The sequence below is a fragment of the Streptomyces sp. LE64 genome, assembly GCF_052606915.1.
Genome location: NZ_CP199708.1, coordinates 5,175,172 through 5,232,842 on the forward strand (window position 1 = coordinate 5,175,172; position 57,671 = coordinate 5,232,842).

Below are 57,671 nucleotides of genomic sequence, written 5' to 3' on the forward strand. Positions count from 1 at the left end.
AAAACCGGCGGAACCGGTGGAATCCTTCGACGGGCACCCCCTGTACCGCCCCCACCAGGCCCGTTCCGGCCGCACGGCTCCCCCACAGTATGGCGGCGCCGTACCCGCGGGCCGACGGAACGGCAACGGTTCCGTCACGGCAAGGATCTTGGGATTGCCCCGTGATCCCGGGCGAGTCCCGTCGTTGGTACGAACGGGGGGCCCGCCGCGGGCGGCGATCCCCCCGTGCCTCCCCGTCCCGGGCCGGCACGCACGCCCCTATCCGCGGGAGGAAACCCAGTCGTGGCCGTGACCGAGCCGGCGCCCTCGGCGGTGACCACCGCACACGAAGGAACCCTCCGCCGGCAGCCGGTACGGGAACCGGCGGCCCGCACCTACGCCCGCGCCCTGCCCATCGTCCCGGTGCGCGCCCGTGGACTCACCGTCGAGGGCCCGGACGGCCGCCGCTACCTCGACTGCCTCTCCGGAGCCGGCACGCTCCCCCTGGGCCACAACCACCCCGTGGTGCTGGAGGCCGTCCGCCGGGCGCTCGACTCCGCAGGCCCCTCGCCCGAACCGGACCCCCCGGCGGGGGACGCCTTCGTCGCCGCGCTCCGCCGGACCCTGCCCCCCGGGCTCGTCGGGTGCTCCCGGATCCGGTTCTGCGGCCCGACCGGCACCCGCGCCGTCCAGGAGGCACTCGCCCTCGCCCGTGCCGCCACCGGCCGGGACGGACTCCTCGTGGACGGCGCCGGCCGCACCGCACCGTCCGCGGTCCGCACCGAACCCTTCCACGACGATCCCGGACCGGACGGGCCCCACCCCGCCGCCGTGCTCCTCGAACCCGTCCGGGGCGACGCCGTGCTCCCGGTCCCCGACGACCTGTTGCGCCGCACCCGGGAGGTCACCGCCGCCCGGGGCATCCCCCTGATCGTCGACGAGACGCGGACCGGGGTCGGGCGCACCGGGACCTTCTGGGCCGTCGAACACAGCGGCGTGACCCCGGACATCATGGTCCTGGCCCGGTCCGTCGGCGGCAGTCTCCCGCTCGCCGTCCTCGTCCACCGCACGGCGCTGGACGACGGGCCCGGCGGTGCCGCCACCGAGGTCTTCCGCGGCAACCGACTCGCGAGGGCGGCCGGCGCCGCCACGCTCGCCCACGTCCACGAACACGGCCTCGCCGCCCGTGCCGGGCGGCTCGGCGCCCACATGCTCGACCGACTCCGCGAGCTGGCCGCCGAGCACCCCCACATCGGCGAGGTCCGCGGCCGTGGTCTGCTGATCGGGGTGGAGTTGGTGGACCCCGAGACCCCGGCACCCGCCGGGACCGCCGGGCCGTCCCGTGCCCCCGCGCTCGCCGCCGCCGTCCAACGCGCCTGTCTGCAACGGGGCCTCATCCTGGGACGCGGCGGTCCGGACTCCGGCGTGCTGCGCCTGCTGCCCCCGCTCACCCTCACCGACGAACAGGCGACCGCGGTCCTCGACCGGCTCGCCGACGCCCTCGCCACCACCGCCACCGCCCGCCGACCGGGGCCATGAGGCGGGGCCGGCCCACCGGGCCTGCCCCCCGAGAGCCCCGGCGCCCCGGCAACCGCATCCGGAGCCGACCGGAACGCCCCGGCACCGAACGACCGGACCCGCACCCCGCGGGTCGAACGACCCCCCGAGGAAGCCCCGTTGAACGCCACCCCCGCGCCCGACCGCCGTCCCCACCCCCCGACCCGAGGACTGCGCGCGCCGTCCCCGCGGGAGACGGAGCCCGGTACGGTACCCCGGCAGACGGGAGGAAGCCGCGACGCGGAGCGACTGCGCGGCGCCACCGTCGACCTCCTGGACCACCCCGACCCGCGCACCGCCGCCCAGGCCGCGGCCGTGGAGAACCTCCTGCGCTGCTGGGTCCGGGAGAAGGACCTGCCCGCCCCCGAGCACGGCATCCTGCGCCTGCACCTGCCCGCCAGCACCACCACCGTGCTGGTCCCGGTGCAGTACTGGTCCGTCACCGGATGGCACCGCTTCGGCCCGCCCTACCTGGAAGGCGCCCCCGACACCGCTCCGCCGATCGACGCGGTCACCCTGGCCGCCCTGCTGGGCCGGGAGTCCGGCGCCCGGGACGACGGCGGTGACCTCGTCGGTCGGGTGGCCGACTCGGCCCGTCGCACGGCCGCCTTCCTCACCCGGCGGCGGCGCCACCCCGAGGAGTCGGACGACGCCTTCCTCGCCGGCGAGCAGGCGCTCGTGCTGGGACACCCCCTGCACCCCACGCCCAAGAGCCGGGAAGGACTCTCCGACGCCGAATCCGCCCGCTACTCACCGGAGTCGCGCGGCTCCTTCCCGCTGCACTGGCTCGCCGTGGCGCCCGCCGTCCTCGTCGGCGACTCCGCCTGGACGGAGTGCGGTCGGACCGTGCCGGCGACCCACCTCACCAGCCGGCTCGCCGGCACCCCCCTGCCCCTGCCCGAGGGGTACGCGGTGCTGCCCCTGCACCCCTGGCAGATGCGCGAACTCGCGCTCCGCGCCGACACCCGCGACCTGTTCGACACCGGTCTGCTGCGCGACCTCGGCGCCCACGGCCCGCACTGGTACCCCACCTCCTCGGTGCGCACCCTGTACCGCCCCGGCGCACCCGCCATGCTCAAGCTGTCCCTCGGCCTGCGGATCACCAACTCCCGCCGGGAGAACCTCCGCAAGGAACTCCACCGCGGAGTGGAGGTGCACCGGCTGCTGGGCACCGGCCTCGCCGACCAGTGGCGGGCCGCCCACCCCGGCTTCGACGTGGTGCGCGACCCCGCCTGGCTCGCCGTCACCGGCACCGACGGGGAGCCGGTGCCGGGGCTGGACGTGATGATCCGGCACAACCCCTTCACCGAACACGCCGACGCCCTGTGCGTGGCCGGCCTGGTCTCGCCCCGGCCCACCGCGGGCCGCCGTTCCTCCGCCGACCTCCCGGACACCACCCACCCGGCCCCCATGCGCTCACGGCTCTCCGAGGTCATCACCCGACTCGCCGGCCGCACCGGCCGTCCCCGCGGCGCGATCGCCGCCGAGTGGTTCCGGCGCTACCTGCACCAGGTGGTCCGCCCCGTGCTCTGGCTCGACGGCGTGGCCGGCGTCGCCCTGGAGGCCCACCAGCAGAACACCGTGCTCCTCCTCGACGGCGACGGCTGGCCGGTCGGCGGACGCTACCGGGACAACCAGGGCTACTACTTCCGGGAGTCCCACCGCGAGGCCCTCGACCGCAGGCTCCCCGGCATCGGCGAGCACAGCGACACCTTCGTCTCCGACGAGGTCACCGACGAGCGCTTCGCCTACTACCTCGCCATCAACAACGTCTTCGGACTGATCGGCGCCTTCGGCGCGCAGCGGCTCGCCGAGGAGCGGACCCTCCTCGACGTGCTCCGCGGCTTCCTGGACAAGGCCGCCACCGGGCCCGACCGGTCGGGCTCGACCCTGCCCGCCCTGCTCCTGGACACCCCGACCCTGCGCTGCAAGGCCAACCTGCTGACCCGGCTCCACGGACTCGACGAGCTCGTCGGCCCCGTGGACACCCAATCCGTCTACGTCACCATCGCCAATCCGCTCCATCCCTGAGGAACGCCCCCGAACCGCCCCGAGAGGACGCCTGCGTGCCCCCCACCCCCACCGGCGACGGACCCGGCGGCCGGACCGGCCCCCCGCCACCCGCGGAGGACCGGGCCGCACCGCCCGCGCACCGTGCGCCCCGGCCCGGGGGAGGGGGGCACGGTGGCGAGCAGGACCCGTTGGACGGTCTCGGCGCTCCCCCCGGCTGGCACCCCCTCGCCACCTCGGCGGGCACCTTCCGGCTGCGGCCGGTCGTGCTCCCCGCTGACCTGACGCTGGTCACCGGCTGGATGAACGACCCCGAGGTGGCCGCCTTCTGGGAACTCGACGGACCCCCCGCCGTCACCGCCCGCCACCTCGGCCGGCAGCTCCACGACGGCGACGGGCACAGCGTCCCCTGCCTCGGCCTGCTCGACGACACGCCCGTGAGCTACTGGGAGGTCTACCGGGCCGACCTCGACCCGCTCGCCCGGCACTACCCCGCCCGTCCCCACGACACCGGCGTCCACCTGCTCATCGCCGGTGCCGCCCGCCGGGGACGGGGCCTCGGCTCCCTCCTGCTGCGGACCGTGACCACCCTGATCCTCCGCCACCGGCCCACCTGCTCCCGGGTCGTCGCCGAGCCCGACGTCCGCAACCGCGCCTCCGTCGCCGCCTTCTGCCGCGCCGGCTTCCGGATCGCCGCCGAGGTGGCCCTCCCCGACAAGCGGGCCGCGCTGATGATCCGGGAGCGGCCCCCCGCCCACCCGCACGACTCCGCACCCTGAGCACACCGTCCCACCCGAACCGGTTCCCTCCCGAGGAGTACCCGTGCCGAGCCCGTCCGCCGGACCCACCACCGACGCCACCTCCGCCGCGCCCACCGTCCCCGCCGAGCTGACCAGCGAGAACTGGGCCCGCGCCGGCCGCCGACTGCTCGCCAAGATGCTCGCGGAGTTCGCCTACGAGGAGATCATCCGGCCCGTGCCCCAGCCGGGCCCCCCGCGTCCCGGGGCCGCGGACGCCGCCGGGTGTCCCCCGGTCGGCGACCCCGGTGCGCCGCCGACCGCGGACGCGGCCGGCGGGCGGGACCCCCGGTCCGACCGGGCCGCCGACCTGCTGCCCCACACCCTCGTCCTCGACTCCCCGTCCAGCCACCTCACCTTCCACGCCCGCCGGCACGCCTACGACGGCTGGCAGGTCGACCCCGACACCATCACCCTCACCGACGCCGGGGCCTGGCCCCGACCGTTCGGCGACCCCCTGGAGTTCCTCGCCCGGGCCCGCCGGACCCTCGGCATCGACGGCGCGACCCTGGGCCACGTGATCCGCGAGCTGACCGCGACGCTCGCCGCCGACGCCCGCCTCGACCACACCGCGCTCCCGGCCGCCGAACTCGCCGCGCTCCCGTACGCCGAACTCGAAGGACACCAGACGGGCCACCCCTGGTTGGTGCTCAACAAGGGGCGGCTCGGGTTCTCCGCCGCTGACACGGCCCGCTGGGCACCCGAGGCCCGCGCCGCCCGTCCGCTGCCCTGGATCGCGGTCCACCGGGACCTCGCCACCTACCGCGGGGTGAGCGGCCTCGACACCCCGGACGACCTTTACTCCGTCGAGCTCGACCCCGACACCAGGGAGACGTTCGCCGCCGTCCTGCGCGGCCGGGGCCTGGACCCGGCGGCCTACCTGTACCTGCCGGTGCACCCCTGGCAGTGGGACGACGTCGTCCTCCCCCTGTTCAGCCCCTCGGTGGCGGCCGGCGGGATCGTGCCGCTGCCCCCGGACGGCGACGCCCGCCTGCCCCAGCAGTCGATCCGCACCTTCCTCAACCTCAGCCGCCCCGCCCGGCACACCGTGAAGCTGCCGCTCTCCGTCCTCAACACCCTCGTCTGGCGCGGACTGCCCACCGAGCGCACCCTCGCCGCCCCCTCGGTCACCCACTGGATGCTCGGCCTCAGGGACGCGGATCCCTTCCTGCGCGACGAATGCGCCGTCGTCCTCCTCGGGGAGGTCGCCTCGGTCACCGTCGAACACCCCGTCTACGACACGCTGCGCGAGGTGCCGTACCAGTACAAGGAGCTGTTGGGGGCCATCTGGCGGGAGCCCCTGAGCCGCCACCTCGGGCCCGGGGAACGGGCCCGCACCCTCGCGGCCCTGCTCCACGTCGACCCCACCGGGCGGTCGTTCACCGCCGAACTGGTCACCCGCTCAGGTTTGGCACCGCGCACCTGGCTGCGCCACCTCTTCGCGGCCCTGCTGCCGCCCCTGCTGCGCTTCCTCTACCGGTACGGAACCGTGTTCTCCCCCCACGGCGAGAACACCATCGTGCTCTTCGACGAGCGGGACGTACCCGTACGACTGGCCGTGAAGGACTTCGTCGACGACGTCAACGTCAGCTCCGAACGCCTTCCCGAGCACGCCTCGATGCCCGACGACGTGCGCGAGGTCCTGCTCACCGAACCGCCCGGCTTCCTCACGCAGTTCATCCACTCCGGCCTGTTCGTCGGCGTGTTCCGGTACCTGGCACCCCTGTGCGAACAGCAGCTCGGGGTCGACGAGCGGGACTTCTGGGCCCTGGTGCGCGCCGAGGTGCTGCGGCACCACGCCCGGTTCCCGGAGCTCAAGGAACGCTACGAGGCCTTCGACCTGCTGACCCCGCGGATCGCCCGGCTCTGCCTGAACCGCAACCGGCTGCACCTCGACGGCTACCGGGACCGGGCCGAACGCCCCCACGCCGCCGTGCACGGCACCGTCCCCAACCCGCTGTACGAGCCGTGACCCCGCCGGGTCCCGCGCCCGCGGTCCGGACCCCCGCTGTCACATCCACGGACTACGCTGGACGGTCTATGACCAAGTCCTCTCTCCCCGAGCTCCTGCACGCCGCCGTGTCCGCGGTCGGCGGTACGGAGCGGCCCGGCCAGGTGGCCATGGCCCAAGCGACCGCCGACGCCATCGACGACGGCTCCCACCTCCTGGTCCAGGCGGGCACGGGCACCGGAAAGTCCCTCGGCTACCTGGTGCCGGCGCTCGCCCACGGGGAGCGCGTCGTGGTGGCCACCGCGACCCTCGCGCTCCAGCGCCAGCTGGTGGAGCGCGACCTGCCGCGCACCGTGGACGCCCTGCATCCGCTGCTGCGCCGCCGACCCGAGTTCGCGATGCTGAAGGGCCGTTCCAACTACCTCTGCCTGCACCGGCTGCACGAGGGGATGCCCCAGGACGAGGAGGAGGGCCTCTTCGACCAGTTCGAGGCGGCCGCGCCGTCCAGCAAGCTGGGCCAGGACCTGCTGCGCCTGCGGGACTGGTCCGACGAGACCGAGACCGGCGACCGCGACGGCCTCACCCCCGGCGTCTCCGACCGGGCCTGGGCCCAGGTGTCGGTGTCCTCGCGGGAGTGCCTGGGCGCCACCCGGTGCGCCTACGGTGCCGAGTGCTTCGCGGAGCTGGCCCGCGAACGGGCCAAGCTCGCGGACGTCGTGGTCACCAACCACGCGCTGCTCGCCATCGACGCCATCGAGGGCGCGCCGGTGTTGCCCCCGCACGAAGTGCTGATCGTCGACGAGGCCCATGAACTCGTCTCCCGGGTCACCGGGGCCGCCACCGGCGAGCTGACCTCCGGGCAGGTCACCCGGGCGGTGCGGCGGGCGGCCAAGCTGGTGGACGAGAAGGTCGCCGACCAGCTCCAGACCGCCGCCGAGGGCTTCGAGCGCGTGATGGAGCTGGCGCTGCCGGGCCGTCTCGAAGAGGTCCCGGAGGACCTCGGCTACGCGCTGATGGCGCTGCGCGACGCCGCCCGGAACGTCATCGTGGCGCTGGGCGCGACGCGCGACAAGTCCGTCGTCGACGAGGACGCGGTGCGCAAGCAGGCGCTGGCCTCCGTCGAGACGGTGCACGCGGTCGCCGAGCGCATCGCCCAGGGCTCGGAGTACGACGTCGTGTGGTACGAGCGCCACGACCGCTTCGGGGCGGCGCTGCGGGTCGCGCCGCTGTCGGTGTCGGGGTTGTTGCGGGAGAAGCTGTTCGCGGAGCGCTCGGTGATCCTCACCTCCGCCACCCTCAAGCTGGGCGGCGACTTCAACGGGGTGGGTGCCTCCCTGGGCCTGGCTCCCGAGGGCACGGCCGCCGCCGGGGACGAGGAGCAACCGGTCTGGAAGGGCGTGGACGTCGGTTCCCCGTTCGACTACCCCAGACAGGGCATCCTCTACGTCGCCAAGCACCTGAACCGGCCCGCCCGGGACGGCGACCGGCGGGACATGCTGGACGAGCTGACGGAGCTGATCCAGGCGGCCGGGGGACGCACCCTAGGGCTCTTCTCCTCGATGCGGGCGGCCCAGAACGCCGCGGAGGAGCTGCGCTCGCGCCTCCCGGAGTACCCGATCCTGCTCCAGGGCGAGGAAACGCTGGGCGAGTTGATCAAGAACTTCGCGGCCGACCCGGAGACCTGTCTGTTCGGCACCCTGTCGTTGTGGCAGGGGGTCGACGTGCCGGGGCCCAGCTGCCAGCTCGTCGTCATGGACAAGATCCCGTTCCCGCGCCCGGACGATCCGCTGATGAGCGCCCGGCAGAAGGCGGTCGAGGAGGCGGGCGGCAACGGCTTCATGGCGGTGGCGGCGACCCACGCGGCCCTGCTGATGGCCCAGGGAGCCGGTCGACTGGTCCGTGCCTCGGAGGACCGGGGAGTGGTGGCCGTCCTCGATCCCCGGCTCGCCACCGCCCGCTACGGCAGCTACCTGAAGTCCTCGCTCCCGGACTTCTGGTCCACGACGGACCGTAACCAGGTCCGTCGGTCCCTGGCCGCCATCGATGCGGCGGCGAAGCAGGGCTGAGCGCGCCCCGCGGGCGTGGTCCACGGCCCCGCCGCCGGACTCGCCGGCGGCGGGCAGGAAACGACCCCGGAACCAGGCGCAGAAGGTTCCGGGGCCGGCCAGGGGGCGTGGTCCTGCCGTGGGCGGCGGATCAGACGCGGCGGAGCACCGCCACGACCTTGCCGAGGATGGTCGCTTCATCGCCCGGGATCGGCTGGTACGCGGCGTTGTGGGGGAGCAGCCAGACGTGGCCGTCCTCCCGCTTGAAGCGCTTGACCGTGGCCTCGCCGTCCAGCATGGCCGCCACGATGTCGCCGTTCTCGGCGACGGGCTGACGGCGCACGGTGACCCAGTCGCCGTCGCAGATCGCCGCCTCGATCATGGAGTCGCCGACGACCTTCAGCACGAACAGTTCGCCGTCGCCCACCAGCTGCCGGGGCAGCGGGAAGACGTCCTCGACGGACTCCTCGGCCAGGATCGGGCCACCGGCGGCGATCCGACCGACGAGCGGGACGTAGGAGGCGGCGGGCTTGCCCGCGGTGTCCGTCGGCTGGGTCGAGGGCTGGTCGGAACCGCGTACCTCGTACGCACGGGGGCGGTGGGGGTCGCGGCGGAGGAACCCCTTGCGCTCCAGGGCCATGAGCTGGTGCGCCACCGAGGAGGTGCTGGACAGGCCCACGGCCTGACCGATCTCCCGCATCGACGGCGGATAGCCGCGCCGCTGGACCGAGTCCCTGATCACCTCGATGACCCGGCGCTGACGGTCGGTGAGTCCCGAGCTGTCCGCCCGGATGCCGGGAGGTCGTCCGGGGAGGGAGCGTGCGGACTTGGGCCCCTCCCCGTTCGTGGCCGCGTCTGTCATGGTGTGCACTGACTCCAGACGGTTCTGGCCGCGGTCGTGGGCGGTGATGGTGACACTGTCGGCGGTCGTGGTCATGTCGGCAGCCCCTCTCGGACGTTCTCCCTAGCTAGCCAACGGTAGTTGCTTTCGAAAGGTTGCGCCAAACACACGTTCGAGTGAAAAAACGGCGAGCGTCCTGCGTGCGGAGACGGTCCGGTGTATGGCCGGCGGTCCCGTGGCCGTTTCCCGCGAGGTGGCGGGGTCGGCGCCCCGGTCGCCGGTCGGTCGGAGGCGGCGGCTACGGTGTCCGGGAGCGGCGTCCCTGGCGGAGTCGGGGGTGCGCGCGTGCACGGGCCGCGGCCACCGTGCGTGAGCTCCGCAGGGCCCCCGGAGCCGCCGGAGTCGACCTTGCCCGCGGCGTTCCTTCCGCGTGCGCGAGGGTCACCGCACGGCCTGCCCGTTGGCCGCCCCTCCGGTGCTCGCCGTCCGCCCCGTTTCCCTGCGAATACGCGACACGCGCGGACGGTGAATTGCGGCCAAACCCCAGATCTAGTGGTTGGATTGCGGGCGCGGCCCAGAAGTTGTGGTCCCGCGGTCCGACCCGCTTCGGCCATCGCCTATGCTGGGGGCTGCTTCCAGGCGGCGCGTGCCGTGTGGAAGTCATGGAGACGTGCCCTGAAGGAGGCTGGAACCACATGCACTGCCCCTTCTGTAGGCACCCCGACAGCCGTGTCGTGGACAGTCGTACCACCGACGACGGCACGTCGATCCGCAGGCGCCGTCAGTGTCCGGATTGCTCCCGTCGTTTCACGACCGTGGAGACCTGCTCGCTGATGGTGGTCAAGCGCAGTGGCGTGACCGAACCCTTCAGTCGTACGAAGGTCATCAACGGCGTCCGCAAGGCGTGCCAGGGGCGTCCCGTCACCGAGGACGCCCTCGCCCAACTCGGCCAGCGGGTCGAGGAGGCCGTGCGGGCCACCGGGAGCGCCGAGTTGACCACGCACGACGTGGGGCTCGCCATACTCGGCCCGCTGCGGGAACTGGACCTGGTCGCCTACTTGCGGTTCGCTTCCGTGTACCGGGCGTTCGATTCGCTGGAGGACTTCGAAGCGGCCATCGCGGAGCTGCGGCAGCAGCCCGGGAGCGCGTCCGGGGCCGACGGCCCGGACGCCGAGCTCGTCGGCTGCGAAGCGCTGCGGGGCCCGGTGGCCCCCGCGCCGGCCGGCGGCTAGCGGCCGGCCCGCGGTCGGACCGGGTGGGGCCACCCGGTCCCGACAGGTCGACGAGGGCGACCACCTAATTTCGCTGGGGGCGACGGTCAGGGTGCCCGCAGCGCGCAACAGCACACCGTGTCGTGGGAAGAACGCGGCACTTCAGGGCGTTATGGCCCGATACAGGGAGGCGGCATGACAGAGACGGCGAGCGGTCCGGCACGGAGTTCCCGTGCCAAGGGGGCGAAGGCCACCAAGGGGCTGCGCATGGAACGTGTCCACACCACTCCGGGCGTGCACCCGTACGACGAGGTGGTCTGGGAACGCCGTGATGTCGTGATGACCAACTGGCGCGACGGCTCGATCAACTTCGAGCAGCGCGGCGTCGAGTTCCCCGACTTCTGGTCGGTGAACGCGGTCAACATCGTCACCAGCAAGTACTTCCGCGGCGCGGTCGGCACCCCGCAGCGCGAGACCGGGCTCAGGCAACTGATCGACCGGATCGTGAAGACCTACCGGAAGGCCGGTGAGGACTACAAGTACTTCGCCTCGCCCGCCGACGCCGAGATCTTCGAGCACGAGCTGGCCCACGCCCTCCTGCACCAAATCTTCAGCTTCAACTCCCCGGTGTGGTTCAACGTCGGCACGCCCCAGCCGCAGCAGGTCTCCGCCTGTTTCATCCTCTCCGTCGACGACTCCATGGAGTCGATCCTCGACTGGTACAAGGAAGAGGGGATGATCTTCAAGGGCGGCTCCGGGGCCGGCCTCAACCTCTCCCGCATCCGTTCCTCCAAGGAACTGCTGTCCTCCGGAGGCAACGCCTCCGGCCCGGTCTCCTTCATGCGCGGCGCCGACGCCTCCGCCGGGACGATCAAGTCGGGCGGCGCCACCCGCCGGGCCGCCAAGATGGTCATCCTGGACGTCGACCACCCCGACATCGAGGACTTCATCGAGACCAAGGTCAAGGAGGAGGAGAAGATCCGCGCCCTGCGGGACGCGGGCTTCGACATGGACCTGGGCGGCGACGACATCACGTCCGTCCAGTACCAGAACGCCAACAACTCGGTCCGGGTCAACGACACGTTCATGCGCGCCGTGGAGAACGGCGAGAAGTTCGGTCTGCGGGCCCGGATGACCGGCGAGGTCATCGAGGAGGTCGACGCCAAGGCGCTCTTCCGCAAGATGGCCGAGGCGGCCTGGGCGTGCGCCGACCCCGGCATCCAGTACGACGACACCATCAACCACTGGCACACCTGTCCCGAGTCGGGCCGGATCAACGGCTCGAACCCGTGCAGCGAGTACATGCACCTGGACAACACGTCCTGCAACCTCGCCTCCCTGAACCTGATGAAGTTCCTGAAGGACGACGGCAAGGGCAAGCAGTCCTTCGACGCGGAGCGCTTCTCCAAGGTCGTCGAGCTGGTCATCACCGCGATGGACATCTCCATCTCGTTCGCGGACTTCCCGACCCAGAAGATCGGCGAGAACACCCGCGCCTTCCGCCAGCTCGGCATCGGCTACGCCAACCTCGGCGCCCTGCTGATGGCCACCGGCCACGCCTACGACTCCGACGGCGGCCGGGCCCTCGCCGGTGCGATCACCTCCCTGATGACCGGCACCTCCTACCGCCGCTCCGCGGAGCTGGCGGCCGTGGTGGGCGCGTACGACGGCTACGCCCGCAACGCCCGGCCGCACCTGCGGGTCATGAAGCAGCACGCCGACGCCAACGCGGTCGCGGTGCGCATGGACGACCTCGACACCCCGATCTGGGCCGCCGCCACCGAGGCGTGGCAGGACGTGCTCCGGCTCGGCGAGAAGAACGGCTTCCGCAACGCCCAGGCGTCCGTGATCGCCCCCACCGGCACCATCGGCCTGGCCATGTCCTGCGACACCACCGGTCTGGAGCCGGACCTGGCGCTGGTCAAGTTCAAGAAGCTGGTCGGCGGCGGCTCGATGCAGATCGTCAACGGCACCGTCCCGCAGGCCCTGCGCCGCCTGGGCTACCAGGAGGAGCAGATCGAGGCGATCGTCGCCCACATCGCCGAGCACGGCAACGTGGTGGACGCACCCGGCCTCAAGACCGAGCACTACGAGGTCTTCGACTGCGCGATGGGCGAGCGCTCCATCTCCGCCATGGGCCACGTCCGCATGATGGCCGCCATCCAGCCGTGGATCTCCGGTGCGCTCTCCAAGACCGTGAACATGCCGGAGACGGCCACCGTCGAAGAGGTCGAGGAGATCTACTTCGAGGCGTGGAAGATGGGCGTCAAGGCGCTCGCGATCTACCGTGACAACTGCAAGGTCGGCCAGCCGCTCTCGGCGAAGAAGAAGGACGACGAGGCCAAGGCGGAGGTCGCCGGGAAGGCCGAGGAGACCATCCGCGCCGCGGTGGAGAAGGTCGTCGAGTACCGTCCGGTGCGCAAGCGGCTGCCCAAGGGACGCCCCGGCATCACCACCTCCTTCACGGTCGGCGGCGCCGAGGGCTACATGACCGCCAACTCCTACCCGGACGACGGTCTCGGCGAGGTCTTCCTGAAGATGTCCAAGCAGGGCTCGACCCTCGCGGGCATGATGGACGCGTTCTCCATCGCCGTCTCGGTCGGCCTCCAGTACGGGGTGCCCCTGGAGACGTACGTCTCGAAGTTCACCAACATGCGCTTCGAGCCGGCGGGCATGACCGACGACCCGGACGTGCGGATGGCGCAGTCGATCGTCGACTACATCTTCCGTCGCCTGGCGCTCGACTTCCTGCCCTTCGAGACCCGCTCCGCGCTCGGCATCCACTCCGCCGAGGAACGCCAGCGCCACCTGGAGACCGGTTCCTACGAGCCGGCCGACGACGAGGTCGACGTGGAGGGCCTGGCGCAGTCGGCCCCCCGGCAGACCGAGACGCTGCGGGCGGTGGCCACCCCGAAGGCGGAGGCTCCCGCTGCGGAGGCCGCTCCCCGGCAGGCGCACACCAGCGCCGAACTGGTGGAGATGCAGCTCGGCATCCAGGCCGACGCCCCGCTGTGCTTCTCCTGCGGGACGAAGATGCAGCGCGCCGGGTCCTGCTACATCTGCGAGGGCTGCGGTTCCACCAGCGGTTGCAGCTGACCGGTGGCCCGTCGCCCGACGCGCGGGTGAGCGCCGAGGGCACTGAGCGGGACCGGGGGAGGGGGCGTCGACCACCGAGTGGTCGGCGCCCCCGTCCCGTCTTCGGACCGGCACCGCGGGGGTCCCGCTCACCGCACGGTGGGCGATCCGTCCAGTGCGGCCCCGATGGCCCGGCGCAGGGCCGCGTGCCGCGGTCCCAGGGCGAACCGCTCGTCGCTCCACCGCTCGCGCGGGTACAGCCACACCGGTCTGCGCAGCGACTCGGGGGGTTCCCAGTGGAACCGGGGCCAGACATGGGCGTGCAGGAAGTCGTCGGTGTTGCCGAGGATCTCCAGGTTCACGCGTCTGAAGGCGGGGTCCAGCCGGCGGCAGGCGCGTTCGACCGCCTCGCCGAGACGGTCCAGGTCGGAGAGGAAGGACAGCCGTCGGGACCTCGGAAGGTCCGACAGCTGTCGCACTCCCGGCTCGTCGACCAACAGCACCGAGTACCCCGGCAGGAACTGGACGTCCCCGATCACCGCGAACCCCGCCTCCAGCCGGCGCAGCACGGTGGGGTTCTCGCCCGTGAGGGCGCTGCCGATCCGGTCCGCGCGCCAGCCGGCCGTCGGGGGGTCGTGCGGGGACCCCGGGCTCAGGAGACCGGCCCCGTCCGCCCCATCTGCCGGGCGAAGGCCGCGGGGTCCGCGTCGTAGCCGCGGATCACCCGGCGGTACTGCCAGGTGCCGGCGCCGTCCCGGGTGAACTCCGCGATCGTCGTGGCGTTGTGGTCCAGCACGTCGGCGAAGTCGTGCCGGGCCAGGTCCAGCGGGCCGCTGCGGATGCGGACCCCCGCTCCCGCGATGTCGCGGAACGTCAGCTCCTGCGCGGGCTGTTGGATGGCGATCCCGACGACCACCCGGGCGTACCGCGGGGCCAGCCGGTCCAACTCCAGCACCATGACCTCGTCGTAGCCGAAGCCCTGGCCGGTGCGGCTGTCGCGGTTCAGCGTGATCGTGCCGTCCGGCGACCTGCTGCCGAAGTGCACCAGGTACGCGGGGGCCGCGTCGAGGGCCTCCTCGGTGTACGTCGCGGCGACGATGTCCAGGTCGTGCGCCGCCGCCCCCTTGGGAGCCATGTCCCATTGGACGCCCACTTCGACTTTCGTGAGTCCCTTGTTGAGACCACCACTCACCAGTTCCCCCTCGGGTCGAGCCAACTTCCCGGCGTCGTGTGCGTGTTGTCCTCCATGGTGCCACGGGCCACTGACCGTGTCCGGTCGGACACCGGGCGGTGGCGGGGAACGGCCGCCCGTCCCGTCCGCACGCCCGGGCGTACGGCGGTGCACGGGCCCGCGCACCCCCGTTCTTCGGGGGCTTGCAGGGGGCGCACTGCGCCGGAGCGTAGTCACTGGAACGCTCCGTGGCCTTACCATGGCGCGGTGCTGGTCAAGTGGATTCGCTGCACCGTCGTCGACCGTCGAGGCTTCGAACGAGGACAGCGGAAGTGGGCGGGACTCCTCGGTGAGCCGGGGTTCCGGGCGCAGGGCGGCGGCTGGAGCCGCACCCGGCCCGGTGTCGCCCATGTCTTCGCGTTCTGGGAGAGCCGGGCCTTCTACGACTCGTTCATGGCGCGCTCCCACGACCGCCTGGCCGCCTCCCAATCCGGTACCTTCACCCGCGCCCAGGTGAAGCTGTTCGACTACCGGTTCGACGTGAAGACGGGCTTCGAGCCCCGGTTCACCGACAGCGACCTGCTGCGGGTCGCCCACTGCCGGGTGCGCCCCGAGCGCGCCGAGCACTTCGCGCTGATGCAGGAGAAGGTGTGGAACCCGGCCATGGCCGGCTCGCCCGGCATGGTGCGTGGACTCTTCGGCGAGGCCCCGGGGGACGAGTTCCTGATCCTCTCCATGTGGAAGGTCGACGCCGAGCACGGGAAGTACCGCACCGAACGCATCGAACGGCTGTCCCTGCGGGCGCAGACCGAGGCCGACATCGCCGCGCTGAGCGGGGACGTCGTGGACATGGAGGACGCCTGGACGGTGTGAGGGGGCGTCCGTACGGGCGGGCGGGGCCGCGTTCCGCGGGCCGCGGCGACCCGCCGTGTGGTGATCCGACGATCGCTCGAACGCCGAACCCGATCTAGGGTTCCCCCATGGCACGACCACGGCGCATCGTTCTCGTCCGGCACGGGGAGTCGAAGGGCAACGCGGACGACACCGTCTACGAGCGGGAGCCCGACCACGCGCTCCCGCTGACCGGTGCCGGCCGTCACCAGGCCGAGGAGACCGGCAGGCACCTGCGGGACCTGTTCGGCGGCGAGCGCGTCAGCGTGTACGTGTCCCCCTACCGGCGCACCCACCAGACGCTCCGCGCCTTCCGGCTCGACCCCGGCCTGGTCCGGATCAGGGAGGAACCCCGGCTGCGCGAACAGGACTGGGGGAACTGGCAGGACCGGGAGGACGTACGGCTCCAGAAGGCGTACCGGGACGCCTACGGGCACTTCTTCTACCGCTTCGCCCAGGGGGAGTCCGGCGCCGACGTGTACGACCGGGTGGGAGCCTTCCTGGAGAGCCTCTTCCGCAGCTTCGAGGAGCCCGACCACCCGCCCAACGTCCTCCTGGTCACCCACGGCCTGACCATGCGGCTGTTCTGCATGCGGTGGTTCCACTGGAGCGTGGCCGAATTCGAGTCCCTGTCCAACCCGGGCAACGGCGAGGTGCGGGTCCTGGAACTCGGGGCGGACGGCAAGTACGCCTTGGACCGGCCCTTCGACCGCTGGCGCGAACCGGAGCCGTACGGGATCACCGGCTAGAGTGGCGGGCCCATGACTGCTGATCCCGCCGTTCCTCCGTCCGACGCCCGCCGGGAGCGGGCCCTCGCCAGCCTGAGCGGGCTCTCCGTGGGAGACGCGCTCGGCTCCCAGTTCTTCGTGCCGGCGCACCACCCCCTCCTGGGCCGTCAGGAGCTGCCCGAAGGGCCGTGGCAGTGGACCGACGACACCGAGATGGCCTGCTCGGTGGTCGCCGTGCTGATCGACCACGGTCGTGTCGACCAGGACGCGCTGGCGGCCTCCTTCGCCGCGCGGCACGACTTCGACCGCGGCTACGGGCCCGCCGTGAACCGGCTCCTCAGGCTCGTGCGCGAGGGCGGCGACTGGCGGGCACTGGCCTCCGCCCTCTTCGACGGCCAGGGCTCCTGGGGCAACGGCGCGGCGATGCGCATCACCCCGCTCGGCGCCTGGTACGCGGGCGACCCGGAGCAGGCCGCGCACCAGGCGGAGGTCTCCGCGTACCCGACCCACCAGCACCGCGAGGCCGTTGCGGGGGCGATGGCCGTGGCCGCAGCGGCGGCACTGGTGGCCGACCCCGCCGGTCCGCCGACCGCCGAGGCCCTGCTCGACGGGGTCATCGCCCTGCTGCCGCGCAGCGCCGTCGACGCGGGCGTGAGGCGGGCCCGGGACATGCTCGACTACGAGGACGCCGGCACGGTCGCCGCGGTGCTCGGGTGCGGACGGCGCACCAGCGCCCACGACACCGTCCCCTTCGCCCTCTGGGCGGCCGCCCGGGGACTCGGCGACTTCGCCCGGGCCTTCTGGGAGACCGCGCAGGTCGGCGGGGACGTCGACACCACCTGTGCGATCGTCGGCGGGATCGTGGCGGCGGACGCGTCGAACGGAAAGCCTCCCGGCGCCTGGCTGGAGCGCACCGAGCCCCTGCCCGGATGGCTGCCCGCCCGGGGCTAGGCACCAAGCCCCGCTCGACCGGGGTGACATGGGTGCGGGACGCGTGCCGGGAGGCGCCCGGTGCGCCGGTGACCGGGACCGGGTGTCGGCCGGCCCGTACGGCGGCGTAGGCTGACAGGTGCCATGCCATACGAAGCACCTACCCACACCGTTGAGCGCTCGCTGCGCGCCACCACGGGGGCGAAAGTCATCGCTGGCGTCGACGAGGTGGGTCGTGGCGCCTGGGCGGGCCCCGTCACCGTCTGCGCCGCGGTCACCGGACTGCGACGGCCTCCGGAAGGGCTGACGGACTCCAAGCTCCTCACCCCCAAGCGGCGCACCTCGCTCGCCGCGGAACTGGAGGGGTGGGTGACCGCGCACGCCCTGGGGCACGCCTCGCACGAGGAGATCGACGCCCTGGGCATGACGGCCGCCCTGCGGCTCGCCGCCGTGCGGGCCCTGGAGGGCCTTCCGGTGCGCCCCGACGCGGTCATCCTCGACGGGAAGCACGACTACCTGGGCACCCCTTGGCGCGTACGGACCGTGATCAAGGGGGACAGGTCCTGCGTCGCGGTGGCCGCCGCGTCCGTGATCGCCAAGGTCCGGCGCGACAAAATGATGGCCGAACTGGGCTTCGAGCATGCAGACTTCGACTTCGCGGCCAACGCCGGTTACCCCTCACCGGTGCACCGGGCCGCGCTGGCGGAGCGGGGGCCGACCCCGTACCACCGCCTGACGTGGGCCTATCTTGACGGGCTGCCCCGGTGGCGCCACCTCAAGAAGGCCCGCAGCTGGGCGGACGAGAGCGCTCCGGGGATCGAGGGCCAGCTCGGCTTCGACTTCTGACGCGTTCGCCCGCACTGATGTGCCACCCGCCGGGGCCAGTCGCACCGGCGTTTGATAGATGTCAGCTCATGCCTCTCATTCCCGAGGAGCCTCAGATTCACGAGAGTGCCCAGGGTCCCCGCGCAACCCCGGCCAGTGGCCAGTCCGCGCCGACCCCCCGCCCCGTACCCGGTCCGCGTTCCGCGGTGCCACCGCGCCCGGGTCCGCCCCGTCCCACGCCACCCGCGCAGCGCACGCCGCGCGGGTCGTCGAGCGCCGGAGCCGTCGCACCGCCGGCCTCCGGCACCCCGCAGCTCCAGCTGATCCCGGCCTCGGCCGAGGGCGCGTTGGACGCTGCGGAGGAGACCGTCGACCTGTTGTTGGACTCCGGTCGGTCCCCCGAAGAGATCCTCGTGGTCACCACCGGGGAGCAGCACCCCTGGGCCGCCCACGAGCTGTCGTTCGGCGAGGAGGGCTACTGGGCGCAGCACGACGCCCGGGACGACGTCTTCTACGCCGACGCGCTGGCCCTGGACCGGGCTGAGGCCCGGCCCGTGGTGGTCGCCGCGGTCAACGGCGGAGACGTTTCTGCCGGCCTGTCGCTCGCCCGGGCCAAGGCGGGCAGCCTGTTGATCGTCTGCGGTGACCCGCAGCGCGTCAACGCGCTGCTGGGCGCGGGGGTTTGACCACATGCCGCGGGGGGTGGTCCGGAGCCTTCCGGACCACCCCCCGCGGGCGTGTTGAGCAGCTGCGGCACGGTGCCGGTCGGCCGGGGCCCGGGACGCCGTGGTGCGTCCCGGGCCCCGGCCGTCGGTCGGTGGTGACTCAGCGTGCCGCCGCGCGCCGCATCAGGTCGGAAGCGGCCCCACCGGCGCGCGGTGGCAGGGGCGTCAGATCCGCGGCGAAGTCCTGGGAGGACGAGAGCGAGCTGGGCCTGCGGCCACCGCGTCCCTCGCCGAGCACCTGCCATCCGTCACGGGTCAGGGTGATGTAGGCGCCGCAGCGCAGCCCGTGCAGGGTGCACGCGTCACGGAGCCCCCACATCCAGGCCCCGTCCTCCCGCGTCCAGCGCGCGTCCCCGTCCCGGCAGTAGAGCAGGACCGCGGTGCGGACCGGGGCGCGGCGCCGGAGGTCGTGCGGGATCACCCGGCGGAGTTGGGCCAGCAGGGCGTTGCGGAACACCCACCCGTCAGGCGTGACGGCACGACGGGTGAACGAAGCGCTCGCTCTGAGGCGCTCGTCGGGATCGAGGACGGCGACGACCGCGGTGGCGGGCGTCGGTCGGTGGCGGGCGTGCAGCCCGCTGACGACTTCGCGTGGGTTCCGTAGCAGGGGTATCCCGGCCGCTGCCCATTCAGCGGGTTCCAACATCCGGGCCAGTTGGTTGGCTGCATCGGTCGACAGGTCCTCACGCGTCGAGGACGCAGACAACGATGCAGCCTTGGACGGAGCAAATCCGAAGGTCACGGCCCTCCCTTCGGCTACGCGCCCACATTCGGGGCGAAAACGGACGTGGGGGAGCGCACCACGGCGTGACCCTCTCGGGAGACGGCGAGCCGCAGGGGAGCAAGACCGATTCTTCCCGGCGTACGGGATTGCGGCAACGAGCAATTGAGACCGTCGACCTATTTGATGCTCTTCGTTACGTATATCCCTGGGTCGAGATGTGGGGAATCGCGGTCACCCTCCACCATCTTGGTTTCGTACCCCGCTTCCGCCCCGCCGAAGCCGGACGAGCCGGCCGGGCGCGCCCGCGTGCGCCGTGGGGACTCCGGCCGCCGACCCATCCGCCCCATCCGGAGCGGGGGTTCACCCCGGCACGGCGAGCACCAGGGGCAACACCTCGGTCGCGCCGGCCCTGCGGAGCAGGCGCGCCGCCACTGCCAGTGTCCACCCGGTCTCCGTCCGGTCGTCCACCAGGAGCACCGGCCCCTCGGCGCGCTTGACCGCGAGCGCCAGTTCCGAGGGGACGGTCAGCGCGCCGTCGAGCGCCTTCAGCCGCTGGGCGCTGTTGCTCCGCGGGACGTGGGTGGTCTCGTGCCCCGGTGCGTAGACGAGGGAACCGAGCAACGGGATGCGCCCCACCTCCGAGATCCGGTGCGCCAGCGAGCCGATCAACTGCGGTCTGCCGAGCGAGGGCACCGTGACCACGCCGACCGGCCGGGCCGCCGCGTCCGGGGCGCCCGAAGCCCAACCGCCCGGTCCTCGGGCCCAGTCGGCGAGCACGTCCACCACGGCCCCCGCGACGTCGTCCGGGACCGGGCCGTCGGGGGCGTGCGGGGCCAGCATCGGGCGCAGCCGGTTGCCCCAGCCGATGTCCGAGAGGCGTCCGAGGGCCCGGCCGGTCGACGCGAGTTCCCCGGCGGGGATGCGCCCCTTGAGGCCGATGCCCACGGCCGCGAGCCCGGTCGGCCACATGCGTCGGGGCTCCACCTCCGCCCCGGGGCGTTGCAACTCGCCGCGCGCGGACTCCAGCGCGGAGCCGGAGACCTCGACCTCGAACCGGGCTCCGGCGCAGTTGTCGCAGCGGCCGCAGGGGGCCGCCGTCTCGTCGTCCAGTTGGCGGCGCAGGAACTCCATGCGGCACCCGGTGGTCCGGGCGTACTCCCGCATGGCCTCCTGCTCGGCGGAGCGCTGCCGGTTCACCCAGGCGTAGCGTTCGGCGTCGTACGCCCAGGGGCGGCCGGTGGAGGTCCAGCCGCCCTTGACCCGCCGTACCGCACCATCGACGTCCAGGACCTTCAGCATGGTCTCCAACCGGTTGCGCCGCAGGTCCACCAGGGGCTCCAGGGCGGGCAGCGACAGCGGGCGGTCGGCCTCCGCGAGCACCTCCAGAGTTCTGCGCACCTGCTGCTCCGGAGGGAAGGCCAGGGAGGCGAAGTACTGCCAGATCGCCTCGTCCTCGCGGCCCGGCAGGAGCAGCACCTCCGCGTGCTCCACGCCCCGGCCGGCCCGGCCCACCTGCTGGTAGTAGGCGATCGGTGAGGCGGGGGAGCCGAGGTGGACCACGAAACCGAGGTCCGGCTTGTCGAAGCCCATGCCCAGGGCCGAGGTGGCGACCAGTGCCTTGACGCGGTTGGCCAACAGGTCCTCCTCCGCCTGCTGGCGGTCCGCGTTCTCGGTCTTCCCGGTGTAGGACGCCACGGTGTGCCCCTGCTGGCGCAGGTGGGCGGTCACCTCCTCGGCCGCGGCCACCGTGAGGGCGTAGACGATGCCCGAGCCCGGCAGGGCGTCGAGGTGCTCGGAGAGCCAGCCCAGGCGGTGGGCGGCGTCCGGCAGGGTCAGGACGCCGAGGCTGAGGCTGGACCGGTCCAGCGGCCCGCGCAGGACCAGGGCGCTCCCGGTGTCCGACCCGTCGTCGGGCCGGGTGTTCCCCGTGCCGAGCTGCTCGGCGACGTCCGCGGTGACGCGGGCGTTCGCCGTCGCGGTGGTGGCGAGCACCGGGACACCGGGCGGGAGCTCGGCCAGCATCGTCCGCAGCCGTCGGTAGTCGGGCCGGAAGTCGTGTCCCCAGTCCGAGATGCAGTGGGCTTCGTCCACCACCAACAGACCAGTGGCCACTGTCAGTTGGGGAAGCACGTTGTCCCGGAAGTCGGGGTTGTTGAGGCGTTCGGGGCTGACCAGCAGGACGTCCACGGCGCCCGCCGCGATCTCGGCCCGGACGGTCTCCCACTCCTCCGGGTTCGCGGAGTTGATCGTGCGGGCGTGGATGCCCGCACGGGCGGCGGCCTCCACCTGGTTGCGCATGAGGGCCAGGAGCGGGGAGACGATCACGGTGGGGCCGCTGCCCCGCTCGCGCAGCAGGGCGGTCGCGACGAAGTACACCGCGGACTTGCCCCAGCCGGTGCGCTGCACCACGAGCGCCCGGCGCCGTTCGGCGACCAGGGCTTCGATCGCGCGCCACTGGTCCTCCCGCAGTCGGGCGGTGGGGGCGCCGACCAATCGGGCGAGGACGGTGTCGGCGGCCGTGCGGAGGTCTTCGTCGCTCATGCCCCCATGCAACCCGATGGGGCCGACATCGCGCGACCGAGCCCTTCTTCCTGTGGAAAACTTCCGGCGTGTCCCTGACACGGGTTATCCACAGGAAGAACCGGAACATTTCATTCCGGGGGATCGTCGATCCATGACGAACCACGACGACACCCCCGGGCCCGGCGAGCGCGGAGGCGAGGACCACGGCTCCGCGGCCGGCGACCACCCCGCCCACGGCTCCGCGCACCTCGCCCGGAGTCCGGGTCCCGCGGCCCGACTCATCGACTGCCCCGATTTCGGAGACCCCATCAAGCTGCGCTCCGCCGCGGAGCTGGCCGACGCGCTCCCGTACATCCTCGGCTTCCGCCCCGAGGACATCGTCGTCCTGTTGGCCCTGCACCGGCAGCAGGGGCACAGCCGCTTCGGCGGACGGGTGCGCGTCGGCATTCCCTCCCACCCCGCGGACTGGCAGGCCGCGGCGGACGAACTGGCCCGGTCCCTGGTGATCGGATCACGACTGCGGGGCTGCCGTGCCGACGCGGTCATCGCCTTCGTCTGCCGGGAACCGGCCCGGGACGGGGCGGGCCGTCAGGTCGTGGAGGAGCTCCGTCCGCTCGCCGGAGCCCTGCGCCGGGCGTGCGGGACCCTCGGGGTTCCCATGGTGGAGGCGCTGTGCCTGTCCGGGGGGTCCTTCTGGTCCTTCTGTTGCCCGGACGACCGCTGCTGCCCGCCGGAGGGCCTTCCGATGGGGCTGCCCGGCTCCTCGGTGCTGGCCGCGGCGGCGGCCTACGCCGGCATCCGGGTGCGGGGGACGCTGAAGGACCTGCGCACGCGCTTCGCCCCCTGGCAGGGCGGTGCGGCCCGGGCCCAGGAAGCGGCCCTCGACCTGGCGCGCGCCGCGCTGATGCCTCCGGGCGGCGACCGCACCGGTCGCCCCGAGGTGTCCGAGGCCACCCTCGCACGGGCCCGCGGCGCGGTCAGCCGGTTGTGCGCCGCGCCCGTCGCCCCCGATCCGGCGGCCGCGGACCGCGCCGATGACGCCCTGCTCGGTCACGAGGAGGCGGCGGCCCTCCTCATCGGCCTCCAGGACCGCGGCACCCGGGACCGCGCGGCCGAGTGGATGGAAGGACCTGAGGCGCTCGGCGCGCTCAGGCTCTGGCGCACGCTCGCCCGGCGGTGCGTCGGCCCGTACGCGCACCACGCGGCGGCGCCGCTGGCGCTCGCCGGCTGGGTCGCCTGGTCCACCGGGGACGACCTGGAGGCGCGCGAGGCGCTGGCGATGTCCCTGGCCGCCGACCCGGACTACCTCTTCGCCCGGCTGCTGCACCAGGCGTGCAACGACGGTCTGAGCCCCGAGACGGTCCGGGAGTGCATTCGCCGGGAGGGAAGCCGCAGCCGCACCGCCGGCCCTGCCGAAGCGGCGCACGGCCCCCTCCCGGGAGCCACCGCCCCGGTCCTTCCGAGGTCCGTACGGACCGGGGCGGCGCTCCGCCGCGCCAAGGCGCGTCAGCGGGCGTCCGGGGGAGCACGCGGCCCGCTGCCCAGCGGTCCCCCCGCCCGTCCGAAGTCCCGCCCCCGCCCGACCGCCCGCCCCCGTCCGGTGCCCCGCACCGGCCCGGACCGCGCCGCCGGGCCGGGGGACGACCGGAGCGAATGAGCGGGGGAGGCCGGCCGGCGCGGGGGCCACCGGGCCCGGGTGCGGAGCCCTGCCGCCGCACCCCTTCCGGACCCCGGAAGGGGCGGCGGCGGGGCGAAAGGGATCTGTCAGGACCGTGGAAGGGAGTGTTTATCGTCAGGGAGACGACTATGATCACGGGCATGCCCCCCTACGACCCGTCAGCCTTCCCGCCCTTCGCCGTCACCGTCGACCTGGTGGTGCTGACCGTGCGACGCCACGCGCTGTGCGCGTTGGCGGTGCGACGGGGAGAGTCCCCGTTCCAGGGGCGCTGGGCGCTCCCCGGCGGCTTCGTGCGGGCCGACGAGGACCTGTCGGCCGCCGCGGCCCGCGAACTGGCGGAGGAGACCGGGCTGTCCGTCCACGACCCGTCCGATCCCACCCGGCCGCACGGCGCGCACCTCGAACAACTCGCCACCTACGGCGACCCCGAGCGGGACCCCCGCATGAGGGTGGTGAGCGTCGCCCATCTCGCCCTCGCCCCCGATCTGCCCGCACCCCGGGCGGGAGGGGACGCCAGCAACGCCCGGTGGGCACCGGTCGAGGAACTGCTCGCGCAGAGCGGTCCCGGCCGGGGGGACGAGCGGCCGGCCCCCCTGGCCTTCGACCACGCCCGCATCCTGGCCGACGGGGTCGAGCGGGCCCGCTCGAAGATCGAGTACTCCTCACTCGCCACCGCCTTCTGCTCGCCCGAGTTCACGGTGGGGGAACTGCGCAGGGTCTACGAGGCCGTCTGGGGCGTCGCCCTGGACCCGCGCAACTTCCACCGCAAGGTGACCGGGACGCCCGGGTTCCTCGTCCCCGCCGGCGGCACGACCACGCGCCAGGGCGGGCGGCCGGCGCAACTGTTCCGCGCCGGGGGCGCCACCCTCCTGAACCCGCCCATGCTGAGGCCGGAGGTCTGACGCACAGCCGGGACGCGGTCGGCACGGCGGCACCCCGGGAAGCCCGGCCCCGTCGACTCCCGCACTCCACAATGACCGAAAAGTCTTGTTCGTCGCGCTATCTTGCTCGGGTACCCAACACGTTCGTCCGCCCCGCCGTCGGGCGCGCGCCCCGCGGGCCGCCGAGCGGTCGTCCTCCCCCGGGAGAAGCGATGATCCAGGCCATCGGACTGACCAGCACACCGCACGACGGGGGGCGGACGCCGACCGTCGACAACGTCTCCTTCGAGGCGCCGACCGGTCGGATCACCGCGTTGCTCGGAGAGCCCGGAGCCGGCACGTCCACGGTGCTCCGCCTGCTCCTCGAACTCCAGCCGGGCCGCGGAGTCGGCCACTTCCGCGGCCGCCCCCTGCACCGCATCCCCGATCCCGCGCGCGAGGTGGGAGTGGTCCTGGGCGATGTCCCCGGTCACCCCGCCCGATCGGTGCGGGGCCACCTGAGGATGCTGTGCGCCGCCGCCGGAGCCAGCACCCGGCGCGCCGACGAGGTCCTGGAGGCCATGGGCCTGGACCGCTTGGGCGACGAACGACTCGGCCGCCTCTCGCGCGACACGGACCGCCGCCTCGCCCTCGCCTGCGCGCTGCTCGCCGATCCGCACACCCTGGTGCTCGACGCCCCGTCGAACGGACTTTCTCTTCCCGAACGCCGTTGGCTGCACGGCCTGTTGCGGACACACGCCTCTTGCGGCGGCACGGTCCTGTTCACCACGGATGACGCCAAGGAGGCCGCCCGCCACGCCGACCGCGTGGTCACGCTCGACGCCGGACGGGTCATCGCCGACCAGGAAACGGCCGACTTCGCGCGTACCCGGCTGCGCCCCCGCGTCGTCGTGCGCAGCCCGCAGGCCCTGCGGCTGGCCCAGCTCATCACCAAGGAGGCCAGGGCCGCTCGACGGCCGGTCGAGGTGCGGGCCGAGGACGGCAACCGCCTGGCCGTGTACGGAAGCGACTGCCCGGAGGTCGGCGAAGCCGCCTACCGGCACGGCATCCTCCTGCACCAACTCGCCGACGAGACCGCGGACGCAGGTACCCCCGACCCGCTCGGCCCGGCGGCGGAGCCGGTCGGTCCGCCAGCCGCCGAGCCGCCCCCGACGCCGACCGCCACCGGGAACACCGGTGAACCGGAGGACGCCTCGCCCCCCGCCTTCACGGCCGGCCCCCCTCGACCGCCGCTCCATCCGATCCGCTACGAGCTGCGCCGTGCCACCGGCATCGCCACCGGATACCGCACCTGCGCGGCGGCGCTCCTCACCTCGGCGGTGCTCGCCGTCGTCCTGGGCGGGATCGGCCACACGCCGCAGCCGAGACTGCTGGCCGGCTGGCCCGAGCAACTCCCCCTACCGCCGGCGGCCCTGGCCGCGGGCCTGCTCGGCGCGCTCGCCTTCGGGGACGAGTACCGCCACCCGGCGCTCGCGGCGCACCGCGGCACCGTGCCCCGCCGACTCGGACTGCTCGGTGCCAAGATGGCCGTCGCGGCGGTCACCGCCCTCGTCCTCGCCGTGGTCACCGCGGTCGGCGATGCGGCACTCCTGCACCTCCTCTACGGGCCGGACGTCGGCGGACTCCCCGAGCGGTGGGCGACGCTCACGGCGAGTTGGTTGGGGCTGGTCACCGGCTGCGCCTGGGCCGGTGTCCTCGCGGCGGGCCTGTTCAGATCGACGGCGGCGGGACTCGCGGCCGTTCTGGCCGTGCCGGTGCTGGTGGTCCCGCTGGTGCAGCGGGTGCTGTCGGGGCCTTCGGTGCGCTCCGTCGCGGGACTGCCGGCGCGACTGCACGAGTTCACGATGTGGCCCTTCGGGGCGGAGCGCTACCTCGCGGCGGCGTTCCGGGTGATCGCCCAACCGGTCGGGGGCGCCCTGGCCCTCTCGCTCACCGCGTTGCTGGGCGCGTACCTCCTCATCGTGGGCCGCAGCAGGGTGCGTTGACGCACTGGTCCGGCCCAATCGATCGCGGGGTGTGCAGGACTTCCCGGGGGACGTTCACTTCTTTCCGATAAGGCGTCAATTGCGAAGGGGTGAGCGATCACCCTTTCGTGTGCTTTTCACCAAAGACCTCAAGGCGTCCGGGGGCAAGGCCGACAAAGGATCCGTGAGTACCCTTGCGCACACCATGATGACCACCGCCCGCACCACGGAGTCCGGCCTGTCCGGGTCGGGCGGACTCGACCGTTACCCCTACCCCGAGACCTCCGTCCCGGATCGCGGAACTCCCGTCTGGGACGGTTCCGACCAGGAACTGGGGCGGGTCGGCAGGCGAGCGGCGGGCAGCCGCGGTCGCGGTCTGCACGGCCAACTCGTCCAACAGCTCGGCCAGATGATCGTTTCCGGTGATCTCGGTGCCGACCGTCCGCTCGTACCCGAGGAGATCGGGCAGCGCTTCGAGGTCTCCCGCACCGTGGTCCGGGAGTCCCTGCGCGTGCTGGAGGCCAAGGGACTGGTCAGCGCCCGCCCCAACGTCGGGACCCGGGTGCGGCCGGTCAGCGACTGGAACCTGCTGGACCCCGACATCATCGAATGGCGCGCCTTCGGACCCCAGCGGGATGACCAGCGCCGCGAACTGAACGAGCTGCGGTGGACCATCGACCCCCTGGCGGCCCGCCTCGCCGCCGGCCACGGCCGTGAAGACGTGCAGCAGCGGCTCACCGACATGGTCGAGATCATGGGCCACGCGCTCGGCCAGGGGGACACGGTCACCCTCGCCCGCGCGGACGCCGAGTTCCACGGCCTGCTGATCCAGGCCGCGGGCAACCGGATGCTGGAACACCTGTCGGGGATCGTCTCGGCGGCCCTCCAGGTGTCGGGCGGACCGGTCACCGGCTGTGACCGACCGCACGAAGGGGCCCTGGTCCACCACGCCCGCATCGTCGACGCGCTCGCCCAGGGGGACGGCGCCGCGGCCGAGGCCGCGATGCGTCAGTTGCTGACCGCCCACCCCGAGGTGGAGCGCGTCGTGCCGGCCCCGCGGGAGCACTGAGCCCGATCGTCACCCGTCGGAGGCGCCCGGCCCCGGGAGGACGTCGCGAACGGGGCTGCCCCGGCCGCGCCGGGCCGCTCGGCCGGGGCCCGGCGGGGAACCGTTCCCTCGTGCCCGAACGGGGTTCGGTGCCTCCGCGGGGAGCCCCGGGAGGCTCGCCCGGCCCGTACCGTCCGGGAACCCGGCGCGCCGGGACGGTCTCCGCGCCGGCGCCCGACCCGGGGCGGGCGGAGGCGCGTCGCCTTCCCGTCGCGCAACGGGGCGAGGATTCCGCTCCGGCGCGAACCGTCACGCGGAGTGCTTCCGGAGCGCCCCGGTCCCACCCGGGGCGCTCGTTCTGCCAGATCCGCGGCTTGATCGAGTGCGGTCATGTGAGATCGGGTTGAAGTAGCCGGTCGCACACCCCTGACCGATTCTGGTCGGGTCTAGCAGGCTTTGGGTAAGTACGGGGTGTGACTCGGGCCACGCAGATTGACCGTAACGCTCCTGGGGACTGTGCGATGACCTAAGAGGTGACAGTCGAGGAGGACGTGCGGCAGCCGTAGCCGGCGCTGCGATCTCCTGGACCCGAGCCCGCGCGTCGTCGACCCATCCCCAGTCGACGGTCGTCGGCACCCGTCCGTCGTGGACGGGGCCGGAAGCCGTTTTCCAACGTTCCGAGAGGTTGTTCGTGTCGGCCAGCACATCCCGTACGCTCCCGCCGGAGATCGCCGAGTCCGTCTCTGTCATGGCGCTCATCGAGCGGGGAAAGGCTGAGGGGCAGATCGCCGGCGATGACGTGCGTCGGGCCTTCGAAGCTGACCAGATTCCGGCCACTCAGTGGAAGAACGTACTGCGCAGCCTCAATCAGATCCTCGAGGAAGAGGGTGTGACGCTGATGGTCAGTGCCGCGGAGCCCAAGCGCACCCGAAAGAGCGTCGCAGCGAAGAGTCCGGCCAAGCGGACCGCGACCCGCACCGTCGCCGCCAAGACGGTCACCACCAAGAAGGCCGCTCCCTCGTCGGCTGCCGGCGCCACGGCCGCCGACGGGCCCGAGGCGGAGGCAGCCCCCGCCAAGAAGGCGGCGGCCAAGAAGACCACGGCCAAGAAGGCGGTCGCCAAGAAGACCGCCGCCAAGAAGACCACGGCCAAGCGGGCGACCACCAAGAAGGACGCCGACGAGGTCCTCGACGACGAGACGTCCGAGGAGACGACGGGCGTTCCCGGCAAGCCCGGTGACGAGCCCGCCGAGGACGGCAGCCAGGGCTTCGTCCTGTCCGACGAGGACGAGGACGACGCACCGGCCCAGCAGGTCGCCGCGGCCGGTGCCACCGCCGACCCGGTCAAGGACTACCTGAAGCAGATCGGCAAGGTCCCCCTCCTCAACGCCGAGCAGGAGGTGGAGCTGGCCAAGCGCATCGAGGCCGGGCTCTTCGCCGAGGACAAGCTGGCCAACGCCGACAAGCTGGCCCCCAAGCTCAAGCGCGAGCTGGAGATCATCGCCGAGGACGGCCGTCGCGCCAAGAACCACCTGCTGGAGGCCAACCTCCGCCTCGTGGTCTCGCTGGCCAAGCGCTACACCGGCCGCGGCATGCTCTTCCTGGACCTGATCCAGGAGGGCAACCTCGGTCTGATCCGCGCCGTCGAGAAGTTCGACTACACCAAGGGCTACAAGTTCTCCACGTACGCCACCTGGTGGATCCGTCAGGCGATCACCCGCGCCATGGCCGACCAGGCCCGCACCATCCGCATCCCGGTGCACATGGTCGAGGTCATCAACAAGCTGGCGCGCGTGCAGCGGCAGATGCTCCAGGACCTGGGCCGCGAGCCCACCCCGGAGGAGCTGGCCAAGGAACTCGACATGACCCCGGAGAAGGTCATCGAGGTCCAGAAGTACGGCCGCGAGCCCATCTCGCTGCACACCCCGCTCGGTGAGGACGGCGACAGCGAGTTCGGCGACCTGATCGAGGACTCCGAGGCCGTCGTACCGGCCGACGCCGTCAGCTTCACCCTCCTCCAAGAGCAGCTGCACTCGGTGCTCGACACCCTGTCGGAACGGGAGGCGGGCGTCGTCTCCATGCGCTTCGGCCTCACCGACGGTCAGCCGAAGACCCTGGACGAGATCGGCAAGGTCTACGGGGTCACCCGCGAGCGCATCCGCCAGATCGAGTCGAAGACCATGTCGAAGCTGCGTCACCCCTCGCGCTCCCAGGTCCTGCGCGACTACCTCGACTGATCGGCCGGTCCCGGCCACGGTCCGGAGGCCCGGCCCCCGACGGGGGCCGGGCCTCCGGCGTGCGGGTGCGGGACGACCCCGGCCGGCCGACGCTGGGTGGGTCACCGCACACCCCGAGTGAGGAGAGCGCATGCCCCGTCTCCGTGCCGGCACCCTGTCCGGTGCCCTGTTCCTGGCGGCCTTCGCCGCCGTACTGGCCCCGGCGGGCCCCGAGGAGGCGTCTGCGGACGGCTTCGTCGTCGGGGGGCATCCGGTCGCCGCGGCGGACAACCCGTGGGTGGTCGCCCTGTCCAGCCGTGACCGGTTCGGGGGTACCCGGGCCGGGCAGTTCTGCGGCGGGGTCGCGGTGGGGCCGACGACGGTGCTGACCGCCGCCCACTGCCTGGGGCCGGAGGCGCTGGGCACCGCACCGGGACCGGGCGACCTCTCCGTGATCGCGGGCCGCAGTGACCTCCGCGGCACGGAGGGCGTCGAGGTGCGGGTGCGGGACGTCCGGGTGAGCGCCCGCCACGACCGGACGACGAACGCGTGGGACGTGGGCGTGCTGACGCTCGTGGAGCCCCTGCCGGAGGGGTACGCCATCGAGGTCGCCGGACCAGGCGACCCGGCGTACGCGCCGGGCACCGCCGCCGCCGTCTACGGCTGGGGCGATGCCACGGGACGGGGCGACTACGCCTCCGCGCTGCGTTCCGGCCAGGTGCAGGTGCTGGCGGACGAGGTCTGCGGACGGGCCTACCCGGGCGGACCCGAAGGCCGGTACCTGGCCGAAACGATGCTCTGCGCCGGGGCGCCGCACGGCGGGCGGGACGCCTGCCAGGGCGACAGCGGCGGGCCGCTGGTGGCGCGGGGGAAGGTGATCGGACTGGTGTCGTGGGGGAGCGGGTGCGGTCGTGCCGGCAGTCCGGGCGTCTACACCCGGCTGTCGGCGGTGGTGACGGGGCCGGAGCCCGCGGCCATGGCTCCCGAGGACTCCGCGGACGACTGAGCCCGCCTTGGCCCGGGCCCGGGCCAAGGAGAACGGGCGGGCCCCGTCGTGCGGGGACCGCCCGGTTCGCCGGCCGGGGCCGGTGCTGGCTCGTCGTGGATGCGAAGTGTCAGCGTTCCTCGGCCTCGGCCGAGGCCGGGACGGCGTTCAAACGCTCCGTCTCGTCCTGTATCTCAGCGGCGATCTTCTTGAGTTCCGGCTCGAACTTACGACCGTGGTGGGCGCAGAAGAGCAGTTCACCGCCGCTCAACAGGACCACGCGGAGGTAAGCCTGGGCGCCGCAACGATCGCAGCGGTCAGCGGCCGTCAGCGGGCTCGCGGGGGTCAGAACAGTAGTCACGTCGCCTCTTCTCTAGCTCGACGAGCTGTCGTACCAGGGTCAACATCCAACCAGGCCGAAAACGTTCCCGCTCGCGGCTTCTCCCCGAAAAAATCTTTCCGATCCCTCCGGGGCGGCTGTCTGCTGCCGGGTGGCGGCGAATGTGCCGTATTGCGTGTCTTCGTGTCGTACGGGTTCGCGCTGTTGTCCGGTTCGGTCCTCGCCGGCTGTTGCCGGTTGTTCATGAGGACGTGCCCGGAGCCTAAATGGTTCATGCCTGGAAGGGAACGTGATGTGTGCTTCACCCCATCGGGGAATCGAACGGGCGTGCGATCGTGGACTAGGCTGATGGCGTGTGCGGGTGGCGTGACACACGGCTCCACCAGGGCTCGGTACCCTCTGAGCGGCTACCGAAGCCGGGGCCCACCCCCACGGGCCCCATCTGAAATTCAGCGAGGAGCGAACCGCGTGACCGCCGAGACGTCCGTGCCGTCCACTGCGCTGCTGACCGCGACAGACGACGGTTCCAACTACACCGCGCGGCACCTGCTCGTCCTGGAGGGCCTGGAGGCGGTGCGCAAGCGGCCCGGCATGTACATCGGGTCGACGGACAGCCGCGGCCTGATGCACTGCCTCTGGGAGATCATCGACAACTCGGTCGACGAGGCCCTCGGCGGGTACTGCGACCACATCGACGTCGTCCTGCACGACGACGGCTCGGTCGAGGTGCGGGACAACGGTCGGGGCATCCCGGTCGACATCGAGCCCAAGACGGGCCTGTCCGGCGTCGAGGTCGTGTTGACCAAGCTCCACGCGGGCGGCAAGTTCGGCGGCGGTGCCTACGCCGCCTCCGGCGGTCTGCACGGGGTCGGCGCCTCGGTGGTCAACGCTCTGTCCGCGCGGCTGGACGTGGAGGTCGACCTCGGCGGGAACACCCACGCGATCAGCTTCCGGCGAGGGGTGCCCGGAGCCTTCGCCGGCGCCGGCCCGGAGGCGTCCTTCGACGCCGCGAGCGGCCTGCGCAAGGGCAAGCGCGTCCCCAAGACGCGCACCGGCACCCGGGTGCGGTACTGGGCCGACCGGCAGATCTTCCTCAAGGACGCCAAGCTCAACCTGGAGACGCTCCACCAGCGCGCGCGTCAGACGGCGTTCCTGGTGCCCGGGCTCACGATCGTGGTCCGGGACGAGTACGGCCTGGGCGAGGGCGGCAGCAAGGGCGAGGAGTCCTTCCGCTTCGACGGCGGCATCAGCGAGTTCTGCGAGTACCTGGCCACCGACAAGGCCGTCTGCGACGTCCTGCGCTTCTCCGGCCAGGGCACCTTCAAGGAGACCGTGCCCGTCCTCGACGACCGGGGGCAGATGGTGCCCACCGAGGTCACCCGGGAACTGGGCGTGGACGTGGCGTTGCGCTGGGGCACCGGTTACGACACCAGGGTGCGGTCGTTCGTGAACATCATCGCCACGCCCAAGGGCGGCACCCACGTCACCGGCTTCGAACGCTCCGTGACCAAGACCGTGAACGAGGTCCTGCGCGCCCAGAAGCTGCTCCGGGTCGCTGAGGACGACGTGGTCAAGGACGACGCCCTGGAGGGCCTCACGGCGGTCGTCACGGTCCGGCTGGCCGAGCCCCAGTTCGAGGGGCAGACCAAGGAGGTGCTCGGCACCTCCGCGGCCAACCGCATCGTCGCCGCCGTGGTCGCCAAGGAACTCAAGGCGTTCCTGACCGCCACCAAGCGGGACGCCAAGGCGCAGGCCCGGGCGGTCATGGACAAGGTCGTCGCCGCCGCCCGCACCCGCATCGCGGCGCGCCAGCACAAGGACGCGCAGCGCCGGAAGACCGCCCTGGAATCGTCCTCGCTGCCGGCCAAGCTCGCGGACTGCCGCAGCGACGACGTGGAGCGCAGCGAGTTGTTCATCGTGGAGGGGGACTCCGCGCTCGGTACGGCGAAGCTGGCCCGCAACTCCGAGTTCCAGGCCCTGTTGCCGATCCGCGGCAAGATCCTCAACGTTCAGAAGTCCTCGGTCTCGGACATGCTGAAGAACGCCGAGTGCGGTGCGATCATCCAGGTCATAGGGGCGGGATCGGGACGGACCTTCGATCTGGACGCGGCCCGCTACGGCAAGATCATCCTGCTGGTGGACGCCGATGTCGACGGCGCCCACATCCGGTGCCTGCTGCTGACGCTGTTCCAGCGGTACATGCGCCCCATGGTGGAGGCGGGCCGGGTCTTCGCGGCCGTTCCGCCGCTGCACCGGATCGAACTGATCCAGCCCAAGCGGGGCCAGGACAAGTACGTCTACACGTACTCGGACCGGGAACTGCGCGAGACGCTGCTGGAGTTCCGGCGCAAGAACGTCCGCTACAAGGACGCCATCCAGCGCTACAAGGGCCTCGGGGAGATGGACGCCGACCAACTGGCCGAGACCACCATGGACCCGCGGTACCGCACCCTGCGCAGGATCAACATCGCCGACCTCGACGCCGCCGAGCAGGTGTTCGACTTGCTGATGGGCAACGAGGTGGCGCCCCGCAAGGAGTTCATCACCAGTTCCGCGGCGACCCTCGACCGTTCGCGCATCGACGCCTGACGCCGTCCGCGGCGACCCCCGGCCCCGCCGCCCGTCGGGCGGCGGGGCCGGGGGTCCTCAGCGTTCGGAGCCGCGGGGGGACACCCAGGCGTAGCGGTGCTCGGGCCGGCCCGTGTCCCCGTACCGCAGGGTCAGTTGGAGCCGGCCGGCCTGCTCCAGGTGGCGCAGGTAACGCTGGGCGGTGGAGCGGCTGAGTCCGGTCTGGGCGGCCACCTCGTGTGCGGAGAGCGGCTGTGCGGCGCGGTGCAGCACCCCGCATATCAGGTCGGTCGTCGGCACCGAGTGCCCGCTCGGCAATCCCTGGGGCGGCGTCGCGGAGGTGGTCCGCAGGGCGCCGAAGATCCGGTCCACCTGTTCCTGGCCGGCCATTCCGCTGCCGCCGACGCGGTCCACCGTGCGGCGTAGGGCCGCGTACGCCTCCAGACGACTGCGCAGCGCGTCGAAGGTGAAGGGCTTCACCAGGTAGTGCAGGGCGCCCAGACGCATGGCGTCCTGCACGGTGGTGACGTCGCTCGCGGCCGTGATCATGATCACATCGGTGCGGTGGCCGAGTTGACGCATGTGCTGGACGAGGGAGAGTCCGGTCCGGTCGGGCAGGTAGTGGTCGAGCAGGACGAGATCGATCTCCTCCCGCGCCACGGCGGCGAGGGCCTGGGAGGCGTCGTGGGCGCGACCGACCACGCGGAACCCCGGGACCTTGGCCACGTAGCGGGCGTTGATCTCTGCGACGCGGAAGTCGTCGTCCACGACCAGGACGTCAATCATCGACCGGGCCTTTCTGGTTAAGCCCATGGTGAGGCTTCGTTGTTCTAGCGCGCGCAAAACGAGCACAACAGGGTTTTGCAATCAGAAGATGGGCCAGCGCGCACAAGGATCGCACTGCGGCGCACATCCCACTTAGCGTGCCGGCCCATGAGCACAGATAACCAGTCCGCGGGCGGTCGGTGACCCGCCCGCGGCGGTTCGGCACCGTGCACTGAGCCGGTCCACCGAACCGTACGGGAACGACCCTCCCGGACGGCGCACCCCGCCCGGGCTGCCCGCCGCCCCCGCCCCGTCGCCACGAACCCCCGCCAGAACCCCTGTACGCCCCGCTGAAGGCCCGGCGGCCCCTCCCGCTCCCCCGGGGCGGGTCGCCGCACCCCCGGCCCCTGACGCGCCCTTCGGGGCCGTCGGGAAGAGACCCCCACGAGGACGTGATGCACATGCGGGACAGCGGTAGGTGGGTGTCGGCCGTCGGCGCGGGGGCGATGGCGCTGGGCGCGCTGGTGGGACTGTCCCTGGTGAGCGGGGGGCCGGGCGGTGACGGTCCCGGGGTGGAGAACGTCCCGTCCCGCACCGAGACGACGGTCAACGAGGCCGAGGACGGCAACCCGCCGGCCGGGCACCGCCCGGAGCGCGCCCTGCCCGGCGAGTTCCGCACCGCCACGGCGGCGGCCCTCCGACCGGCCGGCGCCCCCGGCGGCGGGTGAACCCCCACCACCCGCCGCCGGGGCCGTCACCGACCGCGGTGCCGCCCCGACGGGCCCGGCCGGACCGGAGCCCCCCAGAACCGCACACAGACCAAGGGCTGCCCCCGGCCCTTCCAGGTGAGCCCCCGCGCACTTCCCCCGCCGCGCGGGGGCTCACGCACGCGTGACCCAGGCGTAGCGGTGCTCGGGGCGCCCCGTCTCCCCGTACTTGAGGCTCAGCCGCACCCGCCCCGCCCGCTCCAGCAGCTTCAGGTAGCGCTGTGCCGTCTGCCGGCTCAACCGGGTGCGGTCCGCCAACTCCTGGGCGGATACCGGGCCCTCGGCGGACAGCAGCGCCTTGCGCACCAACTCGGCCGTGGTGGGGGAGTGGCCCTTGGGCAGGGCGGGCTCCCCGCGCACCGCGAGCGCGCCGAAGATCCGGTCGACCTCCGCCTGCTCGGCCTCGCCGCCGCCGCGCAGGGTGAGCTGGAGCGCCGCGTAGGCCTCCAGCTTGCTCCGCAGTCCGGAGAACGCGAACGGCTTCACCAGGTACTGGAGCGCGCCGAGGCGCATCGCGGCCTGGACGGTGCCCACGTCCCGGGCAGCCGTCACCATGATCACGTCGGTCTGGTGGCCGCGCTCGCGCAGCCGGCGCACCACGTCGAGGCCGGTCTCGTCGGGGAGGTAGTGGTCGAGCAGGACGAGGTCGACCTTGCCGTGCTCCACCTGCGCCAGGGCCTCGGCCGCGTTGTACGCCTTGGCCGCCACGCGGAAGCCGGTGATCTTCTCGACGTACGCCGCGTTCACGTCCGCCACGCGGACGTCGTCGTCGACGACCAGGACCTCGATCACCGGGCCTCCTCGGTGTTCGTCAGTTGGTTCGCCAGTTCCTCGCCGGTCAGCGCCTCCGGCAGCCGCACGGTGAACTCCGCGCCGCCGTCCGGGGACTCGCCCACCTCCGCGCCCCCGCCCTCGCGCTCGGCCAGCCGGCGCACCAGCGCCAGACCGATGCCGCGCTTGCCGCGCGCCGGGACCTTCTTGGTGGTCCATCCCTCCAGGAAGATGGTCTCCCGTTGCTCCGGCGGCACCCCGGGGCCGCTGTCCCGCACCCGCAGCACCGCCGTGCGCCCCTCGGCCCGCAGTTCGACCACCACCCGGGCGTCCGGCGACCCCGAGGAGGCGTCCAGGGCGTTGTCCACGAGGTTGCCGACGATGGTGACCAGCCCGCGCGGATCGACCAGCAGGTCGGGGAGGTAGCTGTCCGGGGAGACGGCGAGCGAGACGCCGCGCTCGGCCGCGACCGTCGCCTTGCCGACGAGGAGGGCGGCGAGCAACGGGTCGTGGATCTTCTCGGTGATCTGCTCCGCGGTGACCCGGTGGGCGCCCGCGACCTCGCCGACGAACTCGACGGCCTCCTGGTACATCTCCAGCTCCAGCAGGCCGAGCAGGGTGTGCATCCGGTTGGCGTGCTCGTGGTCCTGCGCCCGCAGGGCGTCGATCAGACCGCGCGTGGAGTCCAGCTCCCGGCCCAGTTGCTCCAGTTCGGTGCGGTCCCGGAGGGTGGCGACGGCGCCTCCGTCGTCGGTGGGCATCCGGTTCGCGATCAGCACCCGCAGCCCCCGGACCGTGACCAGGTCGGTGCCGGTGACCCGGCCGGCCAGGACGTCGGTGGTGCGGCCCGGTCCCAACGCCGCGTCCAGGGACCGGCCCACCGCGCTGGTGCCGAGGTTCAGCAGCCGGCTCGCCTCGTCGTTCAGCAGCCGGATGCGGCCGTTGCGGTCGAGCGCCACCACGCCCTCGCGGATGCCGTGCAGCATGGCCTCGCGCTCGGCCAGCAGCGCGGAGATGTCGGAGAAGGCGAGGTCCCGGGTCTGCCGCTGCACCCGGCGGGAGATCAGGTACGCGGCGAGCGCGCCCACGGCCATCGCCCCGCCCGCGTAGGCCAGCAGGCTGGGGATGGTGTGGATGAGCCGGGCGCGCACGCTGTCGTACTCGATGCCGACCGACACCGCGCCGATGATCGTGCCGTGGGCGTCGCGCAACGGCACCTTCCCGCGGGCGGAGCGCCCGAGGGTGCCGTTGTCGATCTCCATGATCTCGTCGCCCGACAGCGGGACGCTGGGGTCCGTGGAGACCACCTGGCCGATCTGGCGGGGGTCGGTGTGCGACCAGCGCACCCCGTCCGTGTTCATGATGACGATGTACTCGGCACCGCTGGCCCGCCGGATGCGCTCCGCGACGTCCTGGACCGGCCCGCCGGGGGTCGGGACGGACGCCGTCATGTCCCGGGCGATCTGGGGCTGCGCGGCGGTCGTCTGGGCGATGGACAGCGCGCGGCGCATCGCCTGGTCGTCGAGCTGGTCGCTGAGCGGCGCCAGGAACAGCCCCGTGGCCAGCACGGCGACGCCGGCGGCGATCGCCAGCTGCATCAGGAGCACCTGCGAGAACACCCGCCGGGGCAGGCCGAGCCGCAGGCGGCGCGTGGGGGGAGACGAGCTCATGTGTACGAACGGTACGGGGCCCGGGGGCCTCGGCCGTAGTCCCTGTGGTGGGGATCTCGTGACGGCGAACGGGGAATGACGCTCCGTGCCGGAGGGGTCACGGTCCCGACGGCACGGGCCCTCCGGCAACGGCACGGACGGCGATCACGTCCATACGCGCCGGGGTCGCCGCGGACCCGCCGCAACTCTCCGGCCGGGGCGGCAGCGAGGCGCCCCGGGCGACCGTCACCCGCCAACTCCGCCCGTCGACGTGGGACACGGTCACCTCCCAGCGGGGCGCCTCCCCTTCGGTCCGCACCACCTCCAGGACGTCCGCGGCCTCCTCCCGCACCGCTCGGCGCACCGCCAACTCGGCGGCCTGGCCGGGTCGCTCCCACGCCGAACCGCCCCGACAGCCCTCGGTGACGATCCGCCCCCGCTCGACCGCCGTCAGGACCTCCTTCAACAGCGGCGCGTCCGCCCTGCCGTACGCGTATCCGTACGGCAGGACCAGGGCCGTCGGCGAGAAGCGGTGCCCCCCGAGGTGGGTGACCTCCCAGACGCCCGGGGTGCCGGAGGCGGCCAGTTCGTGCGCGAGCGGTCGGCCGCGCAGCGCGCAACAGCGGTCGCGCTTGCCGTTGGTGCACACCAGCACCAGCGGGGCGCCCCGGTGCGCACCGGCACCGGTGTGCAGGTCGAACCCGTGCGGGTCGCCGGCGCCGAGCGCCGTGAAGTCGAGGTCGAGCAGCCGGGCCGGGTCGCCGTCCGGGGCCTCCCGCACCCAGCCGGCACCGGGCACGGTGTGCGCGGCGTACATCCGGCGCCGCCCCGCCCGGTGCCGGTCGGCGTGCCGCCCCGGCCGGCGGATCAGGGCGACCCGCACCCCGGTGCCGCGGGCGGCGGCCTCCAGCGCCCCGCCGATCCCGGGGTCCAGACGGCTCTGGGTGAGGGCCTTGGCCCCCCACGGGCCGGGCTGCTCGATCAGCAGCCAGGTCCGGGCGGTGGCCGCGGTCCCGGCCAGGGGCTCGCCGAAGCCCTGCGAGGCACTCGTGCACGTACTCACGCAGGCGAGCCTAACCCGGTGTACCGGAACTCCCCGTTCCGCGGGGTTGCCGCGGCGGTCGGAGCCCCCGCCGGACCCTCGTATCCTGGTCCCCGGCCCGCCCCTCCGGGCGCGGGCCGGGACGGTCCAGCCCAGGGGAGAGGTCGCGCCGTGGCGCAGCAGCAGGTTCCGGTCGTCGTGCTCGCGGGTTTCCTCGGCGCCGGGAAGACCACCGTGCTCAACCACCTGCTGCACAGCAGCCGGGGGAGCCGGATCGGGGCGATCGTCAACGACTTCGGGTCCATCGAGATCGACGCCATGGCGGTCGCCGGCCAACTCGGCGACTCCACCGTCTCCCTGGGCAACGGCTGTCTGTGCTGCGCCGTCGACGCCGGCGAACTGGACACCTACCTCGACCGGCTGACCCGTCCCGAGGCACGGATCGACCTCGTCGTCATCGAGGCCAGCGGACTCGCCGAACCGCAGGAACTGGTCCGCATGCTCCTGGCGAGCGAGAACCCGCACATCGTGTACGGGGGCCTGGTGGAGGTCGTCGACGCCGTCGAGTTCGACGCCACCCGCCTCCGTCACCCCGAGGTGGACCGGCACCTGGGCATCGCCGACCTGGTGGTGGTCAACAAGGCCGACCGGGTCCCGCCGGCGCAGCTGCACCGGGTGCGGGAGACGGTGACGGGGCTGGTCGACCGGGCCGCCGTGGTCAGCGTGGCCCACGGCCGCATCGACCCCGAACTCCTCTTCGACCGCAAGGCCGTGGCGGAACGGGTGGGCCAGCTCTCCTTCGACGACCTGGCCGCCGGCACGGCCGGAGCCGAAGCCCCCGGGCACGGACACCTGCACGACGGCTACGGGACCGTGGCGTTCCGGTCCGCCCGGGCGCTGCACCCGCGCCGGCTGATGGACGTCCTGAACGGACGGCCCGAGGGGCTCTACCGCATCAAGGGGTACGTCGACTTCGGCACCGTCGACCCGGACCACCGCTACGCGGTGCACGCCGTCGGCCGCTTCCTGCGCTTCTACCCCGAGCCCTGGCCCGTCGACGAGGAGCGCACCACCGGCCTCGTCCTCATCGGGACGGAACTCGACGCCGAGGCGCTCACCGCACGACTGGACGCCTGCCGGATCGCCCCCGACGAGGAGCCGCCCGCCGAGCACGCCCTGTGGGGCGTGCTGCGGTACGTCCCCGGGCCCCTCGACCCGGACGAGGGCAGCCCGTACCCGGTCGAGGAACCCGAGGTCCCCGACCGGGTCTGACGCCGGCCGTCACACCGGGCCGGCCACCACGGCGACGGGCTTGCCCAGCGCCACCCCCGAACCGTCCCGGCGCGGGTCGATCTCCGGAAGCTCCACGGGGGCGCCGCTGCGCTGCGCGGCCCGGGCGGGCGCCGGGCCGGCCCAGGCGAAGGCCAGACAGTCCTCGCCCTTCAGGAACCGCTGGCAGCGCACCCCGCCGGTGGCCCTGCCCTTGCGGGGGTACTGGTCGAACGGGGTCAGCTTGGCCGTCGTCTGCACCGAGTCGTCCAGCGTGCCGCGCGAGCCGGCCACCGTGAAGACCAGCGCGTCGGCCGCCGGGTCGACCGCGGCGAAGGAGATCACCTTGGCGCCCTCGGTGAGCTTGATGCCGGCCATGCCGCCCGCGGGCCGGCCCTGCGGACGCACCTGGGCCGCCGGGAACCGCAGCAGCTGGGCGTCGTCCGTGACGAAGACCAGGTCCTCCTCGCCGGTGCGCAGCTCGACGCCGCCCACGATCCGGTCGCCCTCGCGCAGCGCGATGACCTCCAGCTCCTCCTTGTTGGACGGGTAGTCGGGCACCACCCGTTTGACGACGCCCTGTTCCGTGCCGAGCGCGAGGCCCGGCGAGGACTCGTCCAGGGTGGTCAGGCAGACCACCCGCTCGTCACCCTCCAGCGTCAGGAACTCGGCCAGCGCGGCTCCGCCGGAGAGCACCGGGGCCGCCGCCGTGTCCGGGAGCTGGGGCAGGTCGATCACCGACAGCCGCAACAGCCGCCCGGTGGAGGTCACCGCGCCCACCTCGCCGCGCGCGGTGGCGGGCACCGCCGACACGATCACGTCGTGCTTGGCGCGGCGCCCCCCCTCCGCGGCGAACGGCTCGGCGGTCGCGGTGCGGGCCAGCAGGCCGGTGGAGGAGAGCAGCACCCGGCACGGGTCGTCGGCCACCTGGAGCGGCACCGCGGCGGCCGGGGCGCTGCCCGCGGACTCCAACAGCACGGTGCGCCGCGGGGTGCCGAACTTCTTGGCGACCGAGGCCAGCTCGCCCGAGACCATCTTGCGCAGCTCGGCGTCGGACTCCAGGACGCGCGTCAGCTCCGCGATCTCCCCGGTCAGCCGGTCCCGCTCGGACTCCAGCTCGACCCGGTCGAACTTGGTCAGGCGGCGCAGCGGCGTGTCCAGGATGTACTGGGTCTGCACCTCGCTCAGCGAGAAGCGCTCGATCAGCCGCTCCTTGGCCTGGGCGCTGTTGTCGCTGGAGCGGATGACCCGGATGACCTCGTCGATGTCGACGAGCGCCACCAGCAGGCCCTCCACCAGGTGCAGCCGGTCGCGCCGCTTGGTGCGCCGGAACTCGCTGCGCCGGCGCACCACCGTGAACCGGTGGTCGAGGTAGACCTCCAGCAGCTCCTTCAGCCCCAGGGTGAGCGGCTGGCCGTCCACCAGGGCGACGTTGTTGATGCCGAAGGACTCCTCCATCGGCGTCAGCTTGTAGAGGTGCTCCAGCACCGCTTCCGGGACGAAGCCGTTCTTGATCTCGATGACCAGCCGCAGCCCGTGCTCGCGGTCGGTGAGGTCCTTGACGTCGGCGATGCCCTGGAGCTTCTTGGAGCCGACCAGGTCCTTGATCTTCGAGATGACCTTCTCGGGGCCGACCGAGAACGGCAGTTCCGTCACCACCAGGCCCTTGCGCCGGGCGGTCACCGGCTCCACCGACACCGTCGCGCGGATCTTGAAGGTGCCCCGGCCGCTCTCGTAGGCGTCCCGGATGCCCGAGAGGCCCACCACCCGGCCGCCGGTCGGCAGGTCGGGGCCCGGCACGTACTTCATCAGCGCGTCCAGGTCGGCGCCCGGGTGGCGGATCAGATGGCGGGCGGCGGCGATGACCTCCCCCAGGTTGTGCGGCGGCATGTTGGTGGCCATGCCGACCGCGATCCCCGAGGAGCCGTTGACCAGGAGGTTCGGATAGGCGGCCGGCAGGGCCACCGGCTCCTGCTCCTGGCCGTCGTAGTTGGGTGCGAAGTCGACGGTGTCCTCGTCGATCGACTCCGTCATCAGGGAGGTCGCGTCCGCCATCCGGCACTCGGTGTACCGCATGGCCGCGGGCGGGTCGTCGTTGCCCAGGGAACCGAAGTTCCCGTGCCCGTCGACCAGGGGCACCCGCATGGAGAAGGGCTGCGCCATGCGCACCAGCGCGTCGTAGATCGACGCGTCGCCGTGCGGGTGCAGCTTGCCCATCACCTCGCCGACGACCCGGGCGCACTTCACGTAGCCGCGTTCGGGGCGCAGGCCCATCTCGTTCATCTGGTAGACGATCCGGCGCTGGACGGGCTTCATGCCGTCCCGGGCGTCGGGCAGGGCGCGCGAGTAGATGACCGAGTAGGCGTACTCGAGGAAGGAGCCCTGCATCTCGTCGACGACGTCGATGTCGAGGATCCTCTCCTCGAAGTCGTCGGGCGGCGGGGTCTTCGTGCTGCGGCGGGCCATCGCTGCTGCGGCTCCTCACAGTGTGTGCCAGGGCAGGAAACGGGATAACGGATGCCGACCATTGTGGCCCGGCGGACTGACAGCGCCGACCGCGACCCGTCCGCCGGTTCGCCGAGGTGCTCGCTCTCGGCGTAGCGGGGCCGGGAACTCCTCCACCCGTCAGCGCGCTTGCATACAGTGGCAGGACGGTAGGACGACTTCCAGTTTTCCGCGATCGAAGGGACGTACATGCCCATGGGTCACACGGCCACGCAGGCCGGCTCCGGCGGCCTGACAGCAACGGAACACCGCCTGGCCAACGGCCTGCGCGTGGTGCTCTCCGAGGACCACCTGACCCCGGTCGCCGCGGTCTGCCTGTGGTACGACGTGGGTTCGCGCCACGAAGTCAAGGGCCGTACCGGTCTGGCTCACCTCTTCGAGCACCTGATGTTCCAGGGGTCGAAGCAGGTACCGGGCAACGGCCACTTCGAACTGGTGCAGGGCGCCGGCGGCTCCCTCAACGGCACCACCAGCTTCGAACGGACCAACTACTTCGAGACCATGCCCGCGCACCAGCTGGAGCTGGCGCTGTGGCTGGAGGCCGACCGGATGGGCTCGCTGCTCGCCGCGCTCGACCTGGAATCCCTCGACAACCAGCGCGCCGTGGTCAAGAACGAGCGCCGCCAGCGCTACGACAACGTCCCCTACGGCACCGCCTTCGAGAAGCTCACCGCCCTCGCCTTCCCGGACGGCCACCCGTACCACCACACCCCGATCGGCTCGATGGCCGACCTGGACGCGGCGACGCTGGAGGACGCGCGGGACTTCTTCCGCACCTACTACGCGCCCAACAACGCGGTGCTCTCCGTGGTCGGCGACATCGACCCGGAGCGGACGCTCGCCTGGATCGAGAAGTACTTCGGCTCCATCCCCGGGCACGACGGCAAGCCCGCCCCGCGCGACGGAGCGCTGCCCGAGGTCATCGGCGGGGAACTGCGCCAGCTCGTCGAGGAGGAGGTGCCCTCCCGCGCGCTGATGGCCGCCTACCGGCTCCCGGAGGACGGCACCCGCGCGGCCGACGCGGCCGACCTGGCGCTCACCGTCCTCGGCGGCGGCGAGTCCTCCCGCATCTACAACCGGCTGGTCCGCCGCGACCGCACCGCGGTCGGCGCCGGCTTCGGGCTGCTCCGCCTGGCCGGCGCGCCCTCGCTGGGCTGGCTGGACGTGAAGACCTCCGCCGGCGTCGAGGTCCCCGAGATCGAGGCCGCCGTGGACGAGGAACTGGCCCGGTTCGCCGCCCAGGGCCCCACGCCCGAGGAGATGGAACGGGCCCAGGCCCAGTTGGAGCGCGAGTGGCTGGACCGGCTCGGCACCGTCGCCGGCCGCGCCGACGAACTGTGCCGGTACGCGGTCCTGTTCGGTGACCCCCAGCTCGCCCTCACCGCCGTCCAGCGGGTGCTGGACGTCACCGCGGAGGAGGTGCGGGAGGTGGCCGCGGCGCGACTGCGGCCCGACAACCGCGCGGTGCTCGTCTACGAACCGCTGGAGCAGCCGCAGGCCGACGCCGACGAGAACGCAGACGAGGAGGCGGCCAAGTGACCACCGCCGAACCCACCGTGACCATGGACTTCCACCCCCGGCCGCAGGCCGGCACGGCCCGCCCCTGGGCCTTCCCCGAGCCCACCCGGCACACCCTCGGCAACGGTCTGACCGTGCTGCGCTGCGACCGTCCGGGCCAGCAGGTCGTCGCCGTGGAGGTCCTGCTGGACAGCCCGCTGGACGCCGAACCGGCCGGCCTCGACGGCGTCGCCACCATCATGGCCCGGGCGTTCTCCGAGGGCACCGACAAGCACTCCGCCGAGGAGTTCGCCGCCGAGCTGGAGCGCTGCGGCGCCACCCTGGACGCCCACGCCGACCACCCCTGCGTGCGGATCTCCCTCGAAGTGCCCGCCTCCCGGCTGGCGAAGGCCCTCGGGCTCCTCGCCGACGCCCTGCGCGCCCCGGCCTTCGCCGACAGCGAGGTCGAGCGGCTGGTCCGCAACCGCCTCGACGAGATTCCGCACGAGGCCGCCAACCCGTCCCGCCGCGCGGCCAAGGAGCTGTACCGCCAGCTCTTCCCCGCCGAGGCGCGGATGTCCCGGCCGCGCCAGGGCACCGAGGAGACCGTGGCGGCGATCGACGCGGCGGCCGTCCGCGCCTTCTACGAGAAGCACGTGCGCCCCGCCACCACCACGGCCGTCGTCGTCGGCGACCTCGCCGGCCTGGACGTGGAGGGACTCCTCGCCGACACCCTCGGCGCCTGGACCGGCAGTCCCTCGGCCCCCCGGGTCGTTCCGCCGGTGACCGCCGACGACACCGGGCGGGTGTTCATCGTGGACCGCCCCGGCGCGGTGCAGACGCAGCTGCTCATCGGTCGGATCGGGGCCGACCGGCACGACCGGGTGTGGCCCGCGCAGGTGCTGGGCACCTACTGCCTGGGCGGCACCCTCACCTCGCGGCTGGACCGCGTGCTGCGCGAGGAGAAGGGCTACACCTACGGGGTGCGGGCCTTCGGCCAGGTGCTGCGCTCCACCTCGGAGGGCACCGGGGCGGCGATGCTCGCCATCTCCGGCTCCGTCGACACCGAGTCCACCGGGCCCGCGCTGACGGACCTGTGGACGGTGTTGCGCACCCTCGCCGCGGAAGGGCTCACGGACGCGGAGCGGGACGTGGCCGTGCAGAACCTGGTGGGGGTCGCCCCGTTGAAGTACGAGACGGCCGCGGCCGTCGCGGGCACCCTCGCCGACCAGGTCGAGCAGGGGCTCCCCGACGACTACCAGGGGCAGCTGTACCAGCGCCTGGCTGCCACCGGCACCGTGGAGGCGACGGCGGCCGCGGTGAACGCCTTCCCGGTGGACCGGCTGGTGACGGTCCTGGTGGGTGACGCGGCGCAGATCGAGGAGCCCGTGCGCGCCCTGGGCATCGGCGAGGTCACGGTCGTCACCGGCTGACCGCGTGCGGGCCCGCGGACCCTTGAGGCCCGCGGGCCCGCACGGCGGCTCAACGCTCGCTCGGCAGTTGCTCGGTGCGGTGACGACCACCCGGGCGGGGGCGGCGTCGAACGGCGGGCGCAGCCGGTGACCGAGCGGATGGCGGCTCAGGCGGTACCGGGCGAAGGCGGATTCCCGCCCGTCCGCCGTCTCCGCGCGCCGCGGACACCGGACGGCAGGGGCCATGGCCGTACCGGCGCGACGCGCTCGGGACCGTACCCCGCGAGGGGGCCCGTCTTGTCGTTCCGTCAGGAGTGCGGTGTGGGACGGATGTCCCGAAAGGGCGGGAGGTTGCGGTCCGCGGTGTGGCGTGCGCTACAAAACGGCCGTTCCGTTTGTCGTACCGAAGATCCTCCCCGTAGCGTCGGGGCGGCTGTCCGTCGTGCGGTACGCCGCAGTCGCGGCACCGGACAGTCATCGCCGAGTCCCCGTACGGTGCGAGCCAGGGGAGCCGGGGACCCGATCCGTCCCTGGGGTGAATCGGACGCCCGTCGCCACGCGGAGGGGGCCCGTAGGAGACCTTCCTGCTCCGAACCCGTCAGCTAACCCGGTAGGCGAGAGGGAAGGAAAGGACAGCCACTTCATGGCGTTCACCCGTGCCACCGGTAAGCACCGTCGCCCCACGCGCATCTCGCGGACCACCGCGAACGTCGCCGGCGTCGCCACCCTCACCACGACCGGTGTCATCGGTACCCTCGCTTCACCGGCCCTGGCCGCCCAGGAGCCGTCCCCGCTGGAGGACACGGGCCTCACCAAGACGGTGTCCATCGGCGACGCCGTCGCCGACGAGATCGACGCCCAGGCCGCCGCCCAGCAGATCGCCGCCGACGAGGCCGCCGCCATGGAACTGGCCGAGGCGGAGGCCAAGCTGCGGGCCGCCGAGCAGAAGCGGCAGGCCGAGGCCGAGGCGGCGAAGGAGCGCGAGGCCCAGGAGCGCGCCGCCCGCGAGGCCGAGCGCAAGCGCCTCAACACCTACGTGAGTCCGATCGCCGGCAGCTACGTCTCCACGTCCTACGGAGCGGGCGGCAACATCTGGTCCTCCGGCACCCACACCGGCATCGACTTCCACGCCAGCACCGGCACCCCGGTCCAGTCCGTGGGCTACGGCACCGTCGTCGAAGCCGGCTGGGCCGGCGCGTACGGCAACAACGTCGTCATCAAGATGCACGACGGCACCTACACGCAGTACGCCCACCTCTCGTCGGTGGCCGTCTTCGCGGGCCAGGCCGTCACCACCGGGCAGCAGATCGGACTGGCCGGGGCCACCGGCAACGTCACCGGCTCGCACCTGCACTTCGAGGCCCGGACCGGCGCCGACTACGGTTCCGACCTCGACCCCCTGGCCTACCTCCGCAGCCACGGGGTCAACCTCTGACCCACCCGCTCCGGCGGAACGTTCCGTCGACACCGTGAACACCGAAGGGCCCCGGCCACCCGCCGGGGCCCTTCCGCACGTCCGGGCCCCCCGCCGGTCCGTCTGTTCGATACGTGGCGGCCGTCCCATCGGTGTGCGGAATTCCCGTACGGGTCGGAAAATTCCGTGTACTGCAATAGAGTCATCGAATCAGAGTCGATCGACCGCGGTGTGCGGACATAAAGCGGAGGTCCGATCGTGAGTATTCCCGCCACGGCGGTGTGCTCGGCCATTCGGGATGACATCGTCAGCGGTGTCCTGGAATGCGGGAGCCGCCTCACCGAGGAAGTGCTGGCCCGTCGCTACGGCGTTTCCCGGGTGCCGGTGCGCGAGGCGCTGCGCACCCTGGAGGCCGAGGGGTTCGTGGTCACCCGTCGGCACGCCGGGGCCTGCGTCGCCCGGCCGACCGAACGGGAGGCGGCCGATCTGCTGGAGGTGCGCCGGCTGCTGGAGCCGCTGGGGGCGTCCCGGGCCGCCGAGCGGCGCACCGACGCCCACCTGAAGGTGCTGCGCGGTCTGGTGCGGCTGGGGCGGGAGCGGGCCGAGAACGGCACGGGCGAGGAACTCCGCTCGCTGGGCACCTGGTTCCACGAGACCTTGGACCAGGCGTCGGGCGGCCAGGGGCTCACCGCGATGCTCACCCAGCTCCGGCACAAGATCACCTGGATGTACACCGTCGAGCCGGCGGCGCGGCCGGCCGAGCAGTGGGTGGAGCACGGGGTCCTCGTGGACGCGGTGGCCCGCGGGGACGCGGAACGCGCCGGCACCCTGATGGCCGCCCACACCGAGCGCGAGATCGGCGCGATGGTGGCCCGTCGCCGCCGGTTCCCGCACCGGCCGGGGGACGACGCGGCGACGGCCGGCACACGGGCGGGGAAACATTCCGTCAACACGGCGGGTGCGTCCCGGTAACACGGGGACGGTAGAAAAGGAGGAGGCGGGATTGTCGTAGGAATTCGCTCTTCATTTCGGTGCCGTGCGTGCCGAAGGCGAGGGAAGTGAATTCTCTGACGATCGGGCCGATGCGTCCGTCGGCGTGACGGAAAGCGATCCGTGGGCCACGTGGTGCGGTGCGGGATTTCGTGAATTCCCGTGAAGCGATGCGGGCCGAATGCGGGGGAGGCGTCCTCCCCGGAACGGCCCCGGCGCACCACGACGGGCGCCGGTCGGACCGCCTCCCGTGGGTCCGGTCACCGAGAGGCCGCTCCGCCCCGCCGGGAGCGGCCCGTGACGGCGGGCCCACCCGCCCGGCTCACACCGTCTCGGGCAACTCCTCCAGCCCTTCGGCCACCAACTTCGCCAGTCGGTCCAGTGCGGCGTCCGCACCCTCCGCCTCCGAGGCCAGGACGACCTCCTCGCCGCCGTGCGCACCCAGCCCCAGTACCGCCAGCATCGAGGCCGCGTTGACCGGGTCGGCGCCCCCCTTGGCGATCGTCACGGGAAGGCCGGTGGCCGAGGCCGCCCGGACGAAGATGGAGGCGGGGCGGGCGTGGAGACCCTCAGCCCAACCGACGGTGACGCGGCGCTCAGCCATGTGATGCTGCCCTTCAGGTGCTCTCTCGGGTGGTATGACCCTCTTCGGTTGTCTAGACCAGTCTCCCACAGCGGTGGCGGCCGGCCCGTGCGGTCGCCGGGCGCCGTGCCCGCGTCGACCGGGCGTTCACGTACCCATCCGGGGGGAGCCCGGAAACCAGGCGCCGCGCCGCCGACCGACCCCGGGGCGCTCCCCAGCCTGCCCCGCGCCCGGGCCGACCGCGACCCGTACGCTGACCCCATGCAGACCCCGCCGGACCAGCACGACTACCCGTCCCACTGGGAGGCCGACGTCGTGTTGCGCGACGGCGGCACCGCGCGCATCAGACCCATCACCACCGAGGACGCCGACCGGCTGGTCAGCTTCTACGAGCATGTCTCGGACGAGTCGAAGTACTACCGGTTCTTCGCCCCGTACCCGGAGCTCTCCGACAAGGACGTGCACCGCTTCACCCACCACGACTTCGTGGACCGGGTCGGCCTCGCCGCGACCGTGGGCGGCGAGTTCATCGCCACCGTCCGCTACGACCGCATCGACGCCCACGGCCGCCCCGCCTCCGCCCCCGCCGACGAGGCCGAGGTCGCCTTCCTGGTCCAGGACGCCCACCAGGGCCGGGGCGTCGCCTCCGCCCTGCTCGAACACATAGCCGCGGTCGCCCGCGAACGCGACATCCGCCGCTTCGCCGCCGAAGTGCTTCCGGCCAACACCAAGATGATCAAGGTGTTCACCGACGCCGGCTACCGGCAGAAGCGCAGCTTCGAGGACGGCGTGGTCCGGCTGGAGTTCGCGATCGAACCCACCGAAGCGTCCGTGGCCGTGCAGCACGCCCGCGAACAGCGCGCCGAGGCCCGCTCCGTCCAACGACTGCTGCGCCCCGGGTCGGTCGCCGTCGTCGGGGTGGGCCGGGCCCCGGGCGGCGCGGGCCGTGCGCTCCTGGAGAACCTGGTCGCCGCCGGGTTCACCGGCAGGCTCCACGCGGTGAACAAGGCGTTCCCCGCGGACCTCACCGCCCTCGACGGCGTCCCCGCCCACCGGTCCGTCGCGGAGATCGGCGCCCCCGTCGACCTCGCCGTGGTGGCCGTCCCCGCCGAGCAGGTGCTCCAGGTGGTGGACGAGTGCGGGGCGCACGGGGTGCAGGGGCTCGTGGTCGTCGCCGCGGGCTACGCCGACCTGGGCGAGGAGGGGCGGGCCCGCCAACGGGCCCTGGTGCGCCGGGTCCGTTCCTACGGCATGCGTCTGATCGGCCCCAACGCCTTCGGGATCATCAACACCTCCGAGGCCACCCGCCTCAACGCCTCGCTCGCACCGGACATGCCCCGCCCCGGTCGGGTCGGCCTGTTCGCCCAGTCCGGGGCCATCGGCATCGCCCTGCTGTCCCGGCTGCACCGCCGCGGCGGCGGGGTGACCGGAGCCCCCGGGGTCACCGGGGTGTCCACCTTCGTCTCGGCCGGCAACCGCGCCGACGTCTCCGGCAACGACGTCCTCCAGTACTGGTACGACGACCCGGACACCGACGTCGCCCTGATGTACCTGGAGTCGATCGGCAACCCCCGCAAGTTCGCCCGGCTCGCCCGCCGCACCGCGGCCACCAAGCCCCTGGTCGTCGTCCAGGGCGCCCGGCACCGCGGCATCTCCCCGCTGGGGCACGCGGTCCCCGCCACCCGGCTGCCCCACGCCACCGTCGCGGACCTGCTGCGGCAGGCCGGCGTGGTCCGGGTCGACACCATCACCGAACTGGTCGACGCGGGACTGCTGCTCGCCAGCCAACCGCTGCCGGCCGGCCCCCGGGTCGCGATCCTCGGCAACTCCGAATCCCTGGGGCTGCTCACCTACGACGCCTGCCTCTCCGAGGGGCTGCGTCCGCTGGGCCCGCTCGACCTCGGCACCGCCGCCGCGCCCGAGGAGTTCCGGCGGGCGCTGGGCCGGGCCCTGGCCGACCGGGAGTGCGACGCGGTGATCGTCACCGCCATCCCCCGGGTCGGCGAGGGCGGCGGTTCGGACGAGGAACTCGCCGGCGCCCTCCGGGCCGCGGTCGCCGCCCACCCCGCCAAGCCGGTGGCCGTGGCCCACGTCGAACTGGGCCGGCTGGCGCAGGCGCTGGCCGTCGCCAGCGGCACCGGCCCCCGCCCCGCCGGGCCGCCGGCCGCCGCCCCCCGCCCCGAGGCCCCGGACGCCCCCGCCGGCATCGAGCCGTCCGCCGCCGGCATCCCCGCCTATCCGGCGACCGAACGGGCCGTCCGCGCCCTCGGCCAGGCCGTCCGGTACGCCCAGTGGCGCCGCGAGGCCGCCGACCCCGGCAAGGTGCCCGAGTTCGACGGCACCGACCGGGCCGGCGCCGCGGAGCTGATCGCCGGGCTGCTCGACGCCCACCCCGACGACGACCCCCGCGGCTTCGCCGTCCCCGAGGACCGGGCCCGGTCCCTGCTCGCCCGCTACGGCATCGCGGTGCACGGCACGCTCCCCGCCGCCGGCCCGGACCAGGCCGTCGCCGCCGCCCGACTGCTCGGCTACCCGGTCGCCCTCAAGGCCACCGCCCCGCACCTGCGGCACCGGGCCGACCTGGGCAGCGTCCGGCTCGACCTCGCCGACGAGGAGCAGCTGCGCCGCGGCTACGCCGAACTCGCCGAGTCCCTGGGCACCCCGGCCGAGCTGCGGCCCGTGGTGCAGGCCATGGCCCCGCGGGGGGTGGACACCGTCATCCGCACCGTGATCGACCCGATCGTCGGGGCGGTGCTCTCCTTCGGGCTCGCCGGGGCGGCCTCGGAACTCCTCGGCGACACCGCTCACCGGCTGATCCCCGTCACCGACCGGGACGCCCGCTCCGTGGTCCGGGCCATCCGGACCGCGCCGGTGCTCTTCGGCTGGCGCGGCGCCGCCCCCGTGGACACCGCCGCCCTCGAAGAGCTCCTGCTGCGCGTCTCCCTCCTGGTGGACGAGCACCCGGAGGTCGTCGGCATCACCCTGGAGCCCGTGGTCGTCGCCGAGCACGGGCTGTCCGTGCTGGACGCCACGGTCCGTCTCGCCCGCCCGCCGGCCCGGGACGACCTGGGGCCGCGCACCCTCCCCGCCTACTGACGGGCCGGCCGGACCGGGCCCGTCCCTGGCGTGATCCTTTCCTCGCTGTGGTGCTGCACACTCCGCTCACCAGGAGACCTCGTGCGACACCTACGCCCGGCGCGGGGGCCGTAGGATGGGCGCCATGGCCAAGACCAGTACGACGACCCAGGGGCTGCGCACGGCGATCGAGCGCAGCGGCTACTACCCGGCTCTGGTGGCCGAAGCGGTGGAGGCCGCGGTCGGCAGCGAGCCGATCGGCTCGTACCTGGTCCACCAGGAGACCACCTTCGACTCCAACGAGGTACGCCGCCACGTCACCGTGCTCGTCCTCACCGGCACCCGCTTCATCGTGAGCCACACCGACGAGCAGGCGGCGGACGGCTCCTCGCCGACCCCGTTCGCGACCACCTCCACGGAATCCGTGAAGCTGGACCGCATCTCGTCGGTCGTGGTCAGCAGGGTCGTCGCCAACCCGGAGGCGTACACCCCCGGGACGCTGCCCCGCGAGGTCGTGCTCACCATCGGCTGGGGGGCCGTCGCCCGGATCGACCTCGAACCGGCCGCCTGCGGCGACCCCAACTGCGAGGCCGACCACGGCTACACCGGCAGCACCACCGCCGATGACCTGAGCCTGCGGGTCAGCGAGGCCGGCGACGGCCTGGAGGCGGTCCGCCAGACCCTCGCCTTCGCCCAGGCCCTCTCCGAAGCGACCGCGGAGACCGGTCGCTGATGGTCCCGTCCGCCTGGGACTTCGTGGAACCCCTGCCCCTCGACTCCGCCCCGGTGCCCGCCTACGGTTCGGGCTCGCTCGCCGACCTGCTGCCCACCCTCGCGGCGGGCCTGGGCGTGCCCGGCACCGTGAACGCGATACCGCAGCTCACCCCCGCCGACCGCAACTGCGTCTTCCTCATCGACGGGCTGGGCTGGCAGCAACTGCTGGCCCACCCCGACGAGGCACCCTTCATGAGCGCCCTGATCGCCAGCTCGCTGGGCGGCACCGGCCGCCCCCTGACCAGCGGATACCCGGCCACCACCGCCGCCTCCCTGGCGTCGGTGGGCACCGGTCTGACACCCGGCGAGCACGGTCTGCCCGGCTACACGGTGCGCAACCCGGACACCGGCGAGCTGATGAACCAGCTCCGCTGGTACCCCTGGACGCCGCCGCACGAGTGGCAGCCGCACCCCACCGTCTTCCAGCGCGCGCACGAGGCGGGCGTGCACACCGCGCAGGTGTCCGCCCCGCAGTTCCAGAACACCCCGCTCACCCAGGTCGCGCTGAGCGGCGGCACCTTCCTCGGACGCCTCTCCGGCGAGGAGCGCATGGACGTCGCCGCCGAGCAACTCGCCGCCGGTGACCGCTCGTTGGTCTACACGTACTACGCAGAGGTGGACGGCAACGGCCACCGCTACGGGGTGGACTCCGACGCCTGGCGCGGCCAACTCATGTACGTGGACCGACTGGTTCAGCGACTCGCCGAGCAACTGCCCCCGCGCAGCGCCCTGTACGTGACGGCCGACCACGGCATGGTGGACATCCCGCTCGACCCCGAGCACCGGGTGGACGTCGACGAGGACTGGGAGTTGCGCGCCGGCGTGGCCCTGTTGGGCGGCGAGGGGCGCGCCCGCCACGTGTACGCGGTGCCCGGCGCCCGGGCGGACGTGCTCGCGGTGTGGCGGGAGGTGCTGGGGGACCGCTTCTGGGTCGCCGGACGCGAGGAGGCCATCGCCGCGGGCTGGTTCGGCCCCCGGGTCGATCCGCGCGTCCACGCGCGGATCGGCGACGTGGTGGCCGCCGCCCGGGACGACGTCCTGATCGTCGCCAGCGAGCGGGAGCCCAAGGAGTCGTTGCTGATCGGCAACCACGGCTCGCTGACCCCGGCCGAACAGCTGGTTCCGCTGCTCGAAGTACGCTCCTGATCCCTCCGCAGCCCCGACCGTCCCCGCCCGTGCGGCCCCCGAAAGGTGCTCCCTTCCCCATGCCCGAGCTGGTGTTCTTCAGCGGAACGATGGACTGCGGAAAGAGCACCCTGGCGCTCCAGATCGGGCACAACCGCTCGGCGCGGGGGCTCCAGGGGGTGATCTTCACCCGGAACGACCGGGCTGGCGAGGGGAAGCTCTCCTCACGACTGGGCCTGGTCACGGAGGCCGTCGAGGTCGCCGAGGACATGGACCTCTACGGGTACCTGGTCGACCGGTTGTCCAGGGGCGGCCGGGTCGACTACGTGATCGTCGACGAGGCGCAGTTCCTCGCTCCGGAGCAGATCGACCAGTTGGCGCGGATCGTGGACGACCTCGGGCTGGACGTCTTCGCCTTCGGCATCACCACCGACTTCCGCACCAAGCTCTTCCCCGGCTCGCAACGGCTGATCGAACTGGCCGACCGGATCGAGGCGCTTCAGGTGGAGGCGCTCTGCTGGTGCGGTGCCCGGGCCACGCACAACGCCCGCACGGTGGCCGGGCAGATGGTCGTGGAAGGCGCCCAGGTGGTGATCGGCGACGTCAACCGCCCGGTGGCGGAGGTCGGTTACGAGGTCCTGTGCCGTCGGCACCACCTCCGCCGCACGACCGCCGCCTCGGCCGGCGCCGGGGCCCTGTCCCCCGAGGTCCTGCCGATGCCGCCGGCCTGAGGACCGGGCCCCCCGCCCGCGGGGGAGAGAGGGCCCGGGCCCTCGCTCAGCCGTCTTCCCGCACCGCGAACACCGCGCCCCCGGGGTCGCTGAGGACGGCGGAGCGCGGGCCGTCCCCGCCGCTCGGCGGGGTGAGCGACCGCCCGCCCAGTGCGTGCGCCCGCCGCACCGCGGCGTCCAGGTCGGCGACGGCGAAGTGGGCCAGCCAGTGGGCGCCGCGCCCCGTCAGCCGATCGGGGTCCGCCTCCACCAGCCCCGCCACCGGGACCCCGTCCCGGGACACCGTCCACCGGCCCGCCGTCGCGTGGGTCGCGGTGAGCCCGAAGACGCACTGGTAGAACGGCGTCACGTGGCGCGCCTGACGGGTGACCAGTTCGCTCCACACCGGGGTGCCCGGCGCCCCGGTACCGGCGAAGCCGGGGCGGGCCGCACCCTGGCAGAGCCCGAACACGGCGCCGCCCGGGTCGGCGACGAGGGCCCGACGTCCTCCGTCCGTGGCCAGGGGGCCCACGGCCACGGTTCCGCCGCAGTGCCGCACCAGGTCGGCGGTGAGGTCGGCGGCGTCGGTGGCCAGGTACAGCGTCCAGGCGGGGGAGGAGCGGTGGTGCCCCGTCAGCGTACTGATGTCGGCCACCGCCTCCCCGTCGGCGAACGCCCGTACGAAGGTGTCCCCCGCTCGGTCGGGCCGGAACTCCCAGCCGAACAGCCCCTGGTAGAACTCCCGGGTCGCGGTCGTCCCCCGCGCCTTCAGGCTCACCCCACAGGGTGTGCCCGGGCGCCGGTTCCGCTCCGCGCCGTCCCTTCGGCCGGCTTCCTGCCGTGCCTCGGTCATGGTCGGTCTCTCCTCCGTCTGCCGGCGGAAAATCCAGCGGTCATCAACAGTGCTTCTCGGTCATCTTTGCGATGTGCGCAATCGATGCCGGTCTTTTGTACCCCGTGTGCGCAAGGGCGTACAGTGCGTGCCCGGTCAGGCCGGGATCTGGACGTTATCCGGCGCGGCGCGATGTGGCCAGCCCGTGGGCCAGGATGGGGGCATGAACGCCATCATCTCCGCATCCCGACTGGCCCGGGACCTGGCCGGTCCCACCCCGCCGGTCCTCCTGGACGTCCGCTGGCAGCTCGGCGGCCCGCACCTGCGCTCCGCCTACGAGGAAGCCCATCTGCCCGGAGCCGTGTTCGTCGACCTGGACGCCGAGCTCGCCGGCCCCGCGGGTCCGGCCGGCCGCCATCCCCTGCCGGACGTCGAGGAGTTCGGCGCCGTCATGCGCGCGGCCGGGGTCTCGGCCGACCGGGACGTCGTGGTCTACGACGGGGGACAGGGCTGGGCTGCGGCCCGGGCCTGGTGGTTGCTGCGCTGGACGGGGCACTCCTCGGTGCGGGTGCTGGACGGCGGGCTCGGGCGCTGGTCGGGTCCGCTGGAGTCCGGGACGCCGACGCCCCGAGCAGGCACCTTCGTCCCGGTGCCGGGTGCCGTGGAACTGCTGGATGCGGACGGGGCCGCGGAACTGGCCCGGTCGGGGCTGCTGTTGGACGCACGGGCCGGGGAGCGGTACCGGGGCGAGGTGGAGCCCGTCGACCCGGTGGCCGGACACATCCCGGGTGCGGTGTCCGCGCCGACGACCGAGAACGTCACCGAGGAGGGGGACCTGCGCCCGGCGGAGGAACTCGCCGCCCGCTTCGCGCGCTTGGGGGCCGACGGCACCACCCGGGTGGGCGTGTACTGCGGTTCCGGAGTCTCCGGTGCGCACCAGGTGCTGGCGCTGGCGGTCGCGGGCGTCCCCGCCGCCCTGTACGTGGGGTCCTGGTCGGAGTGGAGCGCGGATCCCTCCCGACCGGTGGCGAAGGGGCCCGAACCCTCCTAGCGGTGGGCGCACCGGCGGGGCTTCGATACGCGCACCGCAGGACGGCTCGACTCCCGACGGTGCGTAGGTTCTCCGGTACGGGTGTCCCACCGAGGTGAGACACCCGTACCGAGGGTGGTGCGTCAGTCCTGCTTCTTGCGCCGGGTGCCGAAGACGATCTCGTCCCAACTGGGGACCGCGGCGCGGCGCCCGGGCCGTACCCCGTCCGCCTCGGCCTGCCGATCGGTCGCCCCGACGAGTCGGTCGCGATGGCTGCTGACCGACCGGGGCATCAGCACGTCGGCATAGGCGGACCCGGCGGAGGCCGCGGGTGCGGGCGGTTCCTCGGGCTCCGGCTCCTCGTCCGGTTCCAGGGCGGCGGGGCGTTCGGGCACCACCAGGTCCCCGCGGAAGCTGGGCACCGCCTCCAACAGGCTGGTCAACGAGTCCCGACCCTCGGCGGCAGTTGCCTCGTCGGCCTCGGCCGACGGCAGGGCCCGCTCCGGCGCACGGTCCGCGGACCGGTCGCGGGGCAGCCGGGCGATCCGGGGCACGAAGGGGAAGGTCGGCTCGGGCGCACCGAGGTCGTCCGACTCGCCGATCAGGGACCTGGCCTCGTCGTCCACGGCCTGGACGAGGCGCCGTGGCGGGTCGTAGGTCCAACTCGCGGAGTGCGGCTCACCGGCGACCAGGTAGACCAGGAGGACCTCCCAGGTGCCGTCGTCGCGGCGCCAGGAGTCCCACTGCACGCTGTCCTTGTCGGTGCCGCGGAGCAACAGCCGCTCCTGCACGGCTTCGCCGAGTTGGGGTCCGGTGCTCTCGCCGGGGCGACGCACGGGCGTCTTGCGGGCGCGTTCGGCCATGAAGGCGCGCTCGGCGAGCACGGGCCCCTCGAAGCGACGCACCCGGTCGACCGGGATGCCCGCGAGTTGGGCGACCTCTTCGGCGCTGGCGCCGGCTCGTATGCGCGCCTGGATGTCCCTGGGGCGGAGGTGGCTCTCCACCTCGATCTCGATCTGACCGAGGCGGGGGCGGTCGCCACGCACGGCGGCACGCAGCCGCTCGTCGATGGCAAGCGTGTACTCCGTGTTGTCCGCAGCTTTGAGCACCAGCCGTGTGCCGTCATTGGAGACGGCCACGACACGCAGTTCGGGCATGGGGACCTCCCGGGTGGTGCCTGCCGACGTCACGTGCGTCGCTGCTTCCGCTAGTGGAGTGTGGCCTGCCCGGGTGCAGCCTGCCACAACCTTGCCGGGTTGCCCGGTGTGTCGGGCAGGGGCCCCGGGAGTTCCGTGATGCCACGGTTACCTGTTCGCAACGCTAAGTGACCGCAGTGGTCGCCCTGTGCAACGAGTTCCCTCCCGGACGGTCTGGACGGCTCCGGGCATCCCTAGGGAAGACCGGTACCCAGGGTTCGCAACAGTACTCCATTCGGGCCACCCGGGAAGACCGGCACGCCGTCGAAGTTCGATCGAAGGTCGATCGTGGGTGCGCCCCCGTGGGGGGATCGAAGGCGGGTGCGACGGTCCCGCGAGGGGTCGCTCGCATGGAATCTTTCCCGCAAATCCCCCCATTCGGGCTATCCGGGTGGGCTGGGGGCGCATTTCCGGAGGCAAGATCGGGAAGGTCGTACAAAGGGTGCACATGGCTGAAAAAGTGTCATTTGCTCCGCGGGGGGCGAGGTGGATGCAGGGGGCGCGGGAGACGAAGGCCACGGTGCGCCGGCGCCGTGCGAGCGGCTCGCCTCACCGCGGGCGTACGCCGGTGCGGGGGACACGGAGCGTGACGGAGCGCCGGTC

The 57,671-nt window shown here is 73.1% G+C and carries 44 protein-coding genes and 1 riboswitch; of the genes, 30 read left to right on the forward strand and 14 right to left on the reverse strand.

Translation table 11 applies throughout. The features are described from left to right. Positions 1-282 precede the first annotated feature (282 nt). From ACSMX9_RS23440 to ACSMX9_RS23460, 5 genes are all read left to right on the forward strand, one after another. On the forward strand, positions 283-1,518 hold the full coding sequence (locus ACSMX9_RS23440) for an aminotransferase class III-fold pyridoxal phosphate-dependent enzyme (protein WP_445396687.1): 1,236 nt from the start codon (positions 283-285) through the stop codon (positions 1,516-1,518). 138 nt (positions 1,519-1,656) lie between these two features. Beyond that, on the forward strand, positions 1,657-3,567 hold the full coding sequence (locus tag ACSMX9_RS23445) for an IucA/IucC family protein (protein ID WP_445396689.1): 1,911 nt from the start codon (positions 1,657-1,659) through the stop codon (positions 3,565-3,567). Positions 3,568-3,602: 35 nt separating this feature from the next. Further along, positions 3,603-4,325 (forward strand): GNAT family N-acetyltransferase, encoded by a 723-nt coding sequence (locus ACSMX9_RS23450; RefSeq protein WP_445396691.1) that lies wholly within the window; start codon positions 3,603-3,605, stop codon positions 4,323-4,325. A gap of 157 nt (positions 4,326-4,482) precedes the next feature. Further along, the gene (locus tag ACSMX9_RS23455; RefSeq protein ID WP_445403075.1) at positions 4,483-6,315 is read left to right on the forward strand and encodes an IucA/IucC family protein; all 1,833 of its coding nucleotides are present in this window, start codon (positions 4,483-4,485) and stop codon (positions 6,313-6,315) included. A gap of 68 nt (positions 6,316-6,383) precedes the next feature. Further along, positions 6,384-8,360 carry an ATP-dependent DNA helicase gene (locus ACSMX9_RS23460; RefSeq protein ID WP_445396693.1) on the forward strand — a complete coding sequence of 659 codons (1,977 nt, stop codon included), beginning with the start codon at positions 6,384-6,386 and terminating at the stop codon, positions 8,358-8,360. A 130-nt stretch (positions 8,361-8,490) separates the two neighbouring features. On the opposite strand, the gene lexA is transcribed toward ACSMX9_RS23460, so the two are convergent. Then, a complete protein-coding gene (gene lexA / locus ACSMX9_RS23465) occupies positions 8,491-9,276 on the reverse strand; it encodes a transcriptional repressor LexA (protein WP_445396695.1) in 786 nt (261 codons plus the stop codon). Positions 9,277-9,875: 599 nt separating this feature from the next. Between lexA and nrdR the strand changes: the two genes are divergently transcribed. Together nrdR and ACSMX9_RS23475 are read left to right on the forward strand one after the other, a co-directional pair. After that, on the forward strand, positions 9,876-10,412 hold the full coding sequence (nrdR, locus tag ACSMX9_RS23470) for a transcriptional regulator NrdR (RefSeq protein WP_445396697.1): 537 nt from the start codon (positions 9,876-9,878) through the stop codon (positions 10,410-10,412). 174 nt (positions 10,413-10,586) lie between these two features. Beyond that, positions 10,587-13,487 (forward strand): vitamin B12-dependent ribonucleotide reductase, encoded by a 2,901-nt coding sequence (locus ACSMX9_RS23475; protein WP_445396699.1) that lies wholly within the window; start codon positions 10,587-10,589, stop codon positions 13,485-13,487. Positions 13,488-13,615: 128 nt separating this feature from the next. Here ACSMX9_RS23475 and ACSMX9_RS23480 read toward each other — a convergent pair whose 3' ends face one another. Together ACSMX9_RS23480 and ACSMX9_RS23485 are read right to left on the reverse strand one after the other, a co-directional pair. Next, positions 13,616-14,035, reverse strand: coding sequence for a diadenosine tetraphosphate hydrolase (locus ACSMX9_RS23480; protein ID WP_445396701.1), 420 nt, complete (start codon positions 14,033-14,035; stop codon positions 13,616-13,618). Positions 14,036-14,118: 83 nt separating this feature from the next. Then, positions 14,119-14,658, reverse strand: a complete 540-nt coding sequence (locus ACSMX9_RS23485) for a TerD family protein (protein ID WP_445396703.1) — start codon at positions 14,656-14,658, stop codon at positions 14,119-14,121. Positions 14,659-14,904: 246 nt separating this feature from the next. Here ACSMX9_RS23485 and ACSMX9_RS23490 point away from each other — a divergent pair, with 246 nt between their 5' ends. From ACSMX9_RS23490 to ACSMX9_RS23510, 5 genes are all read left to right on the forward strand, one after another. After that, positions 14,905-15,510, forward strand: a complete 606-nt coding sequence (locus tag ACSMX9_RS23490; protein WP_445396705.1) for a YdbC family protein — start codon at positions 14,905-14,907, stop codon at positions 15,508-15,510. Positions 15,511-15,617: 107 nt separating this feature from the next. After that, a complete protein-coding gene (locus tag ACSMX9_RS23495) occupies positions 15,618-16,277 on the forward strand; it encodes a histidine phosphatase family protein (RefSeq protein WP_445396707.1) in 660 nt (219 codons plus the stop codon). A 12-nt stretch (positions 16,278-16,289) separates the two neighbouring features. Continuing rightward, entirely contained in the window at positions 16,290-17,207 is a 918-nt protein-coding gene (locus ACSMX9_RS23500) for an ADP-ribosylglycohydrolase family protein (protein WP_445396709.1), read from the forward strand. Between the two features lie 123 nt (positions 17,208-17,330). After that, a complete protein-coding gene (locus ACSMX9_RS23505; RefSeq protein ID WP_351243639.1) occupies positions 17,331-18,032 on the forward strand; it encodes a ribonuclease HII in 702 nt (233 codons plus the stop codon). Positions 18,033-18,100: 68 nt separating this feature from the next. Continuing rightward, positions 18,101-18,697, forward strand: a complete 597-nt coding sequence (locus ACSMX9_RS23510; RefSeq protein WP_445396711.1) for a hypothetical protein — start codon at positions 18,101-18,103, stop codon at positions 18,695-18,697. Positions 18,698-18,836: 139 nt separating this feature from the next. Here the strand turns inward: ACSMX9_RS23510 and ACSMX9_RS23515 are convergent, their stop codons facing one another. Then, on the reverse strand, positions 18,837-19,478 hold the full coding sequence (locus ACSMX9_RS23515) for a hypothetical protein (RefSeq protein ID WP_351243643.1): 642 nt from the start codon (positions 19,476-19,478) through the stop codon (positions 18,837-18,839). Between the two features lie 342 nt (positions 19,479-19,820). Next, a complete protein-coding gene (locus ACSMX9_RS23520; protein WP_445396713.1) occupies positions 19,821-22,001 on the reverse strand; it encodes a DEAD/DEAH box helicase in 2,181 nt (726 codons plus the stop codon). A gap of 133 nt (positions 22,002-22,134) precedes the next feature. Between ACSMX9_RS23520 and ACSMX9_RS23525 the strand changes: the two genes are divergently transcribed. The 6 genes from ACSMX9_RS23525 (at position 22,135) to ACSMX9_RS23550 (ending at position 30,775) form a co-directional block, all read left to right on the forward strand. Further along, positions 22,135-23,640 carry a DUF4192 domain-containing protein gene (locus tag ACSMX9_RS23525; protein WP_445396715.1) on the forward strand — a complete coding sequence of 502 codons (1,506 nt, stop codon included), beginning with the start codon at positions 22,135-22,137 and terminating at the stop codon, positions 23,638-23,640. Positions 23,641-23,801: 161 nt separating this feature from the next. Beyond that, positions 23,802-24,563: an NUDIX hydrolase gene (locus ACSMX9_RS23530; RefSeq protein WP_351243649.1), complete on the forward strand. Its 762-nt coding sequence runs from the start codon at positions 23,802-23,804 to the stop codon at positions 24,561-24,563. Positions 24,564-24,754: 191 nt separating this feature from the next. Continuing rightward, a complete protein-coding gene (locus ACSMX9_RS23535; protein WP_445396717.1) occupies positions 24,755-26,527 on the forward strand; it encodes an ATP-binding cassette domain-containing protein in 1,773 nt (590 codons plus the stop codon). Between the two features lie 163 nt (positions 26,528-26,690). Beyond that, positions 26,691-27,575, forward strand: coding sequence for a FadR/GntR family transcriptional regulator (locus ACSMX9_RS23540; RefSeq protein ID WP_366114729.1), 885 nt, complete (start codon positions 26,691-26,693; stop codon positions 27,573-27,575). Positions 27,576-28,245: 670 nt separating this feature from the next. Then, positions 28,246-29,790, forward strand: coding sequence for an RNA polymerase sigma factor (locus tag ACSMX9_RS23545; RefSeq protein ID WP_445396719.1), 1,545 nt, complete (start codon positions 28,246-28,248; stop codon positions 29,788-29,790). Positions 29,791-29,920: 130 nt separating this feature from the next. Next, positions 29,921-30,775 (forward strand): S1 family serine peptidase, encoded by an 855-nt coding sequence (locus tag ACSMX9_RS23550; protein ID WP_445396721.1) that lies wholly within the window; start codon positions 29,921-29,923, stop codon positions 30,773-30,775. A 109-nt stretch (positions 30,776-30,884) separates the two neighbouring features. Here ACSMX9_RS23550 and ACSMX9_RS23555 read toward each other — a convergent pair whose 3' ends face one another. Then, positions 30,885-31,115, reverse strand: coding sequence for a DUF7455 domain-containing protein (locus ACSMX9_RS23555; RefSeq protein ID WP_351243659.1), 231 nt, complete (start codon positions 31,113-31,115; stop codon positions 30,885-30,887). A gap of 447 nt (positions 31,116-31,562) precedes the next feature. On the opposite strand from ACSMX9_RS23555, the gene ACSMX9_RS23560 reads away from it, so the two are divergent. Then, positions 31,563-33,683: a DNA gyrase/topoisomerase IV subunit B gene (locus ACSMX9_RS23560; protein ID WP_445396723.1), complete on the forward strand. Its 2,121-nt coding sequence runs from the start codon at positions 31,563-31,565 to the stop codon at positions 33,681-33,683. Positions 33,684-33,740: 57 nt separating this feature from the next. Here the strand turns inward: ACSMX9_RS23560 and ACSMX9_RS23565 are convergent, their stop codons facing one another. Beyond that, positions 33,741-34,448, reverse strand: coding sequence for a response regulator (locus ACSMX9_RS23565; protein WP_351243663.1), 708 nt, complete (start codon positions 34,446-34,448; stop codon positions 33,741-33,743). A 440-nt stretch (positions 34,449-34,888) separates the two neighbouring features. Between ACSMX9_RS23565 and ACSMX9_RS23570 the strand changes: the two genes are divergently transcribed. Beyond that, positions 34,889-35,155, forward strand: a complete 267-nt coding sequence (locus ACSMX9_RS23570; protein WP_445396725.1) for a hypothetical protein — start codon at positions 34,889-34,891, stop codon at positions 35,153-35,155. Positions 35,156-35,308: 153 nt separating this feature from the next. Here ACSMX9_RS23570 and ACSMX9_RS23575 read toward each other — a convergent pair whose 3' ends face one another. The 3 genes from ACSMX9_RS23575 to ACSMX9_RS23585 all read right to left on the reverse strand — a co-directional run bounded on the left by ACSMX9_RS23575 (position 35,309) and on the right by ACSMX9_RS23585 (position 38,677). After that, positions 35,309-35,986: a response regulator gene (locus ACSMX9_RS23575; RefSeq protein WP_445396727.1), complete on the reverse strand. Its 678-nt coding sequence runs from the start codon at positions 35,984-35,986 to the stop codon at positions 35,309-35,311. Continuing rightward, positions 35,983-37,635 carry a sensor histidine kinase gene (locus ACSMX9_RS23580; protein ID WP_351243669.1) on the reverse strand — a complete coding sequence of 551 codons (1,653 nt, stop codon included), beginning with the start codon at positions 37,633-37,635 and terminating at the stop codon, positions 35,983-35,985. The genes ACSMX9_RS23575 and ACSMX9_RS23580 overlap by 4 nt, the downstream gene beginning before the upstream one ends. A gap of 97 nt (positions 37,636-37,732) precedes the next feature. Continuing rightward, the gene (locus tag ACSMX9_RS23585; protein WP_445396729.1) at positions 37,733-38,677 is read right to left on the reverse strand and encodes a sucrase ferredoxin; all 945 of its coding nucleotides are present in this window, start codon (positions 38,675-38,677) and stop codon (positions 37,733-37,735) included. 150 nt (positions 38,678-38,827) lie between these two features. Here ACSMX9_RS23585 and ACSMX9_RS23590 point away from each other — a divergent pair, with 150 nt between their 5' ends. Beyond that, positions 38,828-39,928: a CobW family GTP-binding protein gene (locus ACSMX9_RS23590; RefSeq protein WP_445396730.1), complete on the forward strand. Its 1,101-nt coding sequence runs from the start codon at positions 38,828-38,830 to the stop codon at positions 39,926-39,928. A 9-nt stretch (positions 39,929-39,937) separates the two neighbouring features. On the opposite strand, the gene ACSMX9_RS23595 is transcribed toward ACSMX9_RS23590, so the two are convergent. Beyond that, positions 39,938-42,391, reverse strand: a complete 2,454-nt coding sequence (locus ACSMX9_RS23595; RefSeq protein ID WP_445396732.1) for a DNA gyrase/topoisomerase IV subunit A — start codon at positions 42,389-42,391, stop codon at positions 39,938-39,940. A gap of 228 nt (positions 42,392-42,619) precedes the next feature. Between ACSMX9_RS23595 and ACSMX9_RS23600 the strand changes: the two genes are divergently transcribed. From ACSMX9_RS23600 to ACSMX9_RS23615, 4 genes are all read left to right on the forward strand, one after another. Beyond that, positions 42,620-43,969, forward strand: a complete 1,350-nt coding sequence (locus ACSMX9_RS23600) for a M16 family metallopeptidase (RefSeq protein WP_351243677.1) — start codon at positions 42,620-42,622, stop codon at positions 43,967-43,969. A 23-nt stretch (positions 43,970-43,992) separates the two neighbouring features. Further along, a complete protein-coding gene (locus ACSMX9_RS23605; RefSeq protein ID WP_445403076.1) occupies positions 43,993-45,360 on the forward strand; it encodes a M16 family metallopeptidase in 1,368 nt (455 codons plus the stop codon). A 447-nt stretch (positions 45,361-45,807) separates the two neighbouring features. Then, positions 45,808-45,971, forward strand: a riboswitch (cyclic di-AMP (ydaO/yuaA leader). 11 nt (positions 45,972-45,982) lie between these two features. Next, a complete protein-coding gene (locus ACSMX9_RS23610; protein WP_366117441.1) occupies positions 45,983-46,774 on the forward strand; it encodes a M23 family metallopeptidase in 792 nt (263 codons plus the stop codon). Positions 46,775-47,011: 237 nt separating this feature from the next. After that, positions 47,012-47,725, forward strand: a complete 714-nt coding sequence (locus tag ACSMX9_RS23615) for a GntR family transcriptional regulator (protein WP_445396734.1) — start codon at positions 47,012-47,014, stop codon at positions 47,723-47,725. Positions 47,726-48,065: 340 nt separating this feature from the next. On the opposite strand, the gene ACSMX9_RS23620 is transcribed toward ACSMX9_RS23615, so the two are convergent. Next, positions 48,066-48,347: an HPr family phosphocarrier protein gene (locus ACSMX9_RS23620; RefSeq protein WP_351243683.1), complete on the reverse strand. Its 282-nt coding sequence runs from the start codon at positions 48,345-48,347 to the stop codon at positions 48,066-48,068. 240 nt (positions 48,348-48,587) lie between these two features. On the opposite strand from ACSMX9_RS23620, the gene ACSMX9_RS23625 reads away from it, so the two are divergent. The 4 genes from ACSMX9_RS23625 to ACSMX9_RS23640 all read left to right on the forward strand — a co-directional run bounded on the left by ACSMX9_RS23625 (position 48,588) and on the right by ACSMX9_RS23640 (position 54,031). Beyond that, positions 48,588-51,422, forward strand: coding sequence for a bifunctional acetate--CoA ligase family protein/GNAT family N-acetyltransferase (locus ACSMX9_RS23625; protein WP_445396736.1), 2,835 nt, complete (start codon positions 48,588-48,590; stop codon positions 51,420-51,422). Positions 51,423-51,546: 124 nt separating this feature from the next. Then, complete coding sequence (locus tag ACSMX9_RS23630) at positions 51,547-52,134, forward strand: DUF5998 family protein (protein WP_351243687.1); 588 nt, start codon at positions 51,547-51,549, stop codon at positions 52,132-52,134. Continuing rightward, positions 52,134-53,321, forward strand: coding sequence for an alkaline phosphatase family protein (locus tag ACSMX9_RS23635; protein WP_445396738.1), 1,188 nt, complete (start codon positions 52,134-52,136; stop codon positions 53,319-53,321). The genes ACSMX9_RS23630 and ACSMX9_RS23635 overlap by 1 nt, the downstream gene beginning before the upstream one ends. A gap of 59 nt (positions 53,322-53,380) precedes the next feature. After that, positions 53,381-54,031 carry a thymidine kinase gene (locus ACSMX9_RS23640; RefSeq protein WP_445396740.1) on the forward strand — a complete coding sequence of 217 codons (651 nt, stop codon included), beginning with the start codon at positions 53,381-53,383 and terminating at the stop codon, positions 54,029-54,031. Between the two features lie 46 nt (positions 54,032-54,077). Here the strand turns inward: ACSMX9_RS23640 and ACSMX9_RS23645 are convergent, their stop codons facing one another. After that, positions 54,078-54,788, reverse strand: a complete 711-nt coding sequence (locus ACSMX9_RS23645) for a VOC family protein (RefSeq protein ID WP_445396742.1) — start codon at positions 54,786-54,788, stop codon at positions 54,078-54,080. Between the two features lie 277 nt (positions 54,789-55,065). Here ACSMX9_RS23645 and ACSMX9_RS23650 point away from each other — a divergent pair, with 277 nt between their 5' ends. After that, a complete protein-coding gene (locus tag ACSMX9_RS23650) occupies positions 55,066-55,893 on the forward strand; it encodes a sulfurtransferase (RefSeq protein ID WP_445396744.1) in 828 nt (275 codons plus the stop codon). A gap of 122 nt (positions 55,894-56,015) precedes the next feature. Here the strand turns inward: ACSMX9_RS23650 and sepH are convergent, their stop codons facing one another. Further along, positions 56,016-57,029: a septation protein SepH gene (gene sepH, locus ACSMX9_RS23655; protein ID WP_445396746.1), complete on the reverse strand. Its 1,014-nt coding sequence runs from the start codon at positions 57,027-57,029 to the stop codon at positions 56,016-56,018. Between the last annotated feature and the right edge of the window lie 642 nt (positions 57,030-57,671).

Bases quoted from the DNA above. Each gene is read 5' to 3' on its own strand.
- ACSMX9_RS23520 (WP_445396713.1), bottom strand. From the start codon at position 22,001: ATGAGCGACGAAGACCTCCGCACGGCCGCCGACACCGTCCTCGCCCGA.
- ACSMX9_RS23550 (WP_445396721.1), top strand. From the start codon at position 29,921: ATGCCCCGTCTCCGTGCCGGCACCCTGTCCGGTGCCCTGTTCCTGGCG.
- ACSMX9_RS23620 (WP_351243683.1), bottom strand. From the start codon at position 48,347: ATGGCTGAGCGCCGCGTCACCGTCGGTTGGGCTGAGGGTCTCCACGCC.
- ACSMX9_RS23455 (WP_445403075.1), top strand. From the start codon at position 4,483: ATGCTCGCGGAGTTCGCCTACGAGGAGATCATCCGGCCCGTGCCCCAG.
- ACSMX9_RS23495 (WP_445396707.1), top strand. From the start codon at position 15,618: ATGGCACGACCACGGCGCATCGTTCTCGTCCGGCACGGGGAGTCGAAG.
- ACSMX9_RS23525 (WP_445396715.1), top strand. From the start codon at position 22,135: ATGACGAACCACGACGACACCCCCGGGCCCGGCGAGCGCGGAGGCGAG.
- ACSMX9_RS23530 (WP_351243649.1), top strand. From the start codon at position 23,802: ATGCCCCCCTACGACCCGTCAGCCTTCCCGCCCTTCGCCGTCACCGTC.
- lexA (WP_445396695.1), bottom strand. From the start codon at position 9,276: ATGACCACGACCGCCGACAGTGTCACCATCACCGCCCACGACCGCGGC.
- nrdR (WP_445396697.1), top strand. From the start codon at position 9,876: ATGCACTGCCCCTTCTGTAGGCACCCCGACAGCCGTGTCGTGGACAGT.
- ACSMX9_RS23580 (WP_351243669.1), bottom strand. From the start codon at position 37,635: ATGAGCTCGTCTCCCCCCACGCGCCGCCTGCGGCTCGGCCTGCCCCGG.
- ACSMX9_RS23505 (WP_351243639.1), top strand. From the start codon at position 17,331: ATGCCATACGAAGCACCTACCCACACCGTTGAGCGCTCGCTGCGCGCC.
- ACSMX9_RS23625 (WP_445396736.1), top strand. From the start codon at position 48,588: ATGCAGACCCCGCCGGACCAGCACGACTACCCGTCCCACTGGGAGGCC.
- ACSMX9_RS23640 (WP_445396740.1), top strand. From the start codon at position 53,381: ATGCCCGAGCTGGTGTTCTTCAGCGGAACGATGGACTGCGGAAAGAGC.
- ACSMX9_RS23460 (WP_445396693.1), top strand. From the start codon at position 6,384: ATGACCAAGTCCTCTCTCCCCGAGCTCCTGCACGCCGCCGTGTCCGCG.
- ACSMX9_RS23570 (WP_445396725.1), top strand. From the start codon at position 34,889: ATGCGGGACAGCGGTAGGTGGGTGTCGGCCGTCGGCGCGGGGGCGATG.
- ACSMX9_RS23630 (WP_351243687.1), top strand. From the start codon at position 51,547: ATGGCCAAGACCAGTACGACGACCCAGGGGCTGCGCACGGCGATCGAG.
- ACSMX9_RS23610 (WP_366117441.1), top strand. From the start codon at position 45,983: ATGGCGTTCACCCGTGCCACCGGTAAGCACCGTCGCCCCACGCGCATC.
- sepH (WP_445396746.1), bottom strand. From the start codon at position 57,029: ATGCCCGAACTGCGTGTCGTGGCCGTCTCCAATGACGGCACACGGCTG.
- ACSMX9_RS23535 (WP_445396717.1), top strand. From the start codon at position 24,755: ATGATCCAGGCCATCGGACTGACCAGCACACCGCACGACGGGGGGCGG.
- ACSMX9_RS23500 (WP_445396709.1), top strand. From the start codon at position 16,290: ATGACTGCTGATCCCGCCGTTCCTCCGTCCGACGCCCGCCGGGAGCGG.
- ACSMX9_RS23605 (WP_445403076.1), top strand. From the start codon at position 43,993: ATGGACTTCCACCCCCGGCCGCAGGCCGGCACGGCCCGCCCCTGGGCC.
- ACSMX9_RS23510 (WP_445396711.1), top strand. From the start codon at position 18,101: ATGCCTCTCATTCCCGAGGAGCCTCAGATTCACGAGAGTGCCCAGGGT.
- ACSMX9_RS23635 (WP_445396738.1), top strand. From the start codon at position 52,134: ATGGTCCCGTCCGCCTGGGACTTCGTGGAACCCCTGCCCCTCGACTCC.
- ACSMX9_RS23475 (WP_445396699.1), top strand. From the start codon at position 10,587: ATGACAGAGACGGCGAGCGGTCCGGCACGGAGTTCCCGTGCCAAGGGG.
- ACSMX9_RS23565 (WP_351243663.1), bottom strand. From the start codon at position 34,448: ATGATTGACGTCCTGGTCGTGGACGACGACTTCCGCGTCGCAGAGATC.
- ACSMX9_RS23600 (WP_351243677.1), top strand. From the start codon at position 42,620: ATGCCCATGGGTCACACGGCCACGCAGGCCGGCTCCGGCGGCCTGACA.
- ACSMX9_RS23650 (WP_445396744.1), top strand. From the start codon at position 55,066: ATGAACGCCATCATCTCCGCATCCCGACTGGCCCGGGACCTGGCCGGT.
- ACSMX9_RS23595 (WP_445396732.1), bottom strand. From the start codon at position 42,391: ATGGCCCGCCGCAGCACGAAGACCCCGCCGCCCGACGACTTCGAGGAG.